General features: G+C 58.8%; 52 protein-coding genes (2 of these 52 only partly in view). 27 read left to right on the top strand and 25 right to left on the bottom strand.

Annotated elements, in window-relative coordinates:
* Both ACFWW2_RS10830 and ACFWW2_RS10825 read left to right on the top strand, forming a co-directional pair.
* Window positions 1-783 carry the 3' portion of an NAD(P)-dependent oxidoreductase gene (locus ACFWW2_RS10830; RefSeq protein WP_393928053.1) on the top strand. It extends 117 nt beyond the left edge of the window, so only the last 783 of its 900 coding nucleotides appear in the window; its start codon lies beyond the left edge, outside the window; it ends in the stop codon at window positions 781-783.
* Window positions 784-879: 96 nt separating this feature from the next.
* The gene (locus ACFWW2_RS10825) at window positions 880-2,082 is read left to right on the top strand and encodes a hypothetical protein (protein ID WP_393928052.1); all 1,203 of its coding nucleotides are present in this window, start codon (window positions 880-882) and stop codon (window positions 2,080-2,082) included.
* A gap of 35 nt (window positions 2,083-2,117) precedes the next feature.
* Here the strand turns inward: ACFWW2_RS10825 and urtE are convergent, their stop codons facing one another.
* The 6 genes from urtE to ACFWW2_RS10795 form a co-directional block, all read right to left on the bottom strand.
* A complete protein-coding gene (gene urtE, locus ACFWW2_RS10820; protein ID WP_393928051.1) occupies window positions 2,118-2,813 on the bottom strand; it encodes an urea ABC transporter ATP-binding subunit UrtE in 696 nt (231 codons plus the stop codon).
* Window positions 2,814-3,554 (bottom strand): urea ABC transporter ATP-binding protein UrtD, encoded by a 741-nt coding sequence (urtD, locus tag ACFWW2_RS10815; protein ID WP_393928049.1) that lies wholly within the window; start codon window positions 3,552-3,554, stop codon window positions 2,814-2,816.
* Window positions 3,551-4,714: an urea ABC transporter permease subunit UrtC gene (urtC, locus tag ACFWW2_RS10810; RefSeq protein ID WP_393928047.1), complete on the bottom strand. Its 1,164-nt coding sequence runs from the start codon at window positions 4,712-4,714 to the stop codon at window positions 3,551-3,553. Before urtC ends, urtD begins: the two co-directional genes overlap by 4 nt.
* Before the next feature lie 86 nt (window positions 4,715-4,800).
* Window positions 4,801-6,738 (bottom strand): urea ABC transporter permease subunit UrtB, encoded by a 1,938-nt coding sequence (gene urtB, locus ACFWW2_RS10805; protein WP_393928045.1) that lies wholly within the window; start codon window positions 6,736-6,738, stop codon window positions 4,801-4,803.
* 51 nt (window positions 6,739-6,789) lie between these two features.
* Window positions 6,790-8,079 (bottom strand): urea ABC transporter substrate-binding protein, encoded by a 1,290-nt coding sequence (gene urtA, locus ACFWW2_RS10800; protein ID WP_393928043.1) that lies wholly within the window; start codon window positions 8,077-8,079, stop codon window positions 6,790-6,792.
* 278 nt (window positions 8,080-8,357) lie between these two features.
* Window positions 8,358-9,278, bottom strand: coding sequence for an alpha/beta fold hydrolase (locus ACFWW2_RS10795; protein WP_393928041.1), 921 nt, complete (start codon window positions 9,276-9,278; stop codon window positions 8,358-8,360).
* 206 nt (window positions 9,279-9,484) lie between these two features.
* Between ACFWW2_RS10795 and ACFWW2_RS10790 the strand changes: the two genes are divergently transcribed.
* Window positions 9,485-13,840, top strand: coding sequence for an ExeM/NucH family extracellular endonuclease (locus tag ACFWW2_RS10790; protein ID WP_393928039.1), 4,356 nt, complete (start codon window positions 9,485-9,487; stop codon window positions 13,838-13,840).
* A gap of 39 nt (window positions 13,841-13,879) precedes the next feature.
* Here ACFWW2_RS10790 and ACFWW2_RS10785 read toward each other — a convergent pair whose 3' ends face one another.
* From ACFWW2_RS10785 to ACFWW2_RS10750, 8 genes are all read right to left on the bottom strand, one after another.
* A complete protein-coding gene (locus tag ACFWW2_RS10785) occupies window positions 13,880-14,662 on the bottom strand; it encodes a hypothetical protein (protein WP_393928038.1) in 783 nt (260 codons plus the stop codon).
* A gap of 33 nt (window positions 14,663-14,695) precedes the next feature.
* A complete protein-coding gene (locus ACFWW2_RS10780) occupies window positions 14,696-15,061 on the bottom strand; it encodes a hypothetical protein (RefSeq protein ID WP_393928036.1) in 366 nt (121 codons plus the stop codon).
* A gap of 77 nt (window positions 15,062-15,138) precedes the next feature.
* A complete protein-coding gene (locus ACFWW2_RS10775; protein WP_393928035.1) occupies window positions 15,139-16,002 on the bottom strand; it encodes a dynamin family protein in 864 nt (287 codons plus the stop codon).
* Window positions 16,003-16,020: 18 nt separating this feature from the next.
* The gene (locus tag ACFWW2_RS10770) at window positions 16,021-18,087 is read right to left on the bottom strand and encodes a dynamin family protein (protein WP_393928033.1); all 2,067 of its coding nucleotides are present in this window, start codon (window positions 18,085-18,087) and stop codon (window positions 16,021-16,023) included.
* Window positions 18,088-18,249: 162 nt separating this feature from the next.
* Entirely contained in the window at window positions 18,250-19,596 is a 1,347-nt protein-coding gene (locus ACFWW2_RS10765) for a GTPase (protein ID WP_393928031.1), read from the bottom strand.
* Window positions 19,596-20,687 carry a PP2C family protein-serine/threonine phosphatase gene (locus tag ACFWW2_RS10760; RefSeq protein ID WP_393928029.1) on the bottom strand — a complete coding sequence of 364 codons (1,092 nt, stop codon included), beginning with the start codon at window positions 20,685-20,687 and terminating at the stop codon, window positions 19,596-19,598. The genes ACFWW2_RS10765 and ACFWW2_RS10760 overlap by 1 nt, the downstream gene beginning before the upstream one ends.
* A complete protein-coding gene (locus tag ACFWW2_RS10755; protein WP_393928028.1) occupies window positions 20,671-21,507 on the bottom strand; it encodes an FHA domain-containing protein in 837 nt (278 codons plus the stop codon). The genes ACFWW2_RS10760 and ACFWW2_RS10755 overlap by 17 nt, the downstream gene beginning before the upstream one ends.
* A gap of 43 nt (window positions 21,508-21,550) precedes the next feature.
* A complete protein-coding gene (locus ACFWW2_RS10750) occupies window positions 21,551-23,812 on the bottom strand; it encodes a serine/threonine protein kinase (protein ID WP_393928027.1) in 2,262 nt (753 codons plus the stop codon).
* 464 nt (window positions 23,813-24,276) lie between these two features.
* Here ACFWW2_RS10750 and ACFWW2_RS10745 point away from each other — a divergent pair, with 464 nt between their 5' ends.
* Complete coding sequence (locus ACFWW2_RS10745; RefSeq protein ID WP_393928026.1) at window positions 24,277-25,281, top strand: type I glyceraldehyde-3-phosphate dehydrogenase; 1,005 nt, start codon at window positions 24,277-24,279, stop codon at window positions 25,279-25,281.
* Window positions 25,282-25,476: 195 nt separating this feature from the next.
* Here the strand turns inward: ACFWW2_RS10745 and ACFWW2_RS10740 are convergent, their stop codons facing one another.
* Window positions 25,477-26,061: a MarR family winged helix-turn-helix transcriptional regulator gene (locus tag ACFWW2_RS10740; protein WP_393928024.1), complete on the bottom strand. Its 585-nt coding sequence runs from the start codon at window positions 26,059-26,061 to the stop codon at window positions 25,477-25,479.
* Between ACFWW2_RS10740 and ACFWW2_RS10735 the strand changes: the two genes are divergently transcribed.
* From ACFWW2_RS10735 to uvrC, 7 genes are all read left to right on the top strand, one after another.
* Window positions 26,060-26,542: a hypothetical protein gene (locus tag ACFWW2_RS10735; protein WP_393928022.1), complete on the top strand. Its 483-nt coding sequence runs from the start codon at window positions 26,060-26,062 to the stop codon at window positions 26,540-26,542. The two genes, ACFWW2_RS10740 and ACFWW2_RS10735, sit on opposite strands and share 2 nt — an antisense overlap.
* Before the next feature lie 461 nt (window positions 26,543-27,003).
* A complete protein-coding gene (locus ACFWW2_RS10730) occupies window positions 27,004-27,930 on the top strand; it encodes an ABC transporter ATP-binding protein (protein ID WP_393928021.1) in 927 nt (308 codons plus the stop codon).
* Entirely contained in the window at window positions 27,927-28,688 is a 762-nt protein-coding gene (locus tag ACFWW2_RS10725) for an ABC transporter permease (RefSeq protein WP_393928020.1), read from the top strand. The genes ACFWW2_RS10730 and ACFWW2_RS10725 overlap by 4 nt, the downstream gene beginning before the upstream one ends.
* Before the next feature lie 36 nt (window positions 28,689-28,724).
* Window positions 28,725-29,516: a S49 family peptidase gene (locus tag ACFWW2_RS10720; protein WP_393928019.1), complete on the top strand. Its 792-nt coding sequence runs from the start codon at window positions 28,725-28,727 to the stop codon at window positions 29,514-29,516.
* The gene (locus ACFWW2_RS10715) at window positions 29,513-29,680 is read left to right on the top strand and encodes a hypothetical protein (protein ID WP_393928018.1); all 168 of its coding nucleotides are present in this window, start codon (window positions 29,513-29,515) and stop codon (window positions 29,678-29,680) included. The genes ACFWW2_RS10720 and ACFWW2_RS10715 overlap by 4 nt, the downstream gene beginning before the upstream one ends.
* On the top strand, window positions 29,677-30,453 hold the full coding sequence (locus tag ACFWW2_RS10710; RefSeq protein ID WP_393928017.1) for an SDR family oxidoreductase: 777 nt from the start codon (window positions 29,677-29,679) through the stop codon (window positions 30,451-30,453). Before ACFWW2_RS10715 ends, ACFWW2_RS10710 begins: the two co-directional genes overlap by 4 nt.
* Before the next feature lie 287 nt (window positions 30,454-30,740).
* Window positions 30,741-32,609 carry an excinuclease ABC subunit UvrC gene (uvrC, locus tag ACFWW2_RS10705; RefSeq protein ID WP_393928016.1) on the top strand — a complete coding sequence of 623 codons (1,869 nt, stop codon included), beginning with the start codon at window positions 30,741-30,743 and terminating at the stop codon, window positions 32,607-32,609.
* Between the two features lie 243 nt (window positions 32,610-32,852).
* On the opposite strand, the gene ACFWW2_RS10700 is transcribed toward uvrC, so the two are convergent.
* Window positions 32,853-34,472 (bottom strand): putative bifunctional diguanylate cyclase/phosphodiesterase, encoded by a 1,620-nt coding sequence (locus ACFWW2_RS10700; protein ID WP_393928015.1) that lies wholly within the window; start codon window positions 34,470-34,472, stop codon window positions 32,853-32,855.
* Between the two features lie 154 nt (window positions 34,473-34,626).
* Complete coding sequence (locus ACFWW2_RS10695; protein WP_393928014.1) at window positions 34,627-37,287, bottom strand: hypothetical protein; 2,661 nt, start codon at window positions 37,285-37,287, stop codon at window positions 34,627-34,629.
* A 266-nt stretch (window positions 37,288-37,553) separates the two neighbouring features.
* Here ACFWW2_RS10695 and pgsA point away from each other — a divergent pair, with 266 nt between their 5' ends.
* The 4 genes from pgsA to ACFWW2_RS10675 all read left to right on the top strand — a co-directional run bounded on the left by pgsA (window position 37,554) and on the right by ACFWW2_RS10675 (window position 39,856).
* On the top strand, window positions 37,554-38,219 hold the full coding sequence (pgsA, locus tag ACFWW2_RS10690) for a CDP-diacylglycerol--glycerol-3-phosphate 3-phosphatidyltransferase (RefSeq protein WP_393928013.1): 666 nt from the start codon (window positions 37,554-37,556) through the stop codon (window positions 38,217-38,219).
* Window positions 38,219-38,464: a molybdopterin converting factor subunit 1 gene (gene moaD, locus ACFWW2_RS10685; protein WP_393928012.1), complete on the top strand. Its 246-nt coding sequence runs from the start codon at window positions 38,219-38,221 to the stop codon at window positions 38,462-38,464. The genes pgsA and moaD overlap by 1 nt, the downstream gene beginning before the upstream one ends.
* Window positions 38,465-38,905: a molybdenum cofactor biosynthesis protein MoaE gene (locus ACFWW2_RS10680; RefSeq protein WP_393928011.1), complete on the top strand. Its 441-nt coding sequence runs from the start codon at window positions 38,465-38,467 to the stop codon at window positions 38,903-38,905. It abuts the gene before it with no gap.
* A gap of 135 nt (window positions 38,906-39,040) precedes the next feature.
* Complete coding sequence (locus ACFWW2_RS10675; RefSeq protein WP_393928010.1) at window positions 39,041-39,856, top strand: DUF6544 family protein; 816 nt, start codon at window positions 39,041-39,043, stop codon at window positions 39,854-39,856.
* Window positions 39,857-39,864: 8 nt separating this feature from the next.
* On the opposite strand, the gene ACFWW2_RS10670 is transcribed toward ACFWW2_RS10675, so the two are convergent.
* Window positions 39,865-40,458 (bottom strand): DNA-3-methyladenine glycosylase I, encoded by a 594-nt coding sequence (locus ACFWW2_RS10670; RefSeq protein WP_393928009.1) that lies wholly within the window; start codon window positions 40,456-40,458, stop codon window positions 39,865-39,867.
* Between the two features lie 66 nt (window positions 40,459-40,524).
* On the opposite strand from ACFWW2_RS10670, the gene ACFWW2_RS10665 reads away from it, so the two are divergent.
* From ACFWW2_RS10665 to ACFWW2_RS10645, 5 genes are all read left to right on the top strand, one after another.
* Window positions 40,525-41,331, top strand: coding sequence for an EAL domain-containing protein (locus tag ACFWW2_RS10665; protein ID WP_393928008.1), 807 nt, complete (start codon window positions 40,525-40,527; stop codon window positions 41,329-41,331).
* Window positions 41,332-41,481: 150 nt separating this feature from the next.
* Window positions 41,482-42,657: an acetyl-CoA C-acetyltransferase gene (locus ACFWW2_RS10660; protein ID WP_393928007.1), complete on the top strand. Its 1,176-nt coding sequence runs from the start codon at window positions 41,482-41,484 to the stop codon at window positions 42,655-42,657.
* Window positions 42,658-42,691: 34 nt separating this feature from the next.
* A complete protein-coding gene (locus ACFWW2_RS10655; RefSeq protein ID WP_393928006.1) occupies window positions 42,692-43,528 on the top strand; it encodes a patatin-like phospholipase family protein in 837 nt (278 codons plus the stop codon).
* An 18-nt stretch (window positions 43,529-43,546) separates the two neighbouring features.
* Window positions 43,547-44,272 (top strand): acetoacetyl-CoA reductase, encoded by a 726-nt coding sequence (gene phbB, locus ACFWW2_RS10650; protein ID WP_393928005.1) that lies wholly within the window; start codon window positions 43,547-43,549, stop codon window positions 44,270-44,272.
* Between the two features lie 309 nt (window positions 44,273-44,581).
* Entirely contained in the window at window positions 44,582-45,526 is a 945-nt protein-coding gene (locus tag ACFWW2_RS10645) for a transcriptional regulator GcvA (RefSeq protein WP_393928004.1), read from the top strand.
* Between the two features lie 37 nt (window positions 45,527-45,563).
* On the opposite strand, the gene ACFWW2_RS10640 is transcribed toward ACFWW2_RS10645, so the two are convergent.
* The 3 genes from ACFWW2_RS10640 to ACFWW2_RS10630 all read right to left on the bottom strand — a co-directional run bounded on the left by ACFWW2_RS10640 (window position 45,564) and on the right by ACFWW2_RS10630 (window position 46,816).
* Entirely contained in the window at window positions 45,564-45,731 is a 168-nt protein-coding gene (locus ACFWW2_RS10640) for a YdcH family protein (RefSeq protein ID WP_393928003.1), read from the bottom strand.
* Between the two features lie 118 nt (window positions 45,732-45,849).
* A complete protein-coding gene (locus ACFWW2_RS10635) occupies window positions 45,850-46,626 on the bottom strand; it encodes a tRNA1(Val) (adenine(37)-N6)-methyltransferase (protein ID WP_393928002.1) in 777 nt (258 codons plus the stop codon).
* Window positions 46,598-46,816 (bottom strand): DUF2007 domain-containing protein, encoded by a 219-nt coding sequence (locus ACFWW2_RS10630; RefSeq protein WP_108386257.1) that lies wholly within the window; start codon window positions 46,814-46,816, stop codon window positions 46,598-46,600. The genes ACFWW2_RS10635 and ACFWW2_RS10630 overlap by 29 nt, the downstream gene beginning before the upstream one ends.
* A 55-nt stretch (window positions 46,817-46,871) precedes the next feature.
* On the opposite strand from ACFWW2_RS10630, the gene ACFWW2_RS10625 reads away from it, so the two are divergent.
* From ACFWW2_RS10625 to ACFWW2_RS10615, 3 genes are read left to right on the top strand one after another with little or no spacing between them, the layout of a single operon-like run.
* Window positions 46,872-47,870: a polyprenyl synthetase family protein gene (locus tag ACFWW2_RS10625; protein WP_393928001.1), complete on the top strand. Its 999-nt coding sequence runs from the start codon at window positions 46,872-46,874 to the stop codon at window positions 47,868-47,870.
* Window positions 47,867-48,208, top strand: a complete 342-nt coding sequence (locus tag ACFWW2_RS10620; protein ID WP_393928000.1) for a copper resistance protein CopC — start codon at window positions 47,867-47,869, stop codon at window positions 48,206-48,208. The genes ACFWW2_RS10625 and ACFWW2_RS10620 overlap by 4 nt, the downstream gene beginning before the upstream one ends.
* Window positions 48,209-48,211: 3 nt before the next feature.
* Complete coding sequence (locus ACFWW2_RS10615) at window positions 48,212-49,066, top strand: copper resistance D family protein (protein ID WP_393927999.1); 855 nt, start codon at window positions 48,212-48,214, stop codon at window positions 49,064-49,066.
* A 22-nt stretch (window positions 49,067-49,088) separates the two neighbouring features.
* On the opposite strand, the gene ACFWW2_RS10610 is transcribed toward ACFWW2_RS10615, so the two are convergent.
* The 3 genes from ACFWW2_RS10610 to ACFWW2_RS10600 form a co-directional block, all read right to left on the bottom strand.
* Window positions 49,089-49,535 carry a DUF3238 domain-containing protein gene (locus ACFWW2_RS10610; RefSeq protein WP_393927998.1) on the bottom strand — a complete coding sequence of 149 codons (447 nt, stop codon included), beginning with the start codon at window positions 49,533-49,535 and terminating at the stop codon, window positions 49,089-49,091.
* A 152-nt stretch (window positions 49,536-49,687) separates the two neighbouring features.
* Window positions 49,688-50,545: a 4-(cytidine 5'-diphospho)-2-C-methyl-D-erythritol kinase gene (locus ACFWW2_RS10605; protein ID WP_393928162.1), complete on the bottom strand. Its 858-nt coding sequence runs from the start codon at window positions 50,543-50,545 to the stop codon at window positions 49,688-49,690.
* Window positions 50,532-52,238: a tetratricopeptide repeat protein gene (locus ACFWW2_RS10600; protein WP_393927997.1), complete on the bottom strand. Its 1,707-nt coding sequence runs from the start codon at window positions 52,236-52,238 to the stop codon at window positions 50,532-50,534. Before ACFWW2_RS10600 ends, ACFWW2_RS10605 begins: the two co-directional genes overlap by 14 nt.
* A 669-nt stretch (window positions 52,239-52,907) precedes the next feature.
* Between ACFWW2_RS10600 and ACFWW2_RS10595 the strand changes: the two genes are divergently transcribed.
* Window positions 52,908-53,711, top strand: coding sequence for a hypothetical protein (locus ACFWW2_RS10595; RefSeq protein WP_393927996.1), 804 nt, complete (start codon window positions 52,908-52,910; stop codon window positions 53,709-53,711).
* Between the two features lie 390 nt (window positions 53,712-54,101).
* Here the strand turns inward: ACFWW2_RS10595 and ACFWW2_RS10590 are convergent, their stop codons facing one another.
* Window positions 54,102-55,751 (bottom strand): electron transfer flavoprotein-ubiquinone oxidoreductase, encoded by a 1,650-nt coding sequence (locus tag ACFWW2_RS10590; protein ID WP_393927995.1) that lies wholly within the window; start codon window positions 55,749-55,751, stop codon window positions 54,102-54,104.
* A gap of 199 nt (window positions 55,752-55,950) precedes the next feature.
* Here ACFWW2_RS10590 and greA point away from each other — a divergent pair, with 199 nt between their 5' ends.
* The 3 genes in view from greA to ACFWW2_RS10575 are tightly spaced (at most 14 nt apart) and all read left to right on the top strand, a layout consistent with a single transcriptional unit that may run on beyond the window.
* The gene (gene greA, locus ACFWW2_RS10585; RefSeq protein ID WP_393927994.1) at window positions 55,951-56,421 is read left to right on the top strand and encodes a transcription elongation factor GreA; all 471 of its coding nucleotides are present in this window, start codon (window positions 55,951-55,953) and stop codon (window positions 56,419-56,421) included.
* Between the two features lie 14 nt (window positions 56,422-56,435).
* The gene (locus ACFWW2_RS10580; protein WP_393927993.1) at window positions 56,436-57,407 is read left to right on the top strand and encodes a hypothetical protein; all 972 of its coding nucleotides are present in this window, start codon (window positions 56,436-56,438) and stop codon (window positions 57,405-57,407) included.
* A protein-coding gene (locus ACFWW2_RS10575; protein WP_393927992.1) for an AEC family transporter crosses the window boundary here: on the top strand, window positions 57,408-57,671 show its start. Its footprint extends 666 nt past the window's final position; only the first 264 of its 930 coding nucleotides appear in the window; the start codon lies at window positions 57,408-57,410; its stop codon lies off the right edge, out of view.

The following is a 57,671-nucleotide window of genomic DNA, read 5'->3' as shown; positions in this document are numbered from 1 at the left end:
TGCGATTTGGGCGCCACCTGGGCGGACAGCCCGGCAGAGGTTGCAGCCAGCGCTGATCACATTATCACCTGCCTGCCATCCCCCGCCATATCCGAACAAGTGCTTGACGCGGTTTTGCCTGCGGCCAAGCCGAGCACACATTGGATCGAGATGTCGACGGTCAGCCGCGATGATGTGCTGCGACTGGCGGAGAAGGCCGCCAAACACGGCGTACGCATGATGGAACTGCCGGTGACCGGCGGCGTGCATCTGGCGGCGCAAGGCAAGATCACCATGCTGGCGGGCGGTGACAAGGACATGTTCGATCTGCATTTGCCTGCGCTGCAGGCGATGGGTGATCAGGTGTTTCACATGGGCCCACTGGGATCGGCATCGATCATCAAGGTGATCACCAATATGCTGGCCTTTATCCATCTGAAAGCCTGCGGCGAGGCGCTGATGCTGGCCAAACGCGGCGGGCTGGACCTTGGGCAAGCCTGGCATGCGATCAAGGCGTCGTCTGGCAATTCATTCGTGCATGAAACCGAAGGGGCGCTGGTGCTGAACGGGTCTTATGACGTGGCATTCAATATAGATCTGGCGCTGAAGGACCTTGGGTTCGCCATGGGGTTCGGCGAAGAATATGAGGTGCCGCTGGACCTCGCCGCCGCGACGCAGCAAACATATCGTGCTGCGCGTGCAGCCTATGGTGGTACGGCCCAGTCGCCGATGATTGTGAAATTGCTTGAGGATTTGCTGGAAACGGACCTGCGCGCGGAGGGGTTTCCAGACAGGCTTACCTGAAATGACGCTGCGTCAAATTGACCTAACGTCAAGTTAAACCAGCCAAAAATCGCCGCTAAGCTGACCCTTACGTCAATCAATAGGGAGGATAAGACGTTGGGATGGTTTAGCTGGATCAAAAAGGTTGTGGACCCCGTGGTGCAAGCGGTGGAGCAGGCGACCGAAGTATTGATACAAACTGTGGTTGAGCCGGTGGTGGAGACGGTGACCGCTGCTGCGTCATCGGTTTGGGAGGCCGTGACAGCAACAGCTGCAGGGATCGTGGACGCAGTGACAGAGGCGGTTGGCGGGTTGATCGACAATGTCAGCGAGGAGGCGTTCGAGGTTGCGATCAACACGGCCGACCATATCTTCGAAAACGGCTATCAGCCGAACAACCCCGATCTGTCCCGGTTTGAACCCGTGGTGCCAGAGGCCGAACAGGTCCAAAGCATGACCATCGATAGCGCCGCCTGGACCACGGACGAGACCACCGAAATCCGCGACGCCGTTGTTGTCGCCCAGATCGGCTATGCCGATTATTCCGATCTGTTTGCCGCAGGCGCGATCAATGCCGATGGCTATGTCATCAGCACAGAGGCGGTCTATGCCGAGGCTGGTTGGCTTGATGGCATCGTCAACTGGGCCAGCGAACGGTTCGAGATCATTCGCATTCTCGAAGATGCCAGTTCCAGCCTCCTTGGCGGGTTCGAGGCGAATGTGACTCTGACCCAGAATATTGTGACCGGTGATTACTTTGTCGGCATCGGCGGGACCAGTTCCTTTGGCGACATCCTGTCCGACCTGAGCCTTGTCCTGACCGAAGATACGGGTGCCAGTGAAATTGCGATCACCCAGATGATCGGCCAGTTCTTTGCCGACGATATCGAAGACGGTGCAACGGTGAACCTGTCGGGCCATTCGCTTGGCGGGGCAGAGGCCGTGCTGCAATACCGCGATGATCCGGACATGTTCGATCATGTCTATGCCATTCAGTCGGTCGGGATCGGTGGTTTTGACGGCACCTATTACGATCAGGAAATCTGGGACGGTGTGGGTGATGCCAACATCACTGAAATCACCGGCGATGATCCGGGCACCGATTTCAACGATCTGGTGACATATTGGGGCCATATTGGGGCCGGTACGACGTACCATGTGGCCGAGGTTGAAAATGCTGTGGATGACGGCAATTTCTTTGAAGACCTTGAACTGGTCGATGCGCATCTGCTGGACAATCTGTGGGCATCACTGCCCGGCGGGCAGGACCCGGTTGTGCCTGATCCGGTCATGACAAGCGACGGTTTTGATTTCGTCTGAAACCTCGCGCCGCCCGACATCAGGGCGGCGCATCACTATAAGGCCAGTTCGGCCAGCATCGCCTCTGCACTGATATCGGCCTTATCGGCGCGCCGTTTGACCGTACCACGGGTCATGACGACAAACCGATCACCCAGCCCATAGGCAAAATCGAAATTCTGTTCGACCAGCACAATCGCCATATTGCCCTGTTCGCGCAGCAGGCTGATGGTCCGCCCGATTTGCTGGATGATATTGGGTTGGATCCCTTCGGTCGGTTCGTCCAGCAGCAGCACCTTGGGCCGTGTGATCAGCGCGCGGGCGATGGCCAGTTGCTGTTGCTGCCCGCCGGACAGATCGCCGCCGCGCCGGGCCTTCATATCCAGAAGCACGGGGAAGAGCTGGAAAATTTCGGGCGGGATGCTGCGCTGATCCTTGGGCAGGCAGGCAAAAGCGGTTTCGAGGTTTTCCTGCACGCTCATCAGCGGAAAAATCTCGCGGCCTTGCGGGACGTAGGCCACACCGGCACGGGCGGCGGCGAAGGCCGATGGGTGGTGCAGCACCTGCCCGTCGACCGACAATGTGCCGCCGGAATAGGGATGCCGCCCCGATATCGCCTTGAGAAGGCTGGTCTTGCCCACGCCGTTGGTGCCCATGACTGCCGTCACGTCGCCCACATTGGCGATCAGGTCGATGCCATGCAGGATCTGGCTTTGCCCGTAATGCAGGGTCAGGTTTGCAACATTCAGCATTTAGCGCCCCAGATAGACATCGATGACGGTCTGGTTGGCGGTGACATGGTCAAGCGACCCTTCGGCCAGAACCGACCCTTCGTGCAGAACCGTCACCTTGCAATCAAGGCGGCGGACGAATTCCATATCATGTTCCACCACGACCACGGCCCGGGTTTCGGCCGCCCGTTTCAAGAGGTCGGTTGTGTGTTCGCGTTCCTGTGCGGTCATGCCTGCGGCAGGTTCATCGACCAGCAAAAGGCGCGGGTCCTGCGCCAGCAGCATTCCGATTTCCAGCCATTGCTTTTGCCCATGGCTAAGTTCGCCCGCGATGCGGGTCAGTTCCTCGGTCAGACCAACCTCTTCAGCGATTTCTTCGATCCGCCGCGCGCCCTGTTTGGTTTTCTTGTAGAACAGCACCGCAAAAGGCCCGCGCGGATTGCGCAGCGCCATGGCGAGGTTTTCGCGGACTGTCTGTGCTTCGAACACGGTGGGTTTCTGGAATTTGCGCCCGATGCCTTCGCGGGCGATCTGGCTTTCGGACATGCCGAGAAGATTGATGTTCCTGTCACCCCAGATCACTTTGCCCGCGTCCGGTTTGGTCTTGCCGGTGATGATGTCCATAAAGGTTGTCTTGCCTGCCCCGTTGGGGCCAATCACGGCGCGTAATTCCGGTTCACCGATCTGGATCGAGAGGTTGTTGATGGCCCTGAAGCCGTCAAAACTGACCGACACACCGTCGACTTCCAAAAGCGTGCTCATGACGGTTTCCTCACCAGATAGTCAAACAGACCGCCGATGCCCTTGGGAAAGAACAGGGTGACGACGACAAAGGAAAAGCCGAGCAGGACCAGCCACCAATCCGTCCACAGGATCGTGTAGAACCCAAGGTCGATGGCAGGCGCCCCGCCCCCGGTGAACCAGCTGGATAGGAGCGACACAAACGCCGCTCCGATCACGGCCCCGTAAAGCCTGCCGCGCCCGCCAATGGCGACCCAGACGGCAAGATAGATGGAGGCAATCGGAGCAATCTCGGCCGGGTTGATGATGCCGGCTTGCGGATAATAAAGCGCGCCGGCGATGCCCGCGATGATGGCGGTCAGGGTGAAGACGAAAAGTTTGTAGCTTTCCACGTGGTAGCCTAGGAACCGCACCCGCGCCTCATCATCGCGGATCGCCTTGATCACGCTGCCCATCTTGCCCGACACGACCCAGGCGAACAGCACATAGCCCAGCCCCAGCGCAAGCGCGGAGGCGTAGAAAAACGCCAGCGAGATTGTTGATTGCGGTGTGCTTTCAAAGCCGGGGATATTCTGCAGACCCGACAGCCCGTTATTGCCGCGCAGTCCGCTGTCGTTCTGGAACAGGTAGAGCGCCAGTGCCAATGTCATCGCCTGGGTGAGAATCGACAGATAGACCCCGGTCACACGGCTGCGGAACGCCAGCCAGCCAAAGACGAGGGCCAGCAAACCGGGTACTAGGACGACCATCAGAAGCTGCAAAAACAGACTGTCCGCAAAGGCCCAGAGTACCGGAAAGTCAGAACTGCCGACGACGCCGAAAATCTGATTGCCGATGGCCGCTTCGATTTCGGCGGGAGTGGGCGGGATGACCTGTGTTGAGAGGCTGTCCAACACGATCCCTTCGGTGCGCGCATACATCAGCCACATGCCGATGGCATAGCCGCCGATCCCGAAAAAGGCGAAATGCCCTAGGCTGAGGATGCCGCAATAGCCCCAGACCACATCCATCGCGATGGCGATCAGGCAGAGACAAAGCGTTTTGCCCAATGTCTTGACGAACGAGGTCGAGATCACGCTCATCCCCGCCTCAGACAGGATGGTCACGCCAATGGTGAAAAGGCCAAGGGCGAGCAGGAACCACAGGACAGACGGGTTGCGGGCGATGAAGCTGTTATGCATTTGCGCCGCCTCCGGCGCCGCCACGCTGGAGGGGCGGTGCTCCTCCAGACCTCCCCGAGGGATTTATGAACAAAAGAAGCATGAGATCAGTCCGCTGCCGCCCGGCCTTTGAGCGCGACAATGCCGCGGGGCCGGAACTGGATGAAAAGGATGATGAAGAGGATCATGTAGGTCTGGGCCGCCAGCGTGTTGGACGGGTTCAGCCATTCTATCCCCTTTTGCAGGAACCCGATCAGGGAGGCCCCCGCCAGCGTCCCCCAGACATTGCCGACCCCGCCGACGACGACGGTCATGAAGGATTGCACGATGTAATCGGCCCCCATTTCCGATGTAACCTTGGCATAAAGCCCGATGGCCACGCCAGCGATCCCCGCGATGCCGGATCCCAGCCCGAAGGTCAGCATGTTGATCCGGTCCGGGTTGATCCCCATGGAGGCTGCCATGCCGGGGTTCTGGGTCACCGCCCGCACCTCAAGCCCCAGCCGTGTCCGTTTGAGGGTGAACAGGATCAGGCCAAGGAAGATCAGCGCCAGAACAAAGATCGCGATCCGGATATAGCTGATCTGGATCACGTCGCTGAACACCAGCGCGCCGTCCAGCCATTCCGGCGAGGTGAGCGGCCGGGCCTGCGTGCCAAAGATGTTCTTGGCTAGTTGCTGTAGGGCGATGGAAATGCCGAACGTCGCCAGAAGCGTTTCCAGCGGGCGGTGATAAAGATGCCGGATCACGAGGCGCTCCATCAGCACCCCCGCCCCGAAAGTGACGGCAAAGGCAAGCGGCAGGGCGATGATGATCGAAACGGTGTAGCTAGGCACAAACAACTGCACCACATAGCCGGTATAGGCCCCCATCATGATGAATTCGCCATGGGCCATGTTGATGACCCGCATCACGCCAAAAGTGATGGCGAGGCCGATGGCGGCCAGAAAATAGATCGACGCGAGCGAGAGCGCATCAAGTGCGAGATCGGTGGTCTGGCCAATCGCCACCCGTGTTTCGACCGACGCAAGGGCGGCTTCGGCAGCGGCGGTGATATCGGCGTTATCCTCGTCATAGCTTTCGAAGAATGCGAACTTTGCCAAGGCCGCATTGCGATCAATCTCGGTCACCAAGGGCGGCACGCTGCCGGCTGCCGCGAGCATCGCATAGGCCCGTTCGCGGGCGGCATCGGTGCCCAGTTGCGCGACAGGGACGTCGCCAACACGGCCATCGACGATATTGGCCTCAAGTGCAGTGCGGATTACGCTGGGCGGCGTACGGGGGGCCGCCAGATCGTCGGCTACCAACAGGGCATAAGCCTCATCCTCGGTCATATCCTCGCCGGGGGTCAGGAGACGCGCCAGATTGATATCCTCGGGGATATCGTCGGCCAGACCGGCGCTGGTGCTCAGGATCTGGTTCAGCACCGCGCGCGCCTCGACACTGGTGTCGGTTGCCAGGCTTTCGATGGCCGCGATCCGGTCCTCGGGCGCGTCGGCAAAGCGGGCGGACAGGAAGTTGGCCAATTGTATCTTGCGGGCGCGCAGGGCGTTGTTTTCTTCGCTCTCGACCGAGGTCAGCAGCGGCTCCAATTGCGATGCGTCCGGCCTGCGGGCAATGGACTCTACCGCAGACAGACGGCGCGACAGGTCGGGATCGGATAGCTGGAACTGCACCAGTGCGGTGCCGATCACACGGCGCACACCGCCATTCGGTTTCAATTGGGTGAAACCGGCCTTGTCCGCAACGCTTTCGTCGCCCGTGTCGATATCCGTCAGTGCCAGCGCGTCGCCATCTTCATCGGCGATGAAAAACAACCCGTCATCATCGCGCTGCCAGACGGATTTATCCTGCCATTCTTCCAGAAACGGCGTGACCTGCGGCAGGCCGGAGGCCACCAGATCATCCAGCACCACCCCCACGGTCCGCCGACCGGGGTCTGCGACCTCTTCGGCGTGGGTCTGCAGGATCGTTTGCAGGTCCTGCGCCTGCGCAGCCGGGGTCAGCCCGATGAACAGGGCGAAAAGGACGAAAAGGCGATACATGGAATGTCCCGATAATGGGGTGGGGCGCAGGCGGACCTGCGCCCGGTTCGCTTAGTAGTTCGAGGTCAGCTGCACGCAGGTCTCGGTTTCGGTGTTGTACATGCCGCAACCCAGCGTCTGCCAATCGGATTTCAGCACAGCGCTTTCCGGCAGGAAGTCGGTCCAGGCGTCGCCCGGCACTTCCTCGGTCTGGCTGATGATGTCGAACTGACCATCATCCTGGATTTCACCGATCAGCACCGGCTTGGCCAGATGATGATTGGGCAGCATCACGGCGGTGCCACCGGTCAGGTTCGGGAATTCCTGGCCGTACATCGCCTCGCGGACCGCATCGACATCGGTCGTTTCCGCGGCGGTCACCGCGTTCACCCACATATTGAAGCCGATGAAATGGGCCTCCATCGGGTCATTTGTCACGCGCTCTTCACCGGCGAATTCTTTCCAGGCGGCGATGAATTCCGCATTGGCGGGGGTGTCGGCGGACTGGAAGTAGTTCCAGGCGGCCAGATGGCCCACAAGGTTGGAGGTGTCGAGACCGGAAAGCTCTTCCTCACCTACCGAGAAGGCGACGACAGGGATATCGTCGGCAGACACACCGGCGGCCGCCAGTTCCTTGTAGAAGCCGATATTGGCGTCACCATTGATGGTGGAAATCACGCCGACCTGTTTGCCATCTTCACCAAGGGCCACGACATCGGCGACGATGGTCGCCCAGTCGGAATGGCCGAAGGGGGTGTAGTTGACGAAAATGTCTTCCTCGGCGATGCCATTATCCTTGAGATATTGTTCAAGAATGTTGTTGGTCGTGCGGGGATATACATAGTCGGTGCCGAGCAGGGCGAACTTTTCGACGCCCAGTTCTTCAAGGAAATAGTCAGTCGCAGGGATCGCCTGCTGGTTCGGGGCGGCGCCAGTGTAGAACACGTTTTTAGAGCTTTCTTCGCCCTCATACTGCACCGGATAGAACAGCAGGCCATTCAGTTCCTCGATCACCGGCAGGACGGATTTGCGCGACACGGATGTCCAGTTGCCAAAGATCACGTCGACCTCATGCACGGTCAAAAGCTCGCGGGCCTTTTCGGCAAATAAGGGCCAGTCAGAGGCCGGGTCGACCACGACCGCCTCGATCTCGCAACCCAGAACGCCGCCTGCGGCGTTCTGCTGTTCGATCAGCATCAGCATGGTGTCTTTCAGCGTGGTTTCCGAAATCGCCATCGTCCCGGAGAGCGAATGCAGCACGCCCACCTTGATCGGTTCAGCACAATCCTGAGCTGCGGCCATGCCGGTGCTGGCGAGAAGGGCGGCAAGAATGGACGCACTCAGTGAATTTCTATTGGTCATTGTAACAATGTCCCCCGTTCGGCGCTGCGGTGCCCTATCCATGGGCGCGGCCAGATGATATCGGGACCCCGCAACAGTGATGTTGTAGTCGCGTGAGGGGCGGTTTCTGCCAGGAAATTCCCTCGCGCGGCGATTGATGCCCTTGCGGACGCCCAAGGGGTAGATGCCGCAGCGCGGCGAGTCCCGGCGCTGACGCTCAAAAATCAGGCGATCACCGCAAATTGCGGCAAAGATGCTGGATCAGCAGGCCGGTTGCCCGAAATTTGTGCGCTGGAAAATCAGGGCGCGGGGGCGTTGGCAAAGAATTCGCGCCAGGCCGCGATCACGTCGTCCGGGCATTCTTCGGCCAAAAAATGCCCCCCGGGCAATGCCCAGCCGGTGACATCCTCGGCCCGTTCACGCCACAAGGCCAGACAATCAAAATGCGCCTCGATCGCGCCCTCCTCGCCCCAGAGCGTCAAGAGCGGCATGGGCAGTTTGGTCGGATCAGCATCATCATGGGCAATGTCGATGCTGGCAGCGGCGCGATAATCCTCGCAAGCGCAATGGATCAGTGCGGGGTCATCAAAGCAGGTCAGATATTCATCCAGCGCCTGCTGAACGAAGGGGGCAGGTTTGGCGGCCCAGCCCATAGATTTGCTGAGCCAAAAAAACGCAGGATCCACCCCGATCAGCGTTTCGGGAAACGGATGCGGCAGGGTCAGCCAGTACCAATGCCAATACCTGTGGGCAAAGGCGCTGTCGCCATCGCGATACATTTCACGGGTGGGGGCGATGTCCAGAATGGCCAGCGCGCGCACCCGGTCGGGGTGATCAGCGGCCAGCCTGTGGGCCACCCGCGCGCCGCGATCATGGGCACCGACCAGAAACCGATCATGGCCCAGCGCATCCATCAACGCGATCACGTCACCCGCCATGGCCCGTTTGGAATTGGGGGCATGGTCAGGCGCGCTGGCCGGTTTGACCGACCGGCCATAGCCGCGCAAATCCATGCAGATCACCCGGTAGTCGCGCGCCAGATCAGCGGCCACCGCATGCCACATGGCCGAGGTCTGGGGATAGCCATGCAACAGCACCAGCGGCGGCCCCTCACCCCCGATCCGGCAGAGTATTGGGCCATCGGGGCCATCGATAAACCGTTCTTCAAACCCTTCAAAAAATGATGGCGCGACGGGGGCACTGGCGGCGGCTGGATGCATTGATATTCCTTCTCTCGAACCGGTCGCGACCAGCCTAGAACACCAGATGCAAAACCGTAATGGCGAAATTTCAGGCGCATAACCCTGCGTCACTGATAGGCGATTAGGCGCGTTCATCTTCCATTAACAGGTGCGCCGGACAAAATAATGCTGTTACAAATTCCCTACACAACAAAAATGAAGTCCAACACCGTGGGGAAACGACAATGACATTTTACCGTCCCAATTTTGTATTTGGCACGTTCGGCGACGATGTGCTGACCGGCACAGATGGCCGCGACTATGTTTTCAGCTTTTTTGGCGATGACGATATTTCGACCGGCGCAGGCAATGACGTGATCGTTGCAGGCTTTGGCAATGACACGATCAACGCCGGTGCGGGTGATGACCGCATCTATGGTGGTTTCGGTTTTGACATCGCCGCTTATGAAGGCGGGATCGCCGATTACGAGATCACGGTCGGCTATGGCTGGTTTGGCCGCACGACCGTCAAATCGACCGGCGATGTGGCCGATGCGGGCAAGGATACGCTTTTCGGGGTGGAGGCGCTTTATTTCGCGGCTGACGATTACACGTTGTTTCTCGACGGCACCAATAATGCGGTGCTGGCGGCTGACGATGTTCTGACGGTGACCGAAGATGGAGCCATCATCAATCCTTTTGCCCTTTTGGTAAATGACCAGGAATTTGACGAGGACACGCTGACAATCACCGAGGTCGACAGCGTCAGCGCGGCTGGTGTGACCGTCACATTGCGTGACGGCGCAATTGATTACCTGCCCGGCGACATCTTTGACAGCCTGGCCGAAGGCGAAACAGCAACCGATACGTTCACCTATACCGTTGATGACGGCAAAGGCGGCACCGATACCGCCACCGTGACCATCACGATCACCGGCACCAATGACGCGCCGGTGCTGACGGCCAATAACGCCACCATTGACGAAAACACGACCGCGATTGATGCAGGTATCAGCGCGACCGATGTGGACAGCGCCACGCTTAGCTACAGTATCGGCGGCATCGATGCGGGTTTCTTCAGCATCGACCCGGACACAGGCGTGCTCAGCTTCATCAACGCGCCAGATTTTGAGGCACCCGCAGATGCCGGTGCCGACAATATCTATGACGTGACCGTCACCGTGACCGACGAACAGGGCGGCAGCGCCAGCCAGGATATCACGGTCACCGTTGCCGATGTGGATGAGGTGCCGCCCGTCGTCGCCCGGATCAATGAATTCCACTATGACAACGTAGGTGGGGATCAGGGCGAATTTATCGAGATCCGCACAAATGCAGGCGATGATGCCAGCGGCCTGCTGGTTGTGCTCTACAATGGCAGCAATGGTAGTCCTTACAACACATTCGACCTGTCCGGCGCCGTACAGACGAGCGATGGCACCTATGATTACTACGTTCTAAACCTGCCTACCAATGGGCTGCAGAACGGCTCCCCTGACGGGATTGCACTGTCGAATGGTGACACGCTCGTCGAATTCCTCAGCTATGAAGGCAGCTTTGACGGCATCGGCGGGGTGGCTGATGGCGTCACCTCAACAGATATCGGCGTGTCAGAGCCAGGAACGACTCCGGTCGGTTTCTCGCTCCAGCGCAATGACGATGGCACCTGGCGCGAGGCCGAGGAAAACACCGCTGGTGCGGAAAACGTACCGGCCCCGATCGAGTTGAACGCCCGGATCAACGAATTTCACTATGACAATGACGGCGGTGATGTGGGCGAGTTCATCGAAATCCGCACCAATGCAGGGGCCGATGCAAGCGGCCTGCTGCTGGAACTGCATAACGGCAGTAACGGCGCGGTTTATCGCACGCCGAACCTGTCCGATGCTGTTCAGACGACTGACGGGACATATGATTATTATGTCTTCAACCTGCCCGCCAACGGGCTGCAGAACGGATCACCTGACGGTATCTCGCTGTCGAACGCTGGCGAACTGATCGAATTCCTCAGCTATGAAGGCGCGTTTACCGCGGTGGGTGGGGTCGCTGGCGGCACCACCTCCACCGATATCGGCGTGTCGGAACCCGGCACCACCGCCATTGGCGACAGCTTGCAGCGCAACCCCGATGGCTCCTGGTCGCCTGCCGCACCCAACACCGCGGGTGCTGCCAATGCGGCCGGGCCGACCAGCGCGCGGATCAATGAATTCCACTATGACGACGACGGTGGCGACGATGGCGAATTCATCGAAATCCGGGTCGACGCGGGCGAGGATGTCAGCGCGCTGAATATCAACCTCTATAATGGCAATGGCGGTGGCAGCTATGCCAGCTTCGCCGTCAGCAGCGGCACCCAAAGCACAGACGGCACCTATGATTACTATGTGATCGACACGCCCGGCATCCAAAACGGGCCTGATGCAATCGCCCTGTCCAACAACGGCACAGTGGTCGAATTCCTTAGCTACGAGGCCGAGGTGACGGCCACAGACGGCCCTGCCGCCGGGCAAACATCCACCGATATCGGCGTAGCCGAAGCAGGTGAACCCGAAGGGCAATCCCTGCAACTGGATGCGAACGGCAATTGGGTCGGCCCCATTGACGAAACACGCGGTGCGGCGAACGAGCCAGTGATCAACCCGGCCGAAGACCGGCTGATCAGCGAAATCCAAGGCAGTGGCGATGCGTCCACGCTGGAAGGAGATACGGTGAATGTGGAGGCCGTGGTGACCCACATCGTCTCCAACGGCTATTACCTGCAGGAAGAAGATGCCGATGCGGATGGCAATTCGGCCACATCCGAAGGCATCTTTGTCTTTACCGGCAGTGTGCCGACCGTCGATGTCGGCAATCTGATCGGGATCACGGCAGAGGTGCAGGAACGGTTCGGCCAGACCCAACTGACCAATGTCAGCGCGACCGTGGTGATTGACGCGCTGGTGGCGACACCCACCGCCGCCACCATCCTTTTGTCGCCTGCCGCCGCACCGGATTTTGAGGCGGTCGAGGGGATGCTGGTCAACGTGACCTCTGGCACGCCCGACCCGCTGACGGTGATTACCAACTTCAACTTTGACCGGTTTGGTCAATTGGTGATCAGCGCCGGTGTGCAGACCCAGGCCACGCAGCTTTTCGATGCCCAGACCGAGGCCGCCGAAATCGCCGCGCTACAAGAGGCAAATGAAAACAACAGGCTGATCCTTGACGATGGCGATGGGTCACAAAACCCTGACCAGTTCGAATTCGTGCCGGGCGGGCCGGGCGACAACGGCAATGGTTTCCTTGATGCCGGTGACAATTTCGGCGATGGGGGGTCCACCATCCGCCTGGGTGCCGAGATCAATGATGACGTGACCGGTGTCATGTCCTTTGCCTTTGGCGATTACCAACTGGTGGTCACCGAAACGCTGGATATCGATGAAACGACAAACAGCGGTGCCCGTCAGGACACGCCCGACGATGTGGGTGGCACCCTGCAGGTCGCCAGCGTCAACATGCTCAACTACTTCTCGACCATTGATGAGCCGGGAGCAGGATCGGGGCCGAACAACCTTGACCCGCGCGGGGCTGACAGCCCCGAGGAACTGGTGCGGCAGACGGAAAAATCCGTCGCGGCCATTCTGGGGACAGGGGCCGAGGTGCTGGCATTGCAGGAAATCGAAAACAACGGGTTCGGCCCGGACTCGGCCCTGCAAACGCTGGTCGATGCGCTGAATGCGGAAGGGACCGCCGCCAACTATGCCTTTGTCGATCCGTCAAACGGAACAGAGGCATTCATCGGCACCGACGCGATCCAGACCGCCATCATCTACGATGCCAACGCGGTCACGCTGGTCAGTGCGGATTTCATCCAGTTCGAAGAAACCTCTGCCGCGACGACCTTTGCACTGGCCAATGTGCTTGATACAGCGCTGGGCACGGACCGCGTTGGCGACTTTGATCGTAACCGTCCCTCCGTGGCCGCCACGTTCGAGGACAATGCGACGGGCGAAACCTTCACGATTGTGTCGTCCCATTTCAAATCCAAAGGGCCCAGCGGGCTGGATCGGCTGGCGGATGACGCCCAGGCGGCACTTGATGCTGGTACGGCGGTTGGATTCACTCAGGCGGATGTCGATGCGCTGCGGGCTGACCCCAACTTTGACCAGGGCAACGGGCAAGGGTTCTGGAACCAGGTGCGGCTGGATGCGGCCATCGAACTCGGCGATTGGATCGAAAGCGGCTATAACGGTACAGGCACGGACAACTATCTGCTGCTGGGCGATCTAAACGCCTATGCCGAGGAAGATCCGGTGCAGCATCTGGATGATGATGCCGGTCTGGTCGATCTGATTGATGAATTCATCGGTCAAGAGAACGCATATAGCTTTGTCTTTGACGGGCAGCGCGGCACGCTGGATCAGGGCCTGGCCGATGATACGCTGGCGGCGTTTGTCACCGGTGCCACCGAATGGCACATCAATGCGGACGAACCGGATCTGTTGAACTACGATACATCGTTCAAGAATCCGCTCTTCTTCAACGATGGGGTCTATGCGGCGTCCGACCACGACCCGCTGATCGTCGGGCTGGACTTCGGCGGTATCACGACAATCGCATAAAATCGAAATGGCGCGGCGACCTTTGGTTGCCGCGTCAGCTTAGGCCGTGATGGCTGACCAGGATCCGACGATTGTGGGTAGTGCGGCCTCATCATAGGAAAACACGCAAGCCTCATCATCGATCATGGCAAGAGCCGCGCCTGCGGCACCATCAAGCGCACCGTCCAGACAGACCAGCATTGGCCCCTCTGTCGCCGCCTTCAGCGCCTTGTGGCGTTTGCGGAAATCGGCAATCTGTTCGTCCCAGATCGCCTGCAAAGGGGCGTCATCGCCGACAGTCTCAACCACCTTGCCAGCTTCCAGATAAATCATGCTGCGAATGGCGTCTGTATTGGCCGCCAGAAACCGTTCCATCGGTGGAGCGGGGCGGGCATCCATATCGACGCCCCATTCCTTTGCCAGACCAGTGGCCGACAGGCCCGCATCGCCGCTGCCGCCAATCGGACGCACCGGGGTGCTGCGTACGGTGATCTGCGTGGCGGCATCGGCCAGTGTGGTCAACAGCTTGCCAGCGGATTTCAGAACGTCGGGCGCATCGCGGGTCAGGACCTGATCAATGACCGCATCCACACCGGGGGCGTCGCCCTCAACCTCGACAATGCCGCGCAGCCGACGACCGGCCGCCACCATGCTGACGGTTACATCACCCAGCCCGAACACAAGCGTGCGTTCCAGCACGGTGTCATCGACCTCGCGCAGGATCGCCACCATTGCTGGTGGGGCACCACCCTGGCTGATCACACGGGCACCGCCGAGCGCGAACACGGCATCTTCGGCAATCAGCGCGGCGAGTTTCGTGGCAAGAGCCGTCAAATCATTCACGCAAGTGGTCCTGATCCAGTTACAATTATCGCGTCACGCGCCGCTGCTGATTTTTTCCAGGCAAGGGCGGGCGTCTGACAGAAACGACGCAACATCCACGTCAGGCCTGCACACACAACATAAAACATCCGAAGGTTCATCAGGGGCGCGCAAAAAAATCCGCAACTGGTTCTTGGTCGCCACAAATGCAGCACTGCTTGGCGTGTCGCCAAATGCGGGCTTCTTTGCGGTGCCAAGGGCCAGTGCCGCCTCGGCGCATAATCGGTCCAACACCTCGCGGCGGTGATCAGCATTTGTATTCGTTACCAAAATCATCTGCGTGGACAAATCGGCAAATGCGATCGTCTCGCATCCGTCAAACTTGCCTTGCAGCGCATCTAAATCGTCCACAACCATCATTCGCGCCCAGTTTTCAGCCCATGTCTTTCGTGACTACGCCAAGATAGTCACTTGTGGAAGCCTGTAAAAGGGGGCGATCAGGAACCGGAGTTGACGTCAGTGCCGGTTGGGGCCGCGGGACGCTCGCGTTTTGGCTTATCCGCATCCAGCGGGCGCTGCACCCGGCGGGGGGCAACAGTGGGGGCTACAGGCTCTGGAATGGCGGTGCCATTGGCCACATTGTACAGCGGCGTGGCAGAGCGTGCAGCCAGCGCTGTCAACTTGCCGATGGTGTCGATGAAGTGATCGACAAAGGGGCCAGCACCGCTGCCATCCCATTTGTCGTAATCATCGCCCGCTTCCAGCGCTTGCAAAAGCGAGATCGGGAAAGTGCCGCCGAACATATCCTTGGTTTCGCGACGGACACGTTTGAACACGCGGCGCCGATCCGTATCAGTGGTCAGCTTGTCATAGCGGGTGATCAGCAGGATCGAATTCTCACGGACCGCGTCTGGAATCGTGTCCCATACGGCGGCCTCGGACTGGCGCCAGGCTTGCGTGGCATGGGTACACCAGATCACCGCATCGATTTCTGGCAGCATGCGTTCCCAGACCGTCGACTCCATATTCGGGTCGGAAATGCCGGGAAAGTCGATCAGGTCGATCAGGTCGAGAATTTCAGCTTCGATAAACAGGCGGATGAAGCGGGTTTCCTCGACGGGAATGCCCTCAAGCCGGTCCAGCGACACAGGTTCGGTGCTGCCGTCGACATCAACGCGATAAGGGGTGTCGGACCCGTGCGAAATCCAGACAGGCGACAGGCGTGTGGCGGTCACCTTTTCCGGCAATGGCCGGGACCCCAGCAACAGATTGGACAACGTGCTTTTGCCCGCACTGAATTCGCCCATAAGGGCGATGCGGGGTTTACGTGGCCCGCTAGGTGCGGGGGTCTGATCACTCATTAATCGGTTCCTTATGCCTCAAGCCGGTGCGCCATCGCTAAGCTCTTCAAAGATGAATTCGAACAGCTCTTCGCGCTCTTGCTGCGCAGTGATACCAAAAATATCTTTCAAATCGTCAACGCCGATGTTGGATTTGTCACTGATATCGGTCAGCAGCGCGCGCTGCTCGGCCAGAAACTCGCGCAGCTCGCGTTCGGCCATCTGGCGAATATCCTCGGCCTGACGCACCTTCAGCTCGTCCACGATAGGGGCGGTTTCCGCTTCGATCAGGTCATAGAACCCGCTCGCAAAGGCGCGATAGCCCTTGCGACGTTTCCACCAGCCTTTCCACCAAGATGTCTGCAGGTCCAGCGCGATGGTCTGGCCCAGTGATACAGGGGCCGGGATTTCCGGGGCCGCCGGTGGCGTGATGGAAAAGTTTTCGACCGCAACACCAAAGGCGGTGCGATAGGTTTCGGCCAGATCACCTGCAGCGGCGGCAAATACCTGATCACAGGTTGATGCCACGTTGCGGCGCATGACCTGATAGCTGGTGCGCAACAGCATGCGCAAACCGTCCGGGCTGTACTGCCAGATCTGGTCTTCGCCGTTCTTTTCCAGGTGCTGCAGCAGGGATTCCAGCGCGCGATCCAGGAACCGCTTGTGGGACTGATCCACGCGTGACCCGAATTGCTGGAATACGATGTCCAACCGGTCATGCAGGAATTTGAGGTTATCGGCTTCCAGCTTGTCCAGATGCGCCGCCAACTGATCCGGTGGCATCATCGCAACGCTGTCACCGTCAATCCGCATCGACACGACAGAGTTAGAGGCGCGCACGCCGCCTACAAGGTTCAGGGCACGTTTGCGCGAAGCTGACAGCACCTCGGCACCCGGACCTTCGGCGATACGCTCTGACAGCGCCTTATAAAGCGCAGGGACACCCGACAGATGCCAGACCAGCTCGTTCGTTTCCATGCCGGACGTACCGGAATCGAGCGCGACCTCTGCCCAGTTGAACAGCGCCGCGGCACTATCAGCCACGATATCGTTCAGATCCTCGGACAGGGCGATATTGGCCCAATAGGCACTGCCGAAAATCACTTCCGGATTTTCGGGTCCGTTATTGTCGGCCAGCGTCTGCAGAATGCTGTCGCGGATTTCAGGGACCTGTTCAGCCGGGTTCGACAATTCATCGATCCGGTTGACAAAGATGATGACCTCGCGGGATTTGACGTTCGCGATCAGGCGGATCAGGCCCATATCCATCGAACTCAGCGCCTGATGGGCGGACAAGACGACAACACAGATGCGGCTGTCGCGCAGGGCGTTGATGGTAATCTGCTCGCGCATCATGAAGGTATCGTTGACACCGGGTGTGTCGCGCAGACACAGCGGCATCGGAATGGAATCCGCTTTCAGATACAGATCGGCGGATTTGGTGATATCGGCGAACTGACCCTGCTGGTCCTCTTCGTCCATATCCTCGAAATCATCGCCCATGCAGACATAGCGCTGGACCAACTCATCGCTCAATTCGGCATAGTTATGCTTTTGCCCCAATAGCAGTTCGAACTTGCGACCAAGGCGGGCCTTGGTCTTTTCGCGCATCTCGGCAATTTGTTCGCGGACTTTTTCCAGCTCCTCGTCAGCACCGGCGCGGGCGGACAATTCACCGATTCGGCCACCGTTTTCGACCAGATGATCCCATTCACCTTGGCTGAAGAACTGGAACGACGCGGTCGGCGCATCGGGCGGTAGCGGCGCATTCAGATGCAGCGAGGTGACAACCGATGTCCACGGGTTCACATCAGCGGGCAGTAGATCGGGGCGGCCCACCATCGCATTCACCAGCGATGTCTTACCCGATTTGATCTGGCCGATCATGGTAATGCTGGGTTCAAATGTCCGTAACTGCCTGATAAGCTTTGCAGATTTCTTCTCTGCATCCGGGCCACCAAGTTTCACGACGTCCGCAAGGGTCGCCTCGAGATCGGTGATCTCATCATGAAACGCGTCCAGCTTTTCAAGGCCAAGTCGCATGAAAGGGTGGTGCGCTGCAGGGACTTTGTACCCGTCCCCTTTTGTCAGCTCTTCCATCTTCATTCTTGTCCGTCCTCAATCACTCTTATTGGCACCACCTTTACCAGTTGATAGCCTCGTCGCCAAATCACGAGGCTTACACTGTTTTTATTGCCATAATGGAAACAGACCAGAACGGCAAAAGTGTGGCACAGTTTTCATAAAATTGTTAGCTGTTGCAACAGCTTACGCCGCCAGATCGGCCTGCAACTCGTGCTTGAGCTGCAAGAGCAGACTAAGCGCCTCGATTGCAGCGCTATCACGCTTTTCCATCTGCATCAACTGGACCAGATCAGCGGCATCCATTGCCGCGTCGCGGGCTGTTTGCAGGGCTGCGTCGGCGTCATCACCGTTCTCGTTCAGGTGATCGCTGATCCACTGCACATGCTCCACAGCCTTTGCAATTATGGTCGCAGCGCCACCATCGTCGATATTATCGACCTCCGCGATCAGTGCGCGGCTTTGTTCAATGATGTAAGCCACCGCCGCCTCATAGGCCTCTCTCGAGGCCGGATGTAGCGTGACGATATTGGATGCGGCGTCCTGCTCCTCGACGGTTGCCGCTGGTGCTGCCGCAGCGTCAGGTTGTGGCGCTGGCGTTTCAGTCTCAGCAACAGTGGCGTCGATTGCGGTTTCAATCTCGGCGGGTTCCCGCTCAGGTTTCGGCGTTGGCGTGGCGTCCGCTGCTTCGGGCGACAGAATGGGGGCCAGAACATCGGCATGCTGATGCAGCAGAATATCAGCCATATCCACGGCGGTCTGGCGGCCCATATCCACCTGCTTCAGTACAGCCGAAATCAGGGCGGTGCCGCCGCTGCTGCGCATCAGGTCCTTGTCTACCGTCTTGTTCGGGCGGCGGGCCGCAATGGCCTGCTTGGTCGCGATGGGCATGATATGGGCGAACTCATCCCGGGCAATCATGTTGATACCGTCCAGGGTCTGATCCAGCATGTTGTTGGCGCGCAGGAAATCCGCCTTGGTCAACATCAGAAACCCGTGATCCTTGATGATGTCAGGCATCTCTGACCAAAGGGACTGTTCGATCTTGCTGAATGACTGGGTGCACCAGATCGCGACCTCGCAACGTTTGCTGGCCCATTGGCTGGCGCGTTGCAGGGCGGTCGGATCGTCGGGTGTCACCACCTCAAGCAGGCTGATCTTGGTCAGGGCGGCCAGTGGCATCTGCATTTCGACAAAGGCGGGGGACATGGCGGCGATCTTGTCGCCGTCGGCATGGTCAACGGTCTGCTTACTGCCGTCCGCAAGCGTGACGACCGATTGCGGGGTCTCGCCATAGCTTAACTGCAGGGTCGGAAAGGGAGTGTCAGACGGCAGGACGATGGCGCCCACCAACAGGTTCAGCAATGTCGACTTGCCTGATCCGGGGCGGCCCAACAGGGCGATACGCACCGGTTTCTGCAGGCGGCTCAGCAGATGTTCTGCCTTCTCCTGTACGGACGAAGGCAGCAGATGTGACTCTACTGCCTGCGTCAGTTGTTCTTGGACGCGCGCGCCCAGAGATCGATTCGACATTACTTACCTCCGGCGGCTATCTTAGCCGGCGGCGCAGCCGCATCAACCTCCTGATCTGGTGTGTCTGTTGTGTCGTCGGTCTTGTTGGCATCAGCCTTCGGGTCAACCGGTTTGACCGGTTTGACTTCCTTGATGACCGGCGGAAGCTGCAGATCACCGCTGATCTTTTCCTTGGGCTTTCCGGCAGGGATGCCATCGGCCCCAGGTGCATCATCATCCATCTGCACCACGCGGGTGACAGTGGCGGCATGGGTTTCCACATGGCCGATCGGCTTGGCGCGGATAGCGCGGATTACCGGCTTGTTGTGGTTCAGCTTGATGACCGAGAAGGAACAGTTGTCCTGATCGGGGTCTGCCAGGGCCTCAATCGCCTCCAGCAAATACCCGCAGATTTCGGCGCTCTTGCGGCGGCGATAGCGGTGCAGGATTTTCTGGATCTTGTCGTCTTCCAGATATTGCAACCCGTCAGAGGAGACGACGACAATATCGCCGACCTGCAATTCGAACGGGGTCTTGGGGCAATCGGACTTCGCCACGCGATCACCCAGGATCACAGAGGTCAGACAGTTGCGATCAGGGTGGTTCTTGCCTGCCTCAGGGTCCAGCAAGCCCGACTTCACCATGAAATCGATCTGAGGGGCCATCGAATGGTCCTCATTCAACTGCTGCATCTTGCCTGCACGATAGTGATACAGGGGGCTGTCACCGATAGACATCCAGAACATGCGGTTTTCAACCAGCACCAGTGACACCAGCGTGGCACCCATGCCCCGGGTTTCGGGGTGTTCCATCACATGCTCGCGGACGCAGTTGTTTGCGTTGACCGCGGCAGAGGTCAGGTAATGGGGGATCTCGGTTTCAAAATCAGCAAAGTTTGCGCTTTGAAACTTCAGCTCGCTATAGACTTCGGTGACCACGATCTTACTGGCCACGTCACCGGCGGCATGGCCACCCATGCCGTCAGCAAGGACCACAACACCACTGTCCATCCCAAAGGGAAAGTCAGTGACAATCGCGTCTTCTTGATAGTCACGTCCGCCCTGACAAATCGCCGAAGCGACGTCAAAACGAGGTTCAGGCGATCGCCACATCTTCATCCTCCCCGTCGGCGTCATCGTCAGTCCAGCTGAAATCTTCATTGCAGAGGGCTACGAAACGCAGAACCGTCTCACCGATACGCATCACATCACCGGTTTTCAGCGTCTCATTGCTGATCAGCGGCTTGTTGTTCAGGCGCACGATATTGGACTTGCCGCCATGACCCAGCGTGAATTCCGCTGTTTCGGGGTCATAGACGATCGCCGCATGGTTCGTGCGCGAAATGGAATTGTCACCAAAATCGAGCTGCACCGCCTGATCCTCACCACGTCCGATCTGGGACATGCCGGCGAACAGGGAAAAGCTTTCGCCGCGGCCGGGGCCTTCGGCGACCACGATCCAGCCAACCGGGAATTTGGTGCGCCGTGCGGGAGGCGCAGACGGGATCGCGGGTGCATCATTGAAGATATCAACGACATCACCGTCAGATTTGTCAAAACCGATCAGGCGTGTCTTGGTCCGGCGGGCGCGGGCAGGTGACCGGGACGCCGCGGCAGAGGCGGCGGCAGCCGCAGAAGTGCTGCGCGCCGATGGCGCAGTCGCAGGTAGCTCGGTCGAACCGGCATTGTCATCCATATCCCAGATATTCACCGCAGGGGCCGCTTCGGCACCGTCGCCGTGGTTCACCTTGCTGTTGATATTGGTCAGGATATCCGTGACCGCCACGTCGCCGTTCTGGCCGGGCTGCAGCGCCTGGTTCTCATCCACGATGGATCCGATGGTGTCGCGATACGACTGTTCCAGAGATCCGGACGCACGACCAGCATCTTCATTTGTACGCTTCTTGCCAAAAATAGAGCGAAGAAATTTCATTTTACCTACCTTCCATTTACGTCACAGACGAGGATTGGTTGCACTACTCGCCGCTATCATAGCTAAGCGGAGCTACCCAACGGCCATCCCCGCGCTGGACCTCAAAGGCAAACTGCCCCGAGCCATCACTCAACTCGCGCTCGAAAATCTCGGCAATCGTGTCGCGGCCAGTGATGTTTTCTGAAGTGGTGATGCTCGACAGAAGAACATCACCAACCTGAAGACCTCCAGCAAGACCCTCAGGAACTTCGGTGACAGACGTGCGCCAATCGGTGCCATTGAACACCGTCTCAAAACGCAAGCCATTCGCCAGCGCGGTCTCCTGCACAACAGGAACCACCCAGCTTTGACCTTCGGTTACGCCCGACGCAGGGTCCAACGTGCCAAAGACAACTTCGATCTGATCCGCATCGCCCGGCGCAGTGGTGCCGCGCAGAACACGTGGAATATCGTTGATGGTATCAACCGGGGTGCCGTTCACTGTGGTGATGACCAGACCTTCGCGCACCCAGATCGGCGAAATGAACGCCACCTGGCCAACCCGGTTCGGCGACAGGGGATCCGCCTCGAACGGGAGTTGCACGGACCAGTTTGTGGTCACTTCCGACGGTGTCAGCTCATTTCCGGGCACAACAGCTGCGATTTCGTCAACAACCAGACCGGATCCAATGGCGGCAACCGCATCAGGGATGGCTGGCAGGGCAACTTCGGGGGTTGATGCATCGGCAATCGGGCGGTTCGCTGGCTGATTGGGCAGTTCCGCGTTCGCTGCAGGTTCAGTTGTGACCGGACGCGGGGTGTCAACCGGCTCGGGCAGCGGGGCAGGTGCCACGATTTCCGGAACGGCAGCGATTTCAAGGTTTTCGGGGCGGGCAGCAGGGCGAATTGTCGGCACAGGCTGCTCGATGGCCTCTTCTGGACCTGTCACAATAACAGGGCGTGGACCAGGCTCCTGCGCGGATGACGGCTCTGTCGCGTCGACGATCACCGGTCCGGGCAATGCGGGGGCGACCTCTTCCACTGGGGCGGGCTCAACCGGTGCAGGCTCTTCAATCACAGGTGCGACCGCAACCGGCTCAGGGGCGGCTTCGACAGGGGCCTCAACAGCAGGCGGCTCCACCGCCGCAGTTTCGACAGGTGCAGGGGCCTCGGTGGCTGGGGCTTCTGTCACGGGCGCCTCAGGCGTCGTGGCAACGGCCGCAGCAGGCTCTTCGCTGCCGGTCATCATAAAGGCACCAACGCCAACCAGCAGGGCCACAACGGCAGCCGAACCCAGCAGCAGGGGCATCTTGGATTTTGTTGCAGGCTGACCATTGGCATCGACCGCCGCACCACCGGCAGCGGGCTTGACAACGTTGAGTGAGGTCACATTGCCCTCAACCCCGTCCATCATGTTGATCCAGTCCTGTGCGGACTGCAGACGATCCTTGGGCAGAACGGCCAGCGCCTTGTCGATCGCAGCGAGGAAATCGCTGTCATACTCCGGGAAACGACCGATCAGCGGCTCGTAGGGGTCCGAATCGCCCGACGCAATCGCGGCTAGACGGGCCTGTGAGTTCGGGGGGACATCCTTGGCAATCAGATGGTGAAAGGATGCGGCCAGTGCATAAAGGTCAGAACTCGGGCTCTGCTCGGATCCGGCAATATAGAATTCCTGCGGGGAATAGCCGTCCTTGACCACACGCAGGGCGGACAACACGCGGCTTTGCTTGGTGGCCTCTTCACGGGCGGCACCAAAGTCGATCAGGACCGGATGGAACTGTTCGTTGATCAGGATATTGTCGGGCGAAATATCACGGTGCAGGATACCCTGATCGTGGATAAAGCCGACAGCGCCCAGAACCTCTTTGAGGATATTCTTGATCTGGGGCGGGGTCAGGCCGTGATTTGGATCCTCGATCGTATCCAGCAGATCGCGACCCTCAACGAAATCAAGGGCCATATAGGCGGTTTCGTTGTCTTCAAAGACCTGGTGGACACCCACAATATTGGGGTGGTCCAGCTTGGCCAGACTGCGGGCCTCCTGCACGAACAGGCGGACAATGGATTTCAGCTCGTTCTGGTGGGCGCGCGAACGAGCCTGCACGACATAACGGCTGCGACGGCAAAACGCGCCGGGGAAACACTCTTTAATGACAACTTTGCGGTCGAGACTGTCCTTGGCAAGATAGGTAATGCCAAAGCCGCCCGCGTTCAGAAAACGGTCGATTGTATACTGACCGTGCATCAACTTGGTGCCCGGCTTCAGCTCATCGACGAAATTGTCCTTTTCGTCTGCATTATCTTTCACTTGCGGCGTACCCATTTCACATCCAGCTTTCAAACTCGGCGGCCAGACGGAATTCCGCTAGCCCTTAGTTTCTAGTCTCATTCAAATTGGGCTAAAAAGTGACGCCAACTTGTTGTTTCATGGCCCGCAATGACGGGCTTTAAGACACATTATCACCTAATCATGAAACAGTGGTTGGCGATTTTTCGCCTATAATCACTGTATAGGTGCGCTTTCGCAGTCAATTTGCCCTTACGGGCGACCGGTCGATGAATATATCAGCGACAGCACAAAAAAATTGGCATTCTGCCAGGTTTCATGGATTAAGCATTCTTGTCCCACACAGATTCGCGCCCGATTCCCTCGATACTCCCGTGGAAGGTCACATTAACGAATCCTTTACATTTGTGGGTATAGCGGCATTGCAGCATTTTGCGAAACCCTCCTTGTAGCGGTCGCAACAAAGATGCAGCATCCCTGCAACGGTGTAGGGATCTGCCATGACACGGATTTTTATCAATGGTTTCGGTAGGATCGGGCGTACGGTGCTGCGGGCCTGGGCGTCCGGATGGGCGCCGGACCTGCAGATCGTCGGGATCAATGACATTGCGTCACCGGACCTCTGCGCGCATCTGTTTGCCTATGACAGTGTGTTCGGACCCTACCCCGGAACGGTCGAATGGGCGGAAAGTCGCCTTATGGTTGACCATAGGTCAATTCCACTTCACCGCACTTCGGATGTCAGCAAGCTGGACCTTGGTCATATCGATGTGATGTTTGAGTGCACTGGCAAGGCCAATAGTCGGGACATCGCCGAACGGGGGTTGCAGGCCGGGGCGGGGCGCATCCTCATATCCGGCCCGTCGGAGGCTGCTGACCTGACAATGGTGCTGGGGGCCAATGAAGGCTTGCTGGGCGATCAGTCCATCGTCTCGAACGCCTCCTGCACAACCAACGCGCTCGCGCCCATGGTCAGGTTGCTCGACAACACATGGGGGCTGCAAACCGGCTGGATGACGACCATCCACTGCTACACCGGCAGTCAGCCCACCATCGACGCCCCGCGCGGGGATATGCTGCGCAGCCGGGCGGCGGGGCTATCCATGGTGCCGACAACCACATCCGCGCAAAACCTGCTCAATCAGGTGCTACCCGACCTTGCCGGCCGGATCGAGGCTGCGGCGGTCCGGGTTCCCACCGCGTCCGTCTCTGCCATCGACCTGACCGTGACACTCAAGACCAAAGCAAGCCTTGCCGACGTGCATGACGTCATTCGCCAGCAATCCGGCATCATCGGGCACACCGACAAACCGCTGGTGTCATCCGACCTGCGGGCGCGTCCCGAAAGCCTGATCGTTTCACTCCCCGAAACGCGGGTGACCGCAGGCGGGCTGGTGCGCATCTTCGGCTGGTACGACAATGAATGGGGGTTTTCGTGCCGGATGCTTGATGTGGCGCAGATGATGAAACCGGGGCCTGCAGACTACGGCGCGTCCTCGCCCTAACAGCGGCAACGCGCAAAATCCGAAAAGCTGTCAGAAAGATGGAGTGTTGACGCCGGGGTCGGGCATCTCTGGCCAGGAGGTCTGGCTAGCGTATTTAGGGGGCATTCACGTCCATCTCGCCAATGGCTCCTTTCATAAAAGCCAAGCGACCGTACTGCGATTGGTGACTACGCCGAAACGGGAAAATGGGTTTGCTCATCCGAAATAGCGGAGGATTTGCTCTGCGGTTCTTCTGAATGCGTCGAATTCGCTTTCACCTACAGCTTCCTCTAAATCCCTTTCCAGGCGGTCAATTGCTTCGGCCCCCCGTGTCGCCAGCATTTCGCCCGCAGCGGTCAGTTCCAAAGTAAACGCGCGCCGGTCCAATGCCGACTGTGCCCTGCGCAACATCCGAAGTTCTTCTGCTCGGTTGACCAATCGGCTTGCCGTGTTCAGATCAATGCCGAGAAATCGGGCGTGATCTGCTTGGGTGAATCCTGGGTTGCCCTTAATCGCCAAAGCCAAGCCAATGAGACGCACGTCACTGTCAATGTCCTGACAGGCTTCAAGCAGTCGCGCCCGAAATACCCCGCTGATGCGGCCAAGCAATAGGCCCAGCGGAAGTGTTGAAAGCCTGTCGTCGTCGGTCGAAGGTGGATTATGTGTTGTCATTATCATATCATTTGATATTATATCAGATGCCATTATATGAGGGTTTCCAATGCGACTCAATTCCTTCGTAGCAGTCGGAGCCGCTGCATTCGCAGTTTCCGGCGTACTGAACATATTCGCTGATTTCATGCCCGACGCAGCTACCCAGCTGATGAACTTTGTCGGTGTGTGTTTAGGCGTGCTGGGACTACAGGCGCTTTATGTTTTTGCTCATCAAAAAACCGGCGTTGCAAACCTGTCGGGCTTTCTGTTGGCGACATTTGGCTTCCTGGGTATTGCAGGCTTCCTGTTCGCCGATGCCTTCGTGTTTCCGTCACTTGAGGCGGACACACTCGCTACGCTCATCGCGGGGACCACGGGACTCGCAATTTTTGCTTCTGTCATCCTCTACGTTGTGGGCGTCCTGCTCTTTGCAACGACACTCTTCCGCAGCGGAATGCTCCCGAAACCAGCATTGCTGCTTTGGGCGGCTGGTACACTTCCGACCTTGGCAGCGATTGCCTTACCAGCCGTGGTGATGACCGTCGCCGAGATTGTCGCAAGCGTCGGCGTTATCTGGATCGCATATGCAATCTTACGTGATATACGGTCCAACGCTTGGTCATATTGAAGTTGATCGACGTCCTGTGTAGACCCGGCATCGTTTCAATACAGACATTGGTGCACAGTGCAGCATCAGAAAAAATGGGCTCCTTCTGGACCTTCCCTACCCGCGCCTGCCTGCATGTAATGCGTCAGTTGATGGCCTGACCGCTAGCGTCTTTTGACTTGCGATATGATCGTCTGCACGCTGTAGCGTAGGCTTCCACCCCCACCCAAATCGTTAACGCGACACACCGCGCGGACCATTAACCCCGCAAAACGCCGCCAAAGGGTCCGACGCAAGTCCGACGTTTTGCCGACGCGATGCCGACCGGCCAAAACGGACAAAACACCAGCGTTAACACATGAGTCGTGGATCGCGGCAAAGCCGGGGTGTTGCGCGGCTCCAAAACAGGGTTCGCCACGTTAAGACCTTTCCCTCCCCCGCAACCCGGATTAGGTTCGTCAGACCCACCCAAAGGTTGCCTCATGCCGTCCATCGTTACCGTCCAGAACCTGCGCAAGGCCTATGCCGGGGGCTTCGAGGCCCTCAAAGGCGTCAGTCTTGACATCGAAGAGGGCGAGATCCTCGCCTTGCTCGGCCCCAATGGTGCGGGGAAAACCACCCTGATTTCAACGATTTGCGGGATCACCGTGCCCACATCCGGCAGCATCATGGTCGGCGGGCACGACACGCAGACATCGTTCCGCGCCGCCCGCGATCTGATTGGTCTGGTGCCGCAGGAGATTAACCTCGAACCATTCGAAACGGTCTTCAACACGGTCCGGTTCTCACGCGGCCTGTTCGGCAAACCGCGCAATGATGCGTATGTTGAAGACATCCTGAAACAACTATCGCTCGACGATAAAAAAGACAGCAAGATCATGATGTTGTCCGGCGGTATGAAGCGGCGGGTGCTGATCGCCAAGGCGCTGTCTCACGAACCCCGCGTCCTGTTCCTCGATGAACCCACCGCCGGTGTCGACGTCGAACTGCGCAAGGACATGTGGGAGGTCGTCGCACGACTCAAGGCGTCCGGGGTGACCATCATCCTGACCACCCACTATATCGAAGAGGCCGAGGCGATCGCCGACCGTGTCGGTGTCATCAACAAGGGTGAAATCCTGCTGGTGCAGGACAAGGCCGACCTGATGGCGCAGATGGGGCAGAAACAGCTGCAAATCGCCCTGTCCGACGCGATCAGCGAAATCCCTAACACCTTGAATTCATACGCGCTTGAACGGTCCGATGACGGGCTGCACCTGACCTACAGCTACGACACGACAGGCGAACGCACGGGCATCACGACCCTGCTGAACGACCTACAGGCCAGCGGGCTGCAAATGAAAGATATCCAGACCAAACAAAGCTCTCTCGAAGATATCTTTGTCGGGCTGGTAAAGGAGCAGGCATGAACCTCACCGCCGTCAAATCCATTTATGTCTTTGAAATGGCACGGTTCTTCAGGACGCTGACGCAAAGTCTGATCTCTCCCGTCCTGTCCACATCGCTTTACTTCGTCGTCTTCGGCGCGGCCATCGGCAGCCGGATTCAGGAGGTTGAGGGGGTCAGCTACGGTGCATTCATCGTGCCGGGGCTGATCATGCTGTCGGTCATGACGCAGGCCACATCCAACGCGAGCTTCGGTATCTATTTTCCCAAGTTTATCGGTACCATTTACGAACTGCTCTCAGCGCCGGTAAATTTCCTCGAAATCACAATGGGTTACGTGGGCGCCGCAGCCACCAAAGCCATGTTCATCGGGCTGATCATCCTCGGTACGGCCTATTTCTTTGTCGATCTGCAAATCGCCCACCCCATCGCCATGCTGGCCTTCCTGACGCTGACCTGCATCAGTTTCGCGTTGCTGGGTTTCATCATCGGCATCTGGGCGGGCAACTTTGAACAGTTGCAGCTGATCCCGCTTCTGGTCATCACGCCGCTCGTGTTCCTGGGGGGATCTTTCTATTCCATCACGATGCTGCCGCCCGTGTGGCAGACCATAACGCTCTTCAATCCTGTCGTTTACCTTATCAGCGGCTTCCGCTGGGCGTTCTTTGGTACGGCAGATGTCAGTATCGGCGTGTCGCTCGCGGCTATCGCCCTGTTCACCGGGATTTGCCTTGCCGTGATCTGGTGGATCTTCCGCACTGGTTGGCGGATCAGAGAGTGACTTGCAGGTGGCAGGCGAAGGTTTAAGTAACCGTCTATGAAATATATCCCCTTTACCAAATCCGATCCGTTTGTTGCGGTGATCCGGCTGCAGGGTGCGATCAGCAATAGCGCGCGCGGGCTGGATAACCCCAGCCTCGCCCCTGTCATCGAAAAGGCGTTCAGCAAGGGCAAGCCCGCCGCTGTGGCGCTGGAAATCAACTGCCCTGGCGGGTCGCCGGTGCAATCCTCGCTGATCGCCTCGCGGATACGCAGGCTGGCCGACGAAAAGAAAATCCCAGTTTTCGCCTTTGTCGAAGATGTCGCGGCCTCGGGCGGCTATTGGTTGGCCTGTGCTGCGGACGAGATTTTTATCGACGCGTGCTCGCTGACCGGCTCGATCGGTGTGATCAGTTCCAGCTTTGGCGCGCATGAGGCGATTGCCAATTATGGGATCGAACGGCGGGTGCACACGGCGGGCAAGTCCAAATCCCTGCTGGACCCGTTCCAGCCGCAAAAACCGGCAGATGTGAAAAAGCTCAAGGGCTGGCTGGAAGACCTGCACGAAACCTTCATCGGTTACGTCAAATCGCGGCGCGGCACCAAGCTGTCCGACAATCCTGATCTGTTCACCGGTGAGGTTTTCATCGGCCAGAAAGGGATCGACGAAGGGCTGGTCGACGATATCGGCCATCTGGCCCCGGTGATGAAACAACGCTTTGGTGACAATGTGAAATTCAAACGCTACGGCGCTAGGAAATCCATCCTGTCCCGGTTCGGCGCACGGATCGTGGATGACACGATCAGCAGTATCGAAGATCGCGCCGCCTTCGCCCGGTTCGGCCTATGATCCTCAAGGCGATCTTTTTCTTTCTGGCCTTCATGGTGGTGCTGGGCATCTTTGGCAAATGGCGGTTCCCCGGGCAAAGCCGGCTGGCCTCGGCCAAATGCCCGAAATGCCAGCGGTTCAAGATCGGCAAAGGGCCCTGCGTCTGTGAAAAGGGGCGGCCATGAAGGCGCTTGTCACCGGTGCCGGTGCGCGGCTGGGGCAGGCGATGGCGCTCTATCTCGGGCAACGCGGCTACGATATCGCCGTGCATTATGCCGGGTCCCGGCAGGGGGCCGAGGAAACGGTGACCCAACTGCAGGCGATGGGGCGGCAGGCGACCGCGTTGCAGGCCGATCTGCTGGATGAGGATGCGACGCAAGCCCTTGTCGGGCGGGCCGTCGATGCGCTTGGCGGGCCGCTGACCTGTCTGATCAACAACGCCTCGATCTTTGAACATGACACGGTGCAAAACGCGACCCGCGAAAGCTGGGACAGGCATCTGGAATCCAACCTGCGCGCACCCTTTGTGCTGACCCAGCATTTCGCCGCACAAACCCCCGATCCGTTCGATGATGAGATGGGTGAACCAACAGCCCAGGCGCTCGTCATCAACATGCTGGATCAGCGCATTCACAAACTGACCCCGGAATTCATGAGCTATACGATCGCCAAAATGGGGCTCTGGGCGATGACGCGAACGACGGCGCAGGCACTCGCCCCGCGTGTGCGGGTCAACGGGATCGGTCCGGGGCCAACATTGCAGGGGCATCGGCAAAGCAAGGAACACTTTGACAGGCAGCGGGCCGCGACCGTCCTGCGGCGCGGGGCAAACCCGTCTGACATCACTGCGGCGCTGGGTTATTTCCTTGATGCGCCTGCTGTGACCGGGCAAATGCTGGCGGTTGACGGGGGGCAGCACTTGGCCTGGGAAACGCCGGATGTGCTTGGGGTTGAATGACGCAACGGCAAAGTTACGCACTGGCCCGCCCGCGCGTTCACGAAACTGTCACAAAGCGCCTATTTTTCAAGGCGTTAAGCATATATCAATAAAAATATATAATGAAATCAACGACTTGAAATACTGCCTATTTTTTAGGCATTTCGACGAAGTCTGCCGAAAACAACAGAAAATTCCACCTGCCAAGGTTTAACCCACCGAGTTATCCACAGAAACCGTGGATGCCTTTCCTCTTGTCCCCGCTGCATTACCATTGCAGCAAGCACAGAATCACAAGACACCCGAGCATGACCGAGCAGCCAACCAAGACACCAGTGACAGGATATGACTGCATTCAGGGGTATCTGCGGACCTTGGATGCATCGCCCGGCGTCTATCGCATGCTGGATGCGGATAGCCGGGTGCTTTATGTGGGCAAGGCGCGCAACCTAAAGGCGAGGGTGAGCAGCTACGCACGCCCCGGTCAGCATTCCCCGCGCATCACCCGCATGATCCGTGAAACTGCATCGATGATGTTCCTCACGACCCGGACGGAAACCGAGGCGCTGCTTTTGGAACAGAACCTGATCAAGCAGCTCAAGCCGCGCTATAACGTCCTGTTGCGCGACGATAAATCCTTCCCGAATATCCTCGTGGCCAAGGATCACGCTTTCCCGATGATCAAGAAACACCGGGGCGCGAAAAAGCAAAAAGGTGACTACTACGGCCCCTTTGCCGGGGCGGGTGCGGTCAACCGAACGCTGAACCAACTTCAGCGTGTGTTCCTGTTGCGCAACTGCTCGGACAGCGACTTCGAAACGCGCACGCGCCCTTGCCTGCAATACCAGATCAAACGTTGCTCGGGCCCGTGCTGCGGGCTGATCTCGGAACGGGATTACGCGGCCTCTGTCCGTGATGCCGAACAATTTCTGCAAGGCCGCACCAAGGGCATTCAGGAGGCGCTCGCCAAGCAGATGCAGGCGGCCAGCGCCGACATGGAATTTGAACGCGCCGCCGCGCTGCGCGACCGGATCAAGGCGCTGACGCAGGTCCAATCAGCCCAAGGCATCAACCCGCAATCCACGGCAGAGGCGGACGTGATCGCGCTGCATACCGATGGGGGGCAGGCCTGCGTTCAGGTGTTCTTCATCCGCGCCAATCAGAACTGGGGCAACCACGATTACTACCCCCGCATCAGCGGGGACGAAGACCTTTCAGAAGTGATGGAGGCGTTCGTTGGTCAGTTCTACTCTAACCGCGAACCGCCGCGCATGCTGATCCTGTCGCATGGCCTGGACAATGATGATCTGATGGCGGACGCGCTGTGTGAAAAGGCGGGTCGCAAGGTCGACATCATCATCCCGCAACGCGGTGAAAAGGCGGAACTGGTCCAATCCGCCCTGCGCAACGCCCGCGAAAGCCTGGCGCGCAAAATGTCGGAAACCGCCACGCAGGCCAGATTGCTCAAAGGCGTGGCAGAGGCATTCGACATGGACAAGGTGCCGCAACGGATCGAGGTTTACGACAACTCCCATATCCAGGGCGCTCATGCGGTCGGGGCCATGATCGTGGCCGGCCCTGACGGGTTCGACAAAAACCAGTATCGCAAGTTCAATATCAAGGACACGAAACTGACCCCAGGTGACGATTTCGGCATGATGAAAGAGGTGCTGACCCGCCGTTTCCAGCGCCTTCTGAAAGAAGACCCGGAACGGACCCAAGGCACTTGGCCCGACCTTTTGCTGATCGACGGCGGGGCCGGGCAGGTCAGCGCTGTTCAGGAAATCATGAACAAACTCGGCGTGGCCGATATCCCCATGGTCGGCGTCGCCAAGGGCGAGGATCGCGATGCGGGCAAAGAGGAGTTTTACCGCACCGCTAAACCCGTCATGGCGCTGCGCCACAATGATCCGGTGCTTTACTTCATCCAGCGGATGCGGGACGAGGTGCACCGCTTTGCCATCGGCACCCACCGCGCGAAACGATCCAAGGCGATCGGGGCTACCCCACTCGACGATATCCCCGGCGTCGGTGCGACCCGCAAACGCGCCCTGCTGGCCCATTTCGGATCAGCCAAGGCCGTGGCCCGCGCCAACCTTGCCGACCTGAAAGCGGTTGACGGCGTATCGGCCAATATGGCGCAAACAATCTATGACTTCTTTCACGAAAACGGCTGAGCTTTGATTGTGACATCAGACTGTCACACCATGACAGTGATCTGTTCCCTCATCTGCGGCACAAGCCGCGCGGCCCATTAGTGGAAGGTGTAAGCCAAGGTTAAACCCAAAAGACATCATTCAGCTTATTTGTTTTCACGACGGGTGCAGCCGAGACGAGAACGAGACCAGCGAAAAATCTGTATTGTAAATCTCAAGGGCGCCGCCAAACGCGGCGGCGCGACCGGGCACGGCAGGCCATCATCAGCTCGCCTTGCTTTGCAGTACAGCCACCTTTTCGGTGATTTCTGTCGGTCCCTTTGCCCAGTCGCTCCATTGTTCGTCAACCAGCCAGGCCACATGTTTGGCGGGTACGGCCCGTTCGAACAAAAAACCCTGACCGAGTGAGCAGCTCAACCCTTCGAGATAATCAAGGTCTTCCCGGCTTTCGATGCCTTCGGCGGTCACATCAAGGGCCAATCCCTTGGCCAGTGACATGATCCCGGTCACGATCTTCTGGTTTTGCGGCTCACCCGCGATATTGGTGACAAAGCTGCGGTCGATCTTGATCCGGTCAAACGGCAACTGGCGCAGACTGGCGAGGCTGGAATACCCGGTGCCAAAATCATCCAGCGCGACGGCGACACCCAGTGCCTTGAGCGCATCAAGCTTTGTCCGTGCCACGCCAAAATCGCTGATGATAGAGCTTTCCGTCACCTCAATGGTCAAACGATGCGCATCGAAATCTGATTGCGTCAGGATTTCCTTGATCTGATCAACCAGATTGGGGTCATGAAACTGCAGCGGTGAGACGTTGAATGAAATGGTGAGTGACGGGTCCCAGTTACTGGCCGCACGACAGGCCTGACGCAGCACACTCAATCCCAGCGCGCCAATCTGCCCGCTGTCTTCAGCGATTTCGATGAAGACACTTGGTTCAATCGGCCCGCGCTTATGGTGTGTCCAGCGCGCAAGAACCTCAAACCCGATCAGTGTCTTGGTCTCGATCTGAATGATCGGTTGAAACCAGGCCTCGATCTCGTCTTTGGCGATGGCCAGTTTCAGATCGGCCTGTATTTCGGCGCGTTCATGGGACTGCCGATCCAGTTCGGCATCATACCACGCAAACCTGTTACGGCCCTGCGTCTTGGCGTCGTAAAGCGATTTGTCGGCCCGGCGCAATGCCTCAGTTCCGGAGATGTCAGCCGACCAGTTCATCAGGCCGATACTGCAACCAATATGGATCTGCGCGCCATCATGATCAAAGGGTTGCGTCATCGTATGCAGCAGGCGGCGCGCGATACGTTCGACCTGTGTCGCGTCCAGTCCGCGTTCAAAGATGACAGCAAATTCGTCGCCGCCCAACCGCGCGATCGCGCCAGCCTCACCAACCTCGGCCTGCAACCGTTGTGCGGCGGCGCGCAGGGTCGCGTCACCGGCTGCGTGCCCATAAAGGTCATTCACCGGTTTGAACTTGTCCAGATCGACCATCGCGATAAAGCATTCATCGGCATCAGACAGGTGCTGTCCCGCGACCTCCAGCTTGGTCTCAAAAGCCCGGCGGTTCATCAACCCGGTCAGCGGGTCATGGCGCGCGTTCTTTTCGGCCCGCTTGCGCTGATACTCGCGTTCATGCACCAGTTTTTTCAGCCGCCTGCTTTGATAGATGGCTGAAAAAATCAACGCGATCGACAGGTTGATGACGAGCATTCCCAGCTCATCCAGGTCCCAATCCTCATGCGCGCGGCTATAATAGTAGAACCTTTCGAATAGCTCCATCTCGGCCAGGATGGGCCAGGTGACGATGGCGGACAGGAAAAACAAGATCGGAATCACGCCGACATGCGCCACGAATTGCCGTAGTTTCGAAGGAATGAGGTCCATGTACTGTCCAAACACTGTCAACGCTTGCGACAGACCGTAGGAAAAAAGACCTGTGAACAGGTAAACGACAAACATGAAGTAGTTCGAAGTTTAGCGATGTTGCCCCGGAATTCCCCTGCCGCTTCAAGTCCGGTGCAGCGGCAGGGGTGCAGGCTTATATCATGTCAAAGCCAAGGCTGGTCAGCTGCACCATCAGGTCACTGTCGCTGGACAGGACGGTGTTCCAGCCCGGTGCGGTCAGGTTCGACATGCTGAGGTCTTCGGCCTGAATGCCCGCCAGGGCGGTGCTGTTCCCGCCATTGCCCAGAACCTCGAAATACAGGTTTCCATCGGCCTCGCGGGCGGTGACCTGACCGGAGCCGAGCGCGTTCAGGTCGATCACATCATCATTCACATCGAACCCACTGATCGCGGTTTTCTTGGCCCAGTTCCAGCTTATTTCGGCCGTGTCCGCTGTGGTATCATCGAACAACAGTGTCTCGTAACCCTGCAGACCGCCACCCGTGTCAGGATTGCCGCCGGTGTCCGGGTTGCCGTCGCCGTCACCCGGATCGGGCTGACCATCGGGAACGCCTGTCGTATCACCTGTGCGGGTCTGGAACCCGTCCGTGCCTGCCCCGGCAGGGGCATCAGGCGTCAAAAGCCCAGCGCGCGACACCAGCGTGACCTGTTCGGCGCTATAGCCAAAGGGTATCTCAAGATTATCCTCGACAACCTGATCATGGTGAAACTCGATCAGACCGGGGATCAGGTCGGCCTTTGTTACCCCGGTCAAGGTCATGCTCTGCCCGGTCGGCAAGGAAGAAATAACAAGGCCCGCGCTCGTATCCTCCACGCTCAGCCGTTCGCGCGTACCGAAATAGAGGAAACTGATCTTCATCGTGCCGGGGTCGAAATTGTCGATCACTTCGCTGACGCCGTATTCATGGCTGCGCACATAGACCGTGTCAGCCTCGCGCGGGCCGATGCCCAGTTCCCAGCTCATCACGCCGCCCAGATCCTGGCGCAGATGTTCGTTCCCCACGATCCCGAAATTGGCCATGGTCAGGTCGGTGATCTGCACGCCCTGCACAATCTGCATGGCGGTCGACCACGGGCTGTCCAGCACCAGTTCGCCATTCGGGGTCTTGGTGATGATCAAGCCATGGACGGATGTGCCCCCGACATCAATCTCATCGCGGTTGGGGTCAAATCCGGTGATATCGTCAGCGTTGATATCGGCCCGGAATTTGGTGCCCCCAAGGTCCGTCTGCCCGGTTGTCGCAACAGGGGTGGACCCGTCGGTGTCATAAGTGACCGGGAACCCATCGGTTGAACCGCCCGGATCGGTGACGACGGCATTGATTGCCGCGACCACCTCATTCAGGGCCGATTGCTCCGCGATTGAGAAATTGGCCATGCTCAGATCATCAAGCCCGATATCCAGCAGGATGGTGGTTGACTGAACGCCGCCTGCCGCATCAAGCACGACAATGCGGGTGGTCAGTCCAAGCGCATCGCCGCTTTCCTCAAAGATCTGCAGGCGCTCTGCGGTCATGCCGCCCTCGATATGGACCATATCCATGGACGGGTCGAAACCGGCCACTGTCTGATCACCCGATGTCAGGGTGATCATTGTCATCTGTCCGGTCATGCCGCCATGGCCATCATCGCCGCCGGCATTGCCCCCGGTGCCATGCCCGCCATCGCCCGGGACGTCGCCGCCAGTATGCGAGATCAGGCTGGCCAGCTCTGCCCGGGTCGTGTCCTCCAGCGCCCTGATCCGGGACATGTCCAGATCGTCCAGCGTCACACCCGCAAGGGTCAGTGACTGGTTGTTTGAAGGGACGGAAAAGACGACGCCTTGGGCGGTCTGGGTGACGTCAATCGAGTCGGCCGCGATCCAGGCGATAAAGATCGTATCGGTCGCCGGATCAAAACTCGGGTCGACAACGGTCCGTCCCCACGCCCAGTCTATGACGTGGGTCGCGTTGGCCGCTGTAATGGCCGCATTGTCACTGCCCCCGCCGGGGGCACCCCCGGCATCGCCGCCGCCGTCAGGCATACCCCCGTCGTCGCCGCCAGTCTCCGGGGTGCCACCGTCTGGCACGCCCAGACCTTCGTCACCGGTCATGCGGCTTTCGAAGTAAGCGATGGCCTCGGCCACGGACGGGGCATCATAGCCGCCGAAATCAGAAATATAACGCAGGATCGTGGTGCCATATTCATCGGTGGACACATTGCCCGCCTGCAACAGGTTCAGCGTGCCATAGGCGCCGCGCAGATGGGCGGCCGCCATGATACCGGTCAGGGTCAGCGTGACATTCACTGTCGCCCCGCCATCCTGATAAGTGCGGGTTGTGCCGATATAATCCTCCAGGCTTTCCCCCTGATAGGACAGACCTTCCTCGATGATCTTGAGGTTGAAGCCAAACGCCTCGCGAATGGCGACCTCCTGCGCGACCTCGGTCTTGAAGTCTGCCAGTGAATCGACGCCATTCTTGCCGGTCCAGGTGCCATCCCAGGTGTTGGTAGCGGCACCGCTACCGTAAAAGACATCGTCGTCGTAATACCCCAGATCAATCAGCAACGCCTCGCCAAACTGATAGCCCACAAACCCCAGCGCATTGGTCGAGGTATAGGACATTGCTTTCCACTCGCTGTCCGACAACTGGCCCCAGGATGTGTACTGCGGATAGAAACTCTGCACCGGGCCGCCGGCCCATTGCGTCAGCTGCGCATCGGTGATCCGACCCGTTTCATACCGGTCGCGGTCCCAACCGCTTTCAAATGCGCGCATCGCGTCCAGAAAATCCTGGAAAGACCCTTGTGGCATATCAGACCTCTTTTGGTTGTGGTGCTGGTCGGACTATGCGGCAAAGGGCAGGTCGGGTTGAGACATGTCCAAAACCTGCGCGGGATACGGCGCAAGCCCATGATTTGCAGGCATCTTTTCGCCGGTTCCGTTTTGGGGCGGGCGCTGCCCGGCGGTATCCTGCACTACGCCGCCAATGGATCAGGCACGCATATGCCACCAAAATGCAAAGCGCTGATATCACGCCCCCTCTGGCGTCAACCAAGCCCACGCGCTACCACTGACCCATGCAACTGAACCTGCCCAATATCCTCACCATTCTCCGCCTTCTGGCGGCGCCCGGCGTGGTGATCATGTTTTTGTACTTCAACCGCCCCTGGGCGGACTGGTTTGCGCTGGTGCTCTTTGTGTCGGCAGCGGTGACAGATTTCCTTGATGGCTACCTGGCCCGGCTGTGGAAACAGGAAAGCAAACTGGGGGCGATGCTGGATCCGATCGCCGACAAGGCGATGGTGATCATCGCACTTGTGGTCATCACCGGCTTTTCCGGCATGAACCCGTGGATCCTGCTGCCAGCGACGGTCATCATATTTCGTGAGGTATTTGTGTCTGGCCTGCGCGAATTTCTGGGGGATACGGCAGGAACGCTCAAGGTGACCAATCTGGCGAAATGGAAAACCACCGCCCAGATGGTCGCTATCGCGGTCCTGTTTTCAAGAGGCGCGTTTGAGCATTACATGATTGAGCAGACCATCGGTATGGACCCAATCATGATTATGGGCATTCTGGATGGATCGATCCCCGATGAACTGGGTCTGCGCTGGAAAAGCATCGGTTTTGATGTCAGTTGGTGGGGGGGGATCACATTGCTGTGGGTCGCGGCGCTGCTTACCTTGATGACCGGCTGGGATTATTTCAGCAAGGCCCGCCCCTATCTGAAGGATGTTGGCTGATGAACGTAATGTATTTCGCATGGGTCCGGGAACGGATCGGCGTACCGCAGGAAACGGTGGAAACCGAGGCCGCAACGGTCAACGACCTGATCGCAGAGCTGAAAACCCGCGAAGACCGCTATGCCGCCGCCTTTGCCGATATCAGTGCGTTGCGGGTAGCGCTCGATCAGGAATTGTCCGATTTCGATGCGCCGCTCGCCGGGGTGCGCGAGGTCGCGTTCTTTCCCCCAATGACAGGCGGCTGAATGCAGGTCCGGGTCCAGTCAGAACCGTTTGACGCCGGGGCGGAACTGAACGGCTTTGCGCAAGGGCGAACGGATATCGGTGCGGTGGTCAGCTTTACAGGCCTGGTCCGGGATACGGATGGCACGCTGCAGGAAATGCTGATCGAACATTACCCCGGCATGACCACATCCGCGATCACCAAGATCGTGGAAGAGGCTGTGACCCGCTGGACCCTCGCCGATGCGCTGGTCATACACCGCCATGGCCCGCTCAAACCCGGCGAGCCAATCATGATGGTCGCCACCGCCGCAGCCCACCGGGCAGCCGCCTTTGCCGCCGCCGATTTCCTGATGGACTACCTGAAATCACGTGCGCCCTTCTGGAAGAAAGAAATCACCGATCAGGGGGCGGATTGGGTCGCTGCCAAGGATGAAGACGAAGATGCGCTGAAACGGTGGTGAAACACCGCGTGCGCGGAACGTCCCGAATATCGGCATTTTGACCGCCCTGCCGGACACCTTCCGCTCCTTGCGATAGGTCAATGCCCGCTCCGCTGACAGATGCTAGATCGCCTTTGTATTCTGGGGAGTTATCCAATGAAGACAGCGATTTTCGTCTGCCTGATCCTGTTGCTCGCCGCCGTCCTTGCCCAGTTTTTCCTTGCCGGGCGGTTTCTGGCCGAGATCACACGGCAAGAACAAAGCATCCGCACGGCACCTGCCGCCGACCTGCGCGACCCCGCCGAAATCCCTGAAGCCATGCGGCGTTTCGCTGGGCGGGGGCTGGCTAGTCAGGCGAACCCGCCGCGCGCGGTGCATCTGACGCAAGAGGCCCAGGTGCTACAGGGCGAGACCTGGTCGACCTCTCAAACCCACCAGCATATCGCCATCGCCGAACCGGCATTCGTCTGGGTGGCCCATGGGGCGGGCTGGCCGGTACCGGCTGTCCGCGTGATGGATCGCTTTACTGGCGGCGAAGGGTTGCTGGAGGTGCGGCTGTTCGGATCGATCCGCGTCGGGCAGTTCACCGGGCCAGATGCAGATATAGGCGAGGCGATGCGTTATCTGGCAGAACTGCCATTCGCGCCCGACGCGATTGTTTCGAACGGTTCCATCCTCTGGCGGCAGATCGACGCGCAGACAGTTGAAGCGGAACTGGCGCTACCCCCGGGGTCTGCCGTGGTGCGGTTTCACCTCGATGACGCGGGTGACGTGGTCGAAGTTACGGCGGACGACCGGCCTGATGTCTCTTCCGGCGAAAGGGTTCTGCGTCAATGGCGTGGCGTATTTTCCGATTATGAAGAGATCGGCGGGCGCCGTGTTCCGCAAATGGCCGAGGTCGGTTATGTGAATGACGGCGTCTACGCCCCTTATTTCCGGGGCCGCATCACCTCTTACGAAGTGCTGAAATAAGGGCCGGATCAGGGCCAGACAGATGCCGGGTCACGCGCCAGCGCCGCACACGGTTCATGCCGAAAGCATGTCGTCAGGTGATTGTTGATCAACCCCGTCGCCTCCATGAACGCATAAACAATCGTCGGGCCGCAAAATTTGAACCCGGCTTTCTTCAGATCCTTTGATATCTGTTCCGACAAAGGCGATTGGGTTGGCATTTGCGCGCGGTCCGATAGGCTCGTCCGGAGCGGCACGCCGTCCACATAGTTCCACAAAATACGGTCAAACCCGTCCCGCGCCTCGATCTCCTGCCACGCCCGCGCATTGCCAATGGTCGCTTCGATTTTGCCGCGATGGCGGATGATGCCGGGATTGGCCAGCAGGCGCTGCACATCATCCTCGCCCCAGTCCGCAATCACATGTGGATCAAAACCGGCAAAAGCAGCACGAAAGTTCTCGCGCTTCTTCAGGATCGTGATCCAGCTGAGACCCGCCTGAAAACCATCAAGGATCAGTTTTTCCCACAGCGCGCGGCTGTCATATTCCGGCACGCCCCATTCAGTGTCGTGGTAATCGACATAGATCTGTTCGGTCCCGGCCCAGCCGCAGCGTTCCACCATGCTCTGTCCTTAATCAGTTGTTAGCAGGCCATGGGCCATGTTGCGCAGACAGTATGGAATCCGATCATGCAGAACGCCACGCTCAGCCGCGCAGAAATCGACGAAAAGGCCCTTTTGGACCCGTTGCATTACGCAATGGCCAGCCGCGATGCGGATGTGATGAGCCTCGTGCGCGACGCGCTGGCAGCCGGGCGGGCGAAACTGGCCTTTCACCCAATCGTCACGGCGGACGCACAGCCGCGCATCGCCTTTTACGAGGGGCTGGTGCGGCTAATGGACGACGCGGGCCGGATCATCCCAGCGGCGCATTTCATGCCCACCGTCGAAGAAACCGGGATGGGGCGGCAGATTGACTGCATCACGCTTGATCTGGCGCTGAAAAAGCTGAAACAGAATCCGGGCATCCGGCTGTCGGTCAATCTGTCGGCGCGGTCCATCGGCGACGGGGAATGGCGGCGCATCCTCGATCATGGGCTCTTGGACCGGTCCAATCTGGGCGACCGGCTGATCTTTGAAATCAGCGAAACCTCCGCCATGATGCTGCATGAAAACGTGATCCGGTTCATGGCCGAAATGCAGCCCAAGGGGGTGGCTTTCGCACTCGACGGGTTCGGGGCAGGGATGACCGCGTTTCGGTATCTCAAGGATTTCTTTTTCGATCTGGTCAAGATCGACAAAAGCTTCATCAAGGATATCGAAAATGATCCCGACAATCAGGTCCTGACCGAGGCGCTGATCACCGTCGCCCATCAGTTCGAAATGTTCGCCATCGCCGACGGGGTCGAATCCGAGGCTGAGGCGACATTTCTCAAAAGCCTCGGCGTCGACTGCCTGCAGGGCTATCATTACGGCGTGCCCAAATTCGATCTCTGACAGACATGCACCAAATGCATAGGGGGAATCACATTGCCCTAGGTCAGCCAACCCAATAAACAAGTGGAGAGCGGCAGGGGGGCCTGCTCAAACCCAACGGGTATGTCCGGCCTCGTCCTGCCAAGGGAACAAACCTGAAGGGACCTATTCATGACCAATGTTGTTATCGCTTCTGCCGCCCGCACCGCCGTCGGCAGCTTCATGGGGGCGTTCGCCAATACCCCCGCCCATGACCTCGGCGCACGCGTGCTGGAAGAGGTGGTCGATCGGGCAGGCATCGACAAATCCGAAGTCAGCGAAACAATCCTTGGTCAGGTGCTGACAGCCGCACAAGGCCAGAACCCGGCCCGTCAGGCCCATATCAACGCAGGGCTACCGAAAGAGGCGGCGGCCTGGGGCATCAATCAGGTTTGCGGGTCCGGCTTGCGTGCTGTCGCCCTTGGCGCCCAGCATATCCAACTGGGTGATGCCGACATCGTCGCTGCAGGCGGTCAGGAAAGCATGACACTCAGCCCCCACGCCGCCGCCTTGCGCGCCGGTCAGAAAATGGGCGACATGAAATATATCGACACCATGATCCGCGACGGGTTGTGGGATGCGTTCAACAACTACCACATGGGGCAAACAGCCGAAAACGTGGCCGACCAATGGCAGATCACCCGCGACATGCAGGATGAATTTGCCGTTGCGTCCCAGAACAAGGCCGAAGCCGCCCAGAAAGCCGGCAAATTCGCCGATGAAATCGCTGCCTTCACCGTCAAGACCCGCAAGGGCGACATTGTGGTCGATCAGGATGAATATATCCGCCACGGCGCCACCATCGAAGCGATGCAAAAATTGCGTCCGGCCTTCACCAAGGACGGGTCGGTCACTGCCGCCAACGCCTCTGGCCTGAATGACGGGGCCGCAGCCACGCTGCTGATGTCGGCGGACAATGCCGAAAAGCGGGGGATCGAACCGCTGGCGCGCATCGCATCCTACGCCACCGCCGGGCTGGACCCATCGGTTATGGGTGTCGGTCCGATCTACGCCTCGCGCAAGGCGCTGGAAAAGGCAGGCTGGTCCGTTGACGACCTCGACCTTGTCGAAGCCAACGAAGCCTTCGCGGCCCAAGCCTGCGCGGTCAACAAGGATATGGGCTGGGACCCTTCCATCGTGAACGTCAATGGCGGGGCCATCGCCATCGGTCACCCCATCGGGGCGTCCGGTTGCCGGGTCCTGAACACGCTTCTGTTCGAAATGAAACGGCGCGACGCCAAAAAAGGCCTGGCCACGCTGTGCATCGGCGGCGGCATGGGTGTCGCACTTTGCGTCGAACGCCCGTAAGCGTGGCGATCAGCCGCGATAGGCACGCCGCCTGATGAACACTGGTCAACACCACTATGATCAGTTGGTGTTCTCGGGCGGCGGCACGCGCTGTTTCTGGCAGGGCGGATTTCTTGATGTGGTCCGGGGCAAACTTGCCCTGGATCCCACAAGGATCGCCGGGGTCAGTGGTGGTGCGCTGACCGGGGTCGGCTTCATCGCCCATTGCGGGCCTCGCGTTCTTGAAACAATGAAATCCGCTTTCGCGGCACAAGACAGCAACATCCCCTGGAACGAACCGGACGATACCGACGGGCTGACACTGCACCAGCGGGTCTATCGAGACGTCATCGAAGAGGTGGTAACAACCAACGTTGCCTCCGATGTGGCCAATGGACCAGCTTACCAAATCCTGCTTGGGCACCCGCCAGGCGACAGCACGTTCAGCGCCACTGCCGCAACCCTTGCCTACGAGGCTGAATTGCACCTGATCAACGCACCGCATTTCAACTGGGCCGAAAAGATCGGCGTGACATCCACGCTGGTCGATGCCAACGCGGCAGCGCGCGACGGGCGGCTAGCCGATCTGGTCTGCGCTGCGGCGACGATCCCCCCCATTTTCGAAATGCCGCTTTGGGATGGCAAGCCGGTCATCGACGGGGGCATGGCCGATCAGGCACCGATGCCTGATCCTGACCGCGGGCGCACTCTTGTGCTGCTGACCCGGCACTATCGCAATTTGCCCGATCATCCCAACCGGCACTATATCGCACCAGAAAACGAAACCCCCGCCGACAAGATCGACTTTACCGACCCCGACAAGATCCAGAAAACCTGGGACTGCGGCGTGGTGGACGGCAGGCAGTTTTTGCAAGAACATCAGATCAACTAACCCAAGGAGGAGAATCATATGTCCCGTGTCGCACTCGTCACCGGAGGATCGCGCGGAATTGGCGCAGCAATTTCAACCGCACTCAAGGATGCAGGCTATACCGTGGCCGCCACTTATGCCGGGAACGATGAAAAGGCCGCGGCCTTCACATCCGAAACCGGCATCAAGACCTATAAATGGGATGTCGGCAATTACGAGGCTTGCGCCGAGGGTATCAAACAGATCGAAAGTGATCTGGGCCCGGTCGAAATCCTCGTCAACAACGCGGGCATCACCCGCGACGCGCCATTCCATAAAATGACACCGCAGCAGTGGCATGAATGTATCGACACCAACCTGAACGGTGTTTTCAACATGACCCACAATGTCTGGGGCGGGATGCGCGAACGCAAATTCGGGCGGATCGTCACGATCAGCTCGATCAACGGGCAAAAGGGGCAGTTCGCCCAGGCGAACTATGCCGCGACCAAGGCTGGTGATATCGGCTTTACCAAGGCGCTGGCCCAGGAAGGCGCGCGCGCCGGGATCACGGTAAACGTCGTTGCCCCCGGCTACATCAATACCGAAATGATGAGCACGATCCCCGAAAAGGTCATGAACGAGGTGATCCTGCCGCAGATCCCTGTCGGGCGTCTGGGCGAGGCATCGGAAATCGCACGCACCGTGGCGTTCCTTGTGTCTGACGACGCCGGGTTCATCACCGGCTCCACCATTTCCGCCAATGGCGGCCAATACATGAGCTGACGGGGCATCCCGGAAAACAGCAAGGGCCACGCCGCTATGGCGTGGCCCTTTTCCGTTCGGCTGTGTGCACCCAACCGGAGCGAATTATTTGGCGCGGCGTGTCAGCCACTGCCAGGCGTGGCGCAGAACCGCACTGCGTTCTTCATGGGCGCGTTCAAAACCGTGGCGGACGCGGGCGTTTGGGGTTGTCTCGAACATGGGTCAATTCCTTTTGAGGTGTCTTTTGATCTGCACCCAATATGCGCCTCGAAACACGCCGCGACAAACGAGACTTCCTATAGGTTCAGTTAAGCTGTATTAAACTGAATTATGAAGGAAAGATTACCACCACTCACTGCCCTGCGCGCGTTCGAAGCTGCGTCGCGCCACATGTCATTCGCAAAGGCGGCGGAGGAATTGAACGTCACGCCTGCCGCATTATCCTACCAGATCAAGGCGTTAGAGGCGGATTTGGGCACGCCCGTCTTTCGCCGCCTGAACCGCGCCGTGGAACTGACCGAGGCGGGGCGCACTCTTGCCCCAGGCACGTCCGACGCCTTTGGCACCTTGTCTGCGGCCTGGCGCAATGCAAAACGATTGAATGATAGCAGTGTCCTGACCGTGACGGCGGGTCCGGCCTTTACATCAAAATGGCTGGCACCCCGACTTTACGATTTTGCACAGGCGCATCCCGAAATCGAATTGCGTTTTCACGCCAGCCTGCGCATCGCCAATTTTGATCGGGACGAGGTTGATGTGGCGATCCGGTTCGGCCTTGGCACGACTGGCGATGTCTTTGCCGAACCGCTGATACAGGAATGGATGACACCGATGATGAGCCCGGAACTGGCGCGCGACATCACCACGCCCGCCGATCTGGCAGGCGCCACGCTGATCCATGACGACTCGATTGCCTTTCTAGAACCGCCTTGCGACTGGGCGGCGTGGTGCAAGGCCGCAGAGATCAACATCGACACAGACCATGGCCCCCGGTTTTCACAAGCCGATCATGCACTTGATGTCGCGATGACCGGGGCAGGGGTCGTGTTGGCACGGGTGTCACTGGCGACCCGCGCATTGGAGACAGGGCGCCTGGTCGCTCCGTTTGATCTGGGCATCGTCGCCGACGCGCAATTCCGTTTCGTTTGCCCAAAAGGCAACGAAACACGCCCGCATATCAAAGCGTTCCACGACTGGATGATGGATGAGATCAAGGCCTCTCGAAAATACGAGAACGGTCGTCGGCTTGTCATGGCCAGCGATTTGTCTGATTAGGCACTGGCGGAGTGCGCCAGCGCCGGATGTCGCAGCTTTAGTGAGCGCTCAGCCGCGTGATTTCTTCCTTGAGCTGCAGCTTCTGTTTCTTCAGCTTCGCAATCTCGAGATCGTCAGTAGCCGGACTGCGTTGAAGAGCTTCGACATGTTCCGAGAGGTGTTGGTGCTTCTTCTTCAGTTCCTGCAAATGCGAACTCAAGCTCATGGTCGTCCTCCTCTGGGTTGGTTAACAAGTTTATTGCACCATATCTAAACCGCCGAGTCACGCTGCAAGGCAGCAATTCGACATGATAACAGGCTGGATCAGAAAGGTTGCCAGAACATTAATCACCAAAAGGAAGCGCTGCACCATTCCGCAAAATGTCGCGTACCAGCGGGGTATAGCTTTCCTGATCACCCTGATGCACGACACCTTCGTGCATCACCAGCGCGGACGTCATTCGGAACGCAGCCCGCCCTTCCTGCCGGGCGCGCAACAGAAACAGTTCCGGCGCGCGTCCTTCGCGCCCCGCAATCGGCAGCACCACGATGGACCCCAGCCGCCCGGACAGCGCGGCCAAGACCTCAGGCAGCCGTTCGATCCGCTGAATGATCGTCAGATAGCTTTTCGGCCCGACCCGGCGCGCACCAACATCCAGCCAATCGGCCAGCGGGGTGCCGCCCCCGAGCGCCAGATCGCGGCCCCCGTCATCAGATGCGGTGCCCGCGCCCCGGTCAAAATAGGGCGGGTTCATGATGACATGGTCAAACCGCCTCTGGCGCAGATCAGCCGGTAAAGCACATAAATCCGCCGAGACAACGTCAAACGCGGCCCCATTCTCCGCCGCGTTGCGCCGGGCGAGGGCCGCATAATCGGCCTGCACTTCCACTCCAGTCAGCGTCAGCCCCGGCACGCGTGCCGCCAGACACAGCGATGCCACACCAACCCCGCACCCCAACTCCAGTACACCCTGTCCGGGCTTTGCAGGCACCGATGCGGCCAACAGCACCGGATCAACTCCCGCCCGATACCCCCGGCGCGGCTGCCAGACACGCAGCTTGCCCCCCAAAAAGTCGTCGCAGGTCAGCGTCTCAGTCACGGCCCAGATCAATCTCACCATCGCGCATCACGGCCTCAGCCATGAACAAATCGCGGTCCATCACCATCAGCCGACGCGGCATTATGCCTATGCTGCCTTCCAAGACGCTCATGTTTACGTCGAAGGTGAACCAGTCTATACCTTCCGCGTCCAGCAGGGCAGTTGCAAAGGCGATGACGGTGGGGTCGTTGGTGCGCAAAAGCTCTTTCATATAGCAGACCTAAGACGGGGCGCGGCCCTTGTCTATCCACATGACGGAACCGTTAATGAGCCTCGATATCGCCGCCACCAAACCGCATGAACAACTGGCTGCGGCACTGTCCGACGACCTGAGCGCGGTCAATGACATGATCCGCGCCCGTATGTCATCCGAACACGCCCCCCGTATTCCAGAGGTTACGGCCCACCTGGTCGAAGCCGGTGGCAAAAGGCTGCGGCCGATGCTGACCCTCGCTGCGGCGCGCATGTGCGGCTATGACGGGCCCTATCACATCCATCTTGCTGCGACGGTCGAATTCATCCACACCGCCACACTGCTACATGACGACGTGGTGGATGAAAGCAAACAGCGGCGCGGGCGACCGACGGCCAACCTGCTTTGGGACAATACCTCCAGCGTGCTGGTCGGCGATTATCTGTTTGCCCGGTCGTTCCAGTTGATGGTCGAGACCGGGTCGATGCGGGTGCTTGATATCCTCGCCAATGCGGCGGCCACAATCGCCGAAGGCGAGGTGCTGCAACTGACCGCCGCCAGCGATCTGGCAACAACGGAAGAGATTTACATCAAGGTTGTGCGCGGCAAGACCGCAGCACTCTTCTCTGCCGCGATGGAAGTCGGGGGCGAAATCGCCGGGCAGGACGCGGCCACCAAACAGGCGCTTTATGATTATGGTGATGCGCTGGGCATCGCGTTTCAGATCGTCGATGACCTGCTTGATTACGGCGGCACCACCGCCACGGGTAAAAACGTCGGCGATGATTTCCGCGAACGCAAACTGACCCTGCCGGTGATCCGGGCGGTGGCCAAGGCGGACGCGACTGAACGGGACTTCTGGGTGCGGACCATCCAGAAAGGACGGCAGGAAGATGGCGATCTTGATCATGCCATCAGCCTTCTGGCCAAACACGGCACGATGGAAAGTACGCGACAGGACGCGATTGCCTGGGCAGACAAGGCAAAAAAGTCGCTATCGGGGATTTCCGACCACCCCCTAAAAACCATGTTGATCGATCTGGCAGACTATGTGGTAGAACGGATTACATGAAACACCTCTTGCTTGCCGGTCTGATCGGCATGATTGCCACAGCCGCCACGGCCCATTCGCCACTGCAAAACACAGACCCTGTGGACCAGTCCAGCATCGCGGCCGCACCTGCCGAACTTCAGCTCAATTTTCGCGGGGGCATGCGGCTGACCCGGGTGACAGCGACCCATGATGATGGCGAGGCCTTTGACCTCGACCTGGCTGGGCAGACCGGTTTCGTGTCGGATTACAGCCTGACTTTTCCCGATCAGGGCGCAGGTGTTTATGTGATTGTCTGGCGCGGACTGGGGGATGATGGGCACGCGCAAACGGGCGAATTCACATTCACCGTGGAATGACCCATGCCGGATCTATGGGGCATCATTGAGATCATCACAAAGGCGGCGCTCTATCTTGGGGTGCTGACCTCCTGCGGCACGGCATTTGCGGCCTATATGATCGGGCCTGATCTGGGGCCTTACAGGCGGATCGCGCTGTCCTTTGCCATCCTTGGACTTCTGGCATCGGTGCTGATCTTCTGTCTGCGGGGGGTAACCCTGACCGGGGATGTATCCGGCATGACCGACCCCGAAATACTTGGCCTGCTCTGGGGCAGTGCAGCCGGTACGGCGCTGATGCTGCGGCTGGCGGGGCTTGGCATACTGATCCTGGGGCTGGTTCTGCCGGGTGGGTTTGTCACGCTGGCGGCCATTGGCGGGCTGGTGGCAGTCGGGTCATTCACCCAGGTCGGACACATATCGCGCTTTGACACATGGTGGCTCAGCGTGCTCCTCGCGATCCACCTTGTCGGTGTTGCGTTCTGGATCGGGGTTCTGATCCCGCTCAGGCGATTGGCATTGACCAAAGGCAACCTGTGGCGCGCGGCCGAGGTGGGGGACAAGTTCGGCAAGACCGCCCTGATGACCGTGCCGGTCCTGATCGCGGCAGGTGGGTATATGGGTTACACATTGGTCGGAACGGTCGAGGCGCTGACCACAACAGCCTATGGGCAGGCGATCGTGATCAAGGTGGCGCTGGTCGCGGTGCTGTTGTTTTTCGCCGCCATGAACAAACTGCGCTTCGTGCCTCAGGTCAGGCTCGGCAACCGGGAAGCAGCCGAGAGTCTGGCACGCTCCATCTCGCGCGAATGGGTCGTGATTGGCGGGATCATTGTGGTGACGGCTGTGCTGACCTCGGGGCTGACACTGCCAACCTGACCAGACGCCGCTTCGGTCAGTTTCAAAAGTCGCAAGGACCAAACTTTGTGTCCTTGGACCCGAACAGTTTTTGCAGGTCTTTGGACTTGTGTTTGTATTGATAAATGACTTCCGTACCTTTCTTGATTGAATAGGCGGGATAGCCGTCATGGGCACCCTTCACAGTGCCGCTGCCATCCGCGTTCACCTTGAACGCCATCTCATAATCAATATTGGGCATGAAGCCGACGCCACTGGCCGTCTGTCCAACCGTCTTGAACGTGACAGACTGGCCGGAGAATTCGATATTCTTGATGGTAAAGGCATCACGGACGGATTTCAGCTCCCACGATCCGATCTTTGTCGTGCCGGTTACATACGAGGATTTGACCGACTTGGATGAAAAATCAACGTCAATCGTCTGGGTGGATTTCATGCCGGGCTGCGGATCGAATGACAGGATTTCTGTCTTGATAACAAAAGTCGTCATATTGACCTCATGTTTGTGAATAAAGGCAGAAGCATATATTCGGTCAAACTCTGGAGCATGCGCCCCGGCAAAACAACCGTTGATTGTCCCGCGAACGGTGGCGCTGCATGTCGCCCCCGACACCGTACAGGGGCGGCTCAGCCATTTGCCGCCTAAAGCACCTCAGCCGGGGCGACCCACCAGCTCATCTCTGACACTTGGACGATGCGGGCAACTTGGCGGGCGCTGGCCATGTCCTTGACCAGACCATAGCAAGTGGCGCCGGACCCGGACATACCGGCTGCCGCAACGGCCGGCAGGGCCTTCAGCTTGGCTATCGCCTCCTTGATGGACGGGGCGATCTTGCAGGCGGGGGCCAGCAGATCATTGCGCTGGGCGGTCAGCCAGCGAGCAAAGGCATCAAAATCCAGACCCGGTGGCAGCGGGTCCATCGACCCGCCATCCTTTTGCCCTAGCGCCTTGAACACATCTGCGGTCGGCACTTCAACCGGCGGGCGGACCAGCACCAGCGCGCAGTCGGGCAAGGGGGCGACGGGGGACAGCACATCACCAATCCCCGACATCCGGGTCGGGGCCGGTGCGCGCAGGCAGACCGGCACATCTGCGCCAAGGGCAGTGACTTCGGCGGCGGTCGCGGGCAAGGGGGGCACGCCCCACAATTCGGCCAGCATCGCCAGCGTCGCGGCAGCATCAGAAGACCCGCTGCCGATGCCCGCAGCATGGGGCAGGTGTTTTTCCAGCGTCAGGGCGGCACCCTTGGTGACACCGCGCGTCTGGCGCAGCGCCTCTGCGGCGCGGATCATCAGATTATCGGGGCCGGTCGGAACGCCCGTCGAAAACGGACCACTGACCGAAAGACGCAGATCGGGGGCAATACTGGCCGCCAGTTGATCGGCCACGCCAGCAAAAACCACCAGACTGTCCAGCATGTGATAGCCATCGTCGCGCTGGCCGGTCACATGCAAGGTGAGGTTCACCTTGGCAGGGGCATCCCGCTTAATCGTTGCCACTGGCGACACGAATGGGCTGCAGCCCTTCGTCGCGCAAAACCAGATCCAGACCGCGGTCCAGCTTGTCGCGAATACGGGCGGCAGCTTCAGCTTCGGGATCAAAGGACAAGGCGCGGTTCCATTGGAAATGGGCCTCGGTATGGCGGCCCACGGCCCAATACACATCGCCCAGATGGTCGTTGATCACCGGATCAACAGGCAAAAGGGATGCGGCACGCTCCATATGGCCGACGGCCTCGTCATAGCGGCCCAACTGGAACAGGACCCAGCCCAGACTGTCGATAATGGCCCCACTATCGGGGCGGGCGGCAGCGGCGGTTTCGATCATGGCGAGGGCTTCGTCCAGCTTTTCACCACGTTCGACCAGCGAATAACCCAGATAGTTCAACACCTGCGGATGATCGGGGCGCAGTTCCAACGCGGCACGGAAATCCGCCTCTGCCAGGGTCCAGTTGTCCACCTTATGATAGGCTATGCCCCGGGTGTAATGGACAAACCATTTGACCGGGTTCGCCTCGTCATAAAACTCCAGCGCACGGGAATAGGCGGCGGCAGCCTCGGCAAAGCGCTGGGCGCGGCGCAGGGTATCACCCTTGCTGGCATGAACCTGCGGCAATTCGGGATGGCTGCGGGCCAGCGCCTCAAGCACTTCAATCGCGGCCTCTTCGCGGCCAGCGGCGTTCAGAACATCGGCGCGGCCAATTTCGGCGGCATGAAAGGCCGGATCATCACGGCCGATGGTCGCATAGGTGTCATTGGCCAGATCGAACTGGCCCAGACTTTCCAAAAGCTCGGCGGTCATCAGCACCGCATCGGTATCGGAAGGCTTCAGATAGGTCGCGGCCCGGACATAAAGCAGGGTATAGGCGTCAGGCGCGTCATCCTTGATCGCGCCGGCGACAGCCTGAAAGATATCGGCGATCCCTTCCATCGGGCTTGTGATGGCGTCAAAGGGAACAGAAGTGCCGGACGCCAGTTCAGCACGCAGGGCAGCAGTCGTGGCATCCATGCGGCCGCCAAAGACAGCATCCAGAATGGCAATCGCATCGTCATTGCGGCCCAGCTGGCTCAGCACTTGGGCATGGGCAACAGCACTGCGGATGCTGTAACGCAAGGTACCGCTGCTGATGCCATCGGCAAACACGGCCTCGGCCCCTTCGAAATCCCCGACAGAGGCAAGGGCATAGGCCTTATGGGTCAGGCCATAAACCGTCATGCCTTCGGTCTCGATCACCTGATCGAAACTGGCCAGCGCCTTGGTCATGTCGCCTTCGCCCAGATGCGCCCAGCCTTGGGACAGGCCGTCAACCAAGGGGGCAACACCGCGCCCCTGCTCGAGGGCTGCAAAAATCTCACCCCATTCACCTGTTTTGGCGGCCTGCGCGCTCAGGATCAGGTTGGCAATCTGGCTTTGCGCACCGGTATCAACAATCGCTTCGGCAACGGGAATGGCACGGTCCACCTGACCGAGCGCGATGAACGACGTCATCGCATTTTCCAGCAGAAACCCGTTCGCCGGATCCGACGCCAGCGATTTGGTGAAATAGCGCGCGCCAGCTGCAAAATCATTTGCGGCCCCGGCATGTCGACCAGCCAGATACGCCCCTGCATCGGGGTCGGCGATCACTTGGGTTGCGGGGGAAAGAAGGCACGCCAGCGCAATGGCGGAAATTGAACGTTTAAGCACAGTCACAAAGAACCCTTTTTCGGTTTATGTCAGCCTATGGTGACGGACGCTGGCATGCAATTGCGACATTGTCAGGGCGGCAAATTGTTGCGGTGGTCGCATTTTTTCGATTGGGCCAAAAACCGCACGTTGATGCCTGTAATTAAGGCGACGATGCGCGAATTTCGTTAAGATTTCAAAAAAGTCTAGCCAGCCAAACTCGGTTTTCTGTCATCACTTTGTTACAAAACCGTCATATCCAAAGGACATGAAGATCATTGAGCGCGCGCAAGACCGGCTCGTTCTCTGCCCTTGGGGGTATCTTCTTCTCATGACATCCTGTGGTTTTCGTATTTTGTCGTCACCGCCCGGTTCGACGATGGCCGCATCACCCATGAATAACGGCTAAGCGGTACAAGAATTTGCAGAAGCCCGATCATTCCCTGCCCGGAGTCCGCGGGCGCAAAGCTTGGGTTGATGCCTTGTTTTGCTGAGGAACATCCGACGGCCCGGACCGCCGCATACACTTTGATAACGCGGAGTATCCGAAAGCATCTGGTCTGAATGGTTTGTGTGACCATTATACGACAACTAGCAATGAAAGGGCGCTATCAACAAGCCGATTTTCTCCTGAATTGACAGCTAGTCTAGAACACAGCAGAAGCTGACGTATACGCAAAAACACAGAGATAATTCATGCGCTTCACCTCTTTCACCCTCGCGGCACTAGCGGCAGTTTCACTCTCAGCGTGCGACGCGCTGACAACTGACCCCAATAATATTGCCTTCGCCTTCAACCCTGACGACGATGGCACGTCGCTGAACACGACAACCTTCTTTAGGGACAGGGGCGAGAGAATAGTCATCACCCCGAACAAAAACGGGGATATCACACTGCTGTCCGACCGAAGCTTCGATAAGGGACAGATCGAATCCCTAAGTACGACCGATGATTCATCTTTGGCGTTTGTCATCCGCACTGACGACTCAAGCGCCATAGTTGCGGTCGGGCGGGACCCGACCGGACAAGCCTATGTCGGTTCAGTCGTCGGTCGTTATGCCGAAGTCGTCATGCCAGAAACCGGTAACATCAATTTTCAGGGCGACTACGCTGGCTTTCTTCGCAATAACGAAACCGATCAGGTTGTACGTTTTGTGAATGGGACGGCAGTAGTCGTCGCTCAATTCGCGGCCAACGAAACCTACGGCGCTATTCTCAATCGTGAGTTACGTTTCACCGATGACAATAGCCTTGACACCATTCTCACCCTCGAAAATATCACGCTGGAACCAACGGCGATTGATGGGAACGGCCAATTTGCGGGCAATGCCACAGGTGGCGAAATCCTGGACGGTACTACCACCGGCGCAAGCCGCTATGGTGGATATGTGTCTGGCGGCGCCGCCGCGGATGAGATTATCGGCGCCGTTATCATGGAACATGATGGTGTCGGCACCTTGGATCTCACCGAAACCGGCATCTTCATCGCAAAACGCTAGCCGGTCAGAGCAACGACGGGGCCTGTCTTCGTCGTCGCTCAACTTGCAAATTTGGACCCGGTGATGTGACGGCGCACCTTTTACGGCAAACGGCAATTGAACCAGCGTTGCCGGCCCTCATGCAAACCAGCGGCAAAGGCCGGGTTTAGGTCAAATCGTTAACACGGCATTCACACTTAAACCGCGCGCATCATTAATCCCGCCAAAAACCGCTTTGGGGTCCGACGCTTTGCCGACGCAAGGCCGACGCGATGCCGACCGGCCCAAACCCCGCAAAAGCAGGAAATTAACCATGATTCGGTAAATTTGCGGATCGACACTGTTGCGCACCCCACCGAACGTTGCGTGGATCGATGCAAAAAGGGGCCCTGCCGGGCCCCAAATCGCGGATCACATATTCGGGTAATTCGGCCCGTCGCCGCCCTGCGGGACCGTCCAGGTGATGTTCTGGCTCGGGTCCTTGATATCGCAGGTCTTGCAGTGCACGCAGTTCTGGAAGTTGATGACAAAGCGCGTGTCCTTGCCTTCTTCCTCAACGAATTCATACACCCCCGCCGGGCAGTAACGTGCTGACGGGCCTGCATATTTCGGCAGATTGACGTCGACTGGAATGGACGGATCGGTCAGCTGCAGATGTGCAGGCTGGCTTTCCTCGTGATTGGTAAAGCTGAAGGACACGTTCGTCAGCCGGTCAAAGGACAGCGTGCCATCCGGCTTGGGGTAGTCGATTTTCTTGTGCTTGCTGGCATCCTCGGTCGCATCCGCGTCATTTTTGCCATGGCCCATTGTGCCGATGATCGAAAAGCCCAGCGTGTTGGTCCACATGTCCATACCGCCGATACCCAGCGAGGCGACAAGCCCATACTTGGACCACAAGGGTTTGACATTGCGTACTTTTTTCAGGTCCTCGCCAATCTCACCCTTGCGCACGGCAGCGTCATAACCGCCCACCAGATCGCCACTGCGGCCTTCGTTGATCGCTTCAATTGCGGCCTCGGCTGCCGCAATGCCGGACAGCATTGCATTATGATTACCCTTGATGCGCGGCACGTTGACCATGCCCGCAGAACAGCCCAGCAAGGCGCCCCCCGGGAACTCCAGCTGCGGCATCGACTGGAAGCCGCCTTCGGAAATCGCACGCGCGCCATAGGCAACGCGTTTGCCGCCTTTCAGCAGTTCCGCCACCATCGGGTGATGCTTGAAGCGCTGGAATTCCATGTAAGGGAACACATGTGGATTCTTGTAGTTCAGATGGACGACAAAGCCCACGTAAACCTGATTGTTTTCAAGGTGATAGATAAACGACCCGCCGCCGGCATTACCACCCAAAGGCCAGCCCATCGTGTGGGTCACGGTGCCTTCTTTGTGCTTCTCGGGATCGATCTCCCAGATTTCCTTCATGCCCAGACCGTATTTCTGAACATCGGATTTTCCGTCCAGTTCGTACTTTGCAATCACCTGCTTTGACAGCGATCCGCGCACGCCTTCACCCAGGAACACATACTTGCCGTGCAGTTCCATGCCCGGCTCGTAGGACGGGCCGGGGGTACCATCGGCGTTCTTGCCAAACTCACCGGCAACGACGCCCTTGACCTCGCCATTGTCGCCATAGACCAGCTCTGAACAGGACATGCCGGGGAAAATCTCGACACCCATTTCCTCGGCCTGCTCTGCCATCCAGCGGCAGACATTTCCCATAGAAACAATATAGTTACCGTGATTGTTCATCAGTGGCGGCATAACGAAATTCGGGATGCGCAGCTTGCCCGCCTCGCCTAGCATATAGAAATTGTCTTCCTTGACCGGCACGTTCAGCGGTGCGCCTTTTTCCTTCCAATCCGGGATCAGCTTGTTCAGACCAATAGGGTCCAGCACCGCGCCCGACAGGATATGCGCGCCGACTTCGGACCCTTTTTCAAGAACCACGACATTCAGATCGGCATCCAGTTGTTTCAGGCGGATCGCCGCTGACAGGCCAGCAGGGCCTGCGCCCACGATGACCACGTCATATTCCATTGCTTCGCGTTCAATCTCGGCCATCGACACATCCTTTACAAAGCGGGGGTAGAACCCCTTTTATTCAGTCGCAGCAAGCGTTACCTGATGACAGATTAAGGGGCAATCAAGACACAACGTCAAAATGCCCCGGCGCGACACCAAATCGCGGGCCGGGCCTTGACTTTGATACGCCCACATAGGCTATGAACGTCCGATTGATAGATTTTGCCTTGGGGGCAATATGGAAAAGATACCACTGACCCGTGCCGGTTTTGACAAACTGGATGCAGAACTCAAGCACCTGAAATCGGTGGAGCGCCCGGCCATTATCCGTGCGATTTCCGAGGCGCGCGAACACGGCGATCTGTCTGAAAATGCGGAATATCATTCCGCCAAGGAAAAGCAGTCATTCATCGAAGGGCGTGTGAAGGAACTGGAAGGCGTGATTTCGCTGGCCGATGTCATCGACGTGTCCAAACTGTCCGGCACCATCAAATTCGGCGCGACCGTCGCATTGGTCGATGAAGACACGGATGAGGAAAAGACCTATCAGATCGTCGGCGAATACGAGGCTGACATCGAAAACGGCAAGCTGAACATGAAATCGCCGTTGTCCCGCGCCCTGATCGGCAAGGATGAAGGCGACAGCGTCGAGGTGACGACACCCGGCGGCACGCGCAGTTACGAGATCCTCAAGATCAGCTATATCTAGAAAGCGCGCGTGTCATGACGCAACCGCCCACCAGAGACCCTGCTGACGGGATCACCCGCACGGAACGGATCGCGGCGGGGCTGGCGCTGGGCTGGATGATCACTGTGGGCTTGTTTTTCTGGCTGCTGCCGCCAGCGCGGGAACCCGGCGAAAGCTTTGACAGCCTGCGTTTCGTGCTGATGCTGATCGCGATTTTTATGCCTGTGGCCATGATCTGGGTGGCCGCCGCCGCCGCCCGCTCTGCCCGGATCATGCGCGAGGAATCGTTTCGCGTACAATCCGCCATCGACGGGATGCGCCAGACCTATCTGGCCGAACGGGCCAAGGCCGCACCGGAACCGGTGATGGAAAAGAAGCTGGACGAAATCGCCGAGGCGACCAAAAAGACCGAAAGCGCCATGTCGCGTTTCGCATCGCGGCGCGAGGTGTCGCGGATGATCGTGCCACAACCCGCACCACAACCTGCGGACCAGCAAAACCTGCCGCTTGGCACCTCGGCCGAGGATATGGACCCGCCGCTGGAACGGCCCGACCTGATCCGGGCATTGAACTTCCCCGACGACGAAAACGACCGTGACGGGTTTGCCGCCCTGCGCCGGGCCTTGCGCGATCGCAACGCGCGCAAACTGGTGCAGGCCAGCCAGGATGTGCTGACGCTCTTGTCGCAGGACGGCATCTATATGGATGACATGCGCCCTGATCCGGCCAGCGCCAGCCTTTGGCGGCGCTTTGCCAAGGGTGAGCGGGGGCCGACAATGGAAACGCTGGGCGCGATCCGGGATCGGGCGGCCATCGCGCTGACCACTGGCCGGATGCGCGAAGACGCGATTTTCCGGGACACGGTTCACCATTTCCTGCGCAAATTCGATCAGATGCTGGTTACCTTCGAAGACCGCGCCACTGATACCGACATGCTCGAACTGGCCGAAACGCGGACCGCGCGCGCCTTTATGCTGCTGGGGCGGGCGACAGGCACGTTCGACTAGATGTGGGACATCTTTCTTAAGACACTGCCATTCTTCATGCTGATCGGGGTGGGTTACGGGGCCGGGCGCACCCGGTTTTTCACGCCAGAGGCGACGGCCTATCTAACCAAGTTTGTCTTTTACTTTGCCCTGTCGGCGATGCTGTTCCGGTTTTCGGCCAACCTGTCGCTGGCTGATATCCTGAACTGGCCCTTTGTCTTTGCCTACCTGACGGCGACCGGCGCCGTCTATCTGCTGGCTACCGCTGTTGCGAAGTGGCGCGGA

Source organism: Yoonia sp. R2-816 (assembly GCF_046762905.1).
In the GTDB taxonomy this organism is placed as follows: domain Bacteria; phylum Pseudomonadota; class Alphaproteobacteria; order Rhodobacterales; family Rhodobacteraceae; genus Yoonia.
This window is presented reverse-complemented; position numbering and strand designations above follow the sequence as displayed.

Excerpts from the sequence above, each read along its gene's own strand:
- ACFWW2_RS10780 (WP_393928036.1), bottom strand. The coding sequence starts at position 15,061 with ATGATGGTTGTGGACGATTTAGATGCGCTGCAAGGCAAGTTTGACGGA.
- ACFWW2_RS10670 (WP_393928009.1), bottom strand. The coding sequence starts at position 40,458 with ATGGTGGAACGCTGCGGCTGGGCCGGGACCGAACAGATCTATGTCGAT.
- ACFWW2_RS10610 (WP_393927998.1), bottom strand. The coding sequence starts at position 49,535 with ATGACGACTTTTGTTATCAAGACAGAAATCCTGTCATTCGATCCGCAG.
- ACFWW2_RS10590 (WP_393927995.1), bottom strand. The coding sequence starts at position 55,751 with ATGGCCGAGATTGAACGCGAAGCAATGGAATATGACGTGGTCATCGTG.
- ACFWW2_RS10725 (WP_393928020.1), top strand. The coding sequence starts at position 27,927 with ATGAACCTCACCGCCGTCAAATCCATTTATGTCTTTGAAATGGCACGG.
- ACFWW2_RS10640 (WP_393928003.1), bottom strand. The coding sequence starts at position 45,731 with ATGAGCTTGAGTTCGCATTTGCAGGAACTGAAGAAGAAGCACCAACAC.
- greA (WP_393927994.1), top strand. The coding sequence starts at position 55,951 with ATGGAAAAGATACCACTGACCCGTGCCGGTTTTGACAAACTGGATGCA.
- ACFWW2_RS10790 (WP_393928039.1), top strand. The coding sequence starts at position 9,485 with ATGACATTTTACCGTCCCAATTTTGTATTTGGCACGTTCGGCGACGAT.
- ACFWW2_RS10760 (WP_393928029.1), bottom strand. The coding sequence starts at position 20,687 with ATGTGGCGATCGCCTGAACCTCGTTTTGACGTCGCTTCGGCGATTTGT.
- urtE (WP_393928051.1), bottom strand. The coding sequence starts at position 2,813 with ATGCTGAATGTTGCAAACCTGACCCTGCATTACGGGCAAAGCCAGATC.
- ACFWW2_RS10630 (WP_108386257.1), bottom strand. The coding sequence starts at position 46,816 with ATGAAAGAGCTTTTGCGCACCAACGACCCCACCGTCATCGCCTTTGCA.
- ACFWW2_RS10750 (WP_393928027.1), bottom strand. The coding sequence starts at position 23,812 with ATGGGTACGCCGCAAGTGAAAGATAATGCAGACGAAAAGGACAATTTC.
- ACFWW2_RS10715 (WP_393928018.1), top strand. The coding sequence starts at position 29,513 with ATGATCCTCAAGGCGATCTTTTTCTTTCTGGCCTTCATGGTGGTGCTG.
- moaD (WP_393928012.1), top strand. The coding sequence starts at position 38,219 with ATGAACGTAATGTATTTCGCATGGGTCCGGGAACGGATCGGCGTACCG.
- ACFWW2_RS10720 (WP_393928019.1), top strand. The coding sequence starts at position 28,725 with ATGAAATATATCCCCTTTACCAAATCCGATCCGTTTGTTGCGGTGATC.
- ACFWW2_RS10700 (WP_393928015.1), bottom strand. The coding sequence starts at position 34,472 with ATGGACCTCATTCCTTCGAAACTACGGCAATTCGTGGCGCATGTCGGC.
- ACFWW2_RS10765 (WP_393928031.1), bottom strand. The coding sequence starts at position 19,596 with ATGTCGAATCGATCTCTGGGCGCGCGCGTCCAAGAACAACTGACGCAG.
- pgsA (WP_393928013.1), top strand. The coding sequence starts at position 37,554 with ATGCAACTGAACCTGCCCAATATCCTCACCATTCTCCGCCTTCTGGCG.
- ACFWW2_RS10645 (WP_393928004.1), top strand. The coding sequence starts at position 44,582 with ATGAAGGAAAGATTACCACCACTCACTGCCCTGCGCGCGTTCGAAGCT.
- ACFWW2_RS10665 (WP_393928008.1), top strand. The coding sequence starts at position 40,525 with ATGCAGAACGCCACGCTCAGCCGCGCAGAAATCGACGAAAAGGCCCTT.
- ACFWW2_RS10710 (WP_393928017.1), top strand. The coding sequence starts at position 29,677 with ATGAAGGCGCTTGTCACCGGTGCCGGTGCGCGGCTGGGGCAGGCGATG.
- phbB (WP_393928005.1), top strand. The coding sequence starts at position 43,547 with ATGTCCCGTGTCGCACTCGTCACCGGAGGATCGCGCGGAATTGGCGCA.
- urtC (WP_393928047.1), bottom strand. The coding sequence starts at position 4,714 with ATGCATAACAGCTTCATCGCCCGCAACCCGTCTGTCCTGTGGTTCCTG.
- ACFWW2_RS10755 (WP_393928028.1), bottom strand. The coding sequence starts at position 21,507 with ATGAAATTTCTTCGCTCTATTTTTGGCAAGAAGCGTACAAATGAAGAT.
- ACFWW2_RS10695 (WP_393928014.1), bottom strand. The coding sequence starts at position 37,287 with ATGCCACAAGGGTCTTTCCAGGATTTTCTGGACGCGATGCGCGCATTT.
- urtA (WP_393928043.1), bottom strand. The coding sequence starts at position 8,079 with ATGACCAATAGAAATTCACTGAGTGCGTCCATTCTTGCCGCCCTTCTC.
- ACFWW2_RS10775 (WP_393928035.1), bottom strand. The coding sequence starts at position 16,002 with ATGAGTGATCAGACCCCCGCACCTAGCGGGCCACGTAAACCCCGCATC.
- ACFWW2_RS10625 (WP_393928001.1), top strand. The coding sequence starts at position 46,872 with ATGAGCCTCGATATCGCCGCCACCAAACCGCATGAACAACTGGCTGCG.
- urtB (WP_393928045.1), bottom strand. The coding sequence starts at position 6,738 with ATGTATCGCCTTTTCGTCCTTTTCGCCCTGTTCATCGGGCTGACCCCG.
- ACFWW2_RS10595 (WP_393927996.1), top strand. The coding sequence starts at position 52,908 with ATGCGCTTCACCTCTTTCACCCTCGCGGCACTAGCGGCAGTTTCACTC.
- ACFWW2_RS10735 (WP_393928022.1), top strand. The coding sequence starts at position 26,060 with ATGCCCGACGCAGCTACCCAGCTGATGAACTTTGTCGGTGTGTGTTTA.
- ACFWW2_RS10675 (WP_393928010.1), top strand. The coding sequence starts at position 39,041 with ATGAAGACAGCGATTTTCGTCTGCCTGATCCTGTTGCTCGCCGCCGTC.
- urtD (WP_393928049.1), bottom strand. The coding sequence starts at position 3,554 with ATGAGCACGCTTTTGGAAGTCGACGGTGTGTCGGTCAGTTTTGACGGC.
- ACFWW2_RS10635 (WP_393928002.1), bottom strand. The coding sequence starts at position 46,626 with ATGGTGAGATTGATCTGGGCCGTGACTGAGACGCTGACCTGCGACGAC.
- ACFWW2_RS10730 (WP_393928021.1), top strand. The coding sequence starts at position 27,004 with ATGCCGTCCATCGTTACCGTCCAGAACCTGCGCAAGGCCTATGCCGGG.
- ACFWW2_RS10620 (WP_393928000.1), top strand. The coding sequence starts at position 47,867 with ATGAAACACCTCTTGCTTGCCGGTCTGATCGGCATGATTGCCACAGCC.
- ACFWW2_RS10580 (WP_393927993.1), top strand. The coding sequence starts at position 56,436 with ATGACGCAACCGCCCACCAGAGACCCTGCTGACGGGATCACCCGCACG.
- ACFWW2_RS10740 (WP_393928024.1), bottom strand. The coding sequence starts at position 26,061 with ATGAAATCAGCGAATATGTTCAGTACGCCGGAAACTGCGAATGCAGCG.
- ACFWW2_RS10655 (WP_393928006.1), top strand. The coding sequence starts at position 42,692 with ATGAACACTGGTCAACACCACTATGATCAGTTGGTGTTCTCGGGCGGC.
- ACFWW2_RS10795 (WP_393928041.1), bottom strand. The coding sequence starts at position 9,278 with ATGCATCCAGCCGCCGCCAGTGCCCCCGTCGCGCCATCATTTTTTGAA.
- ACFWW2_RS10745 (WP_393928026.1), top strand. The coding sequence starts at position 24,277 with ATGACACGGATTTTTATCAATGGTTTCGGTAGGATCGGGCGTACGGTG.
- uvrC (WP_393928016.1), top strand. The coding sequence starts at position 30,741 with ATGACCGAGCAGCCAACCAAGACACCAGTGACAGGATATGACTGCATT.
- ACFWW2_RS10680 (WP_393928011.1), top strand. The coding sequence starts at position 38,465 with ATGCAGGTCCGGGTCCAGTCAGAACCGTTTGACGCCGGGGCGGAACTG.
- ACFWW2_RS10660 (WP_393928007.1), top strand. The coding sequence starts at position 41,482 with ATGACCAATGTTGTTATCGCTTCTGCCGCCCGCACCGCCGTCGGCAGC.
- ACFWW2_RS10770 (WP_393928033.1), bottom strand. The coding sequence starts at position 18,087 with ATGAAGATGGAAGAGCTGACAAAAGGGGACGGGTACAAAGTCCCTGCA.
- ACFWW2_RS10615 (WP_393927999.1), top strand. The coding sequence starts at position 48,212 with ATGCCGGATCTATGGGGCATCATTGAGATCATCACAAAGGCGGCGCTC.